This is a genomic window from Rhodococcus erythropolis NBRC 15567 (genome assembly GCF_001552595.1).
In the GTDB taxonomy this organism is placed as follows: Bacteria; Actinomycetota; Actinomycetes; order Mycobacteriales; family Mycobacteriaceae; genus Rhodococcus_F; species Rhodococcus_F erythropolis.
Genome location: NZ_BCRM01000001.1, coordinates 399,458 through 455,466, shown reverse-complemented (window position 1 = coordinate 455,466; position 56,009 = coordinate 399,458). Strand labels below are relative to the sequence as shown.

58 protein-coding genes (2 of these 58 running past the window's edge) are annotated in these 56,009 nt (G+C 61.7%); 27 read left to right on the top strand and 31 right to left on the bottom strand.

All coding sequences use genetic code 11. From position 1 onward, the window contains the following. The 3 genes in view from RE4_RS02175 to RE4_RS02165 are tightly spaced (at most 9 nt apart) and all read right to left on the bottom strand, a layout consistent with a single transcriptional unit that may run on beyond the window. Positions 1-156, bottom strand: the 5' portion of a protein-coding gene (locus tag RE4_RS02175) for a MaoC/PaaZ C-terminal domain-containing protein (RefSeq protein WP_060937907.1). Its footprint begins 285 nt before the window's first position; the window shows 156 of its 441 coding nt (coding positions 1-156); it begins with the start codon at positions 154-156; its stop codon lies off the left edge, out of view. Continuing rightward, entirely contained in the window at positions 153-602 is a 450-nt protein-coding gene (locus RE4_RS02170) for an FAS1-like dehydratase domain-containing protein (protein WP_060937906.1), read from the bottom strand. The genes RE4_RS02175 and RE4_RS02170 overlap by 4 nt, the downstream gene beginning before the upstream one ends. 9 nt (positions 603-611) lie before the next feature. Further along, complete coding sequence (locus RE4_RS02165) at positions 612-1,256, bottom strand: TetR/AcrR family transcriptional regulator (RefSeq protein ID WP_060937905.1); 645 nt, start codon at positions 1,254-1,256, stop codon at positions 612-614. Between the two features lie 112 nt (positions 1,257-1,368). Here RE4_RS02165 and RE4_RS02160 point away from each other — a divergent pair, with 112 nt between their 5' ends. Then, positions 1,369-2,250, top strand: a complete 882-nt coding sequence (locus tag RE4_RS02160; RefSeq protein WP_060937904.1) for an alpha/beta fold hydrolase — start codon at positions 1,369-1,371, stop codon at positions 2,248-2,250. A 73-nt stretch (positions 2,251-2,323) separates the two neighbouring features. Further along, a complete protein-coding gene (locus tag RE4_RS02155; RefSeq protein ID WP_127160022.1) occupies positions 2,324-2,770 on the top strand; it encodes a hypothetical protein in 447 nt (148 codons plus the stop codon). A gap of 34 nt (positions 2,771-2,804) precedes the next feature. Here the strand turns inward: RE4_RS02155 and RE4_RS02150 are convergent, their stop codons facing one another. Continuing rightward, positions 2,805-3,104 carry a DUF4259 domain-containing protein gene (locus tag RE4_RS02150; protein WP_223304584.1) on the bottom strand — a complete coding sequence of 100 codons (300 nt, stop codon included), beginning with the start codon at positions 3,102-3,104 and terminating at the stop codon, positions 2,805-2,807. 1,421 nt (positions 3,105-4,525) lie between these two features. Here RE4_RS02150 and RE4_RS30975 point away from each other — a divergent pair. Further along, complete coding sequence (locus RE4_RS30975; protein ID WP_021345701.1) at positions 4,526-4,663, top strand: hypothetical protein; 138 nt, start codon at positions 4,526-4,528, stop codon at positions 4,661-4,663. 302 nt (positions 4,664-4,965) lie between these two features. Continuing rightward, on the top strand, positions 4,966-6,921 hold the full coding sequence (locus tag RE4_RS02140; RefSeq protein ID WP_238076595.1) for an ABC1 kinase family protein: 1,956 nt from the start codon (positions 4,966-4,968) through the stop codon (positions 6,919-6,921). Between the two features lie 14 nt (positions 6,922-6,935). On the opposite strand, the gene RE4_RS02135 is transcribed toward RE4_RS02140, so the two are convergent. The 4 genes from RE4_RS02135 to RE4_RS02120 form a co-directional block, all read right to left on the bottom strand. Beyond that, positions 6,936-7,667 carry a hypothetical protein gene (locus tag RE4_RS02135; protein ID WP_060937901.1) on the bottom strand — a complete coding sequence of 244 codons (732 nt, stop codon included), beginning with the start codon at positions 7,665-7,667 and terminating at the stop codon, positions 6,936-6,938. A 38-nt stretch (positions 7,668-7,705) separates the two neighbouring features. Continuing rightward, positions 7,706-7,990, bottom strand: coding sequence for a hypothetical protein (locus tag RE4_RS02130; protein ID WP_003939785.1), 285 nt, complete (start codon positions 7,988-7,990; stop codon positions 7,706-7,708). A gap of 127 nt (positions 7,991-8,117) precedes the next feature. Further along, on the bottom strand, positions 8,118-9,725 hold the full coding sequence (locus tag RE4_RS02125) for an AMP-binding protein (RefSeq protein ID WP_020909321.1): 1,608 nt from the start codon (positions 9,723-9,725) through the stop codon (positions 8,118-8,120). Positions 9,726-9,828: 103 nt separating this feature from the next. Next, complete coding sequence (locus RE4_RS02120) at positions 9,829-10,020, bottom strand: hypothetical protein (protein WP_021331840.1); 192 nt, start codon at positions 10,018-10,020, stop codon at positions 9,829-9,831. Positions 10,021-10,045: 25 nt separating this feature from the next. Between RE4_RS02120 and RE4_RS02115 the strand changes: the two genes are divergently transcribed. Next, positions 10,046-10,561, top strand: a complete 516-nt coding sequence (locus tag RE4_RS02115; protein WP_003940315.1) for a CGNR zinc finger domain-containing protein — start codon at positions 10,046-10,048, stop codon at positions 10,559-10,561. Between the two features lie 10 nt (positions 10,562-10,571). Here RE4_RS02115 and RE4_RS02110 read toward each other — a convergent pair whose 3' ends face one another. The 3 genes from RE4_RS02110 to RE4_RS02100 all read right to left on the bottom strand — a co-directional run bounded on the left by RE4_RS02110 (position 10,572) and on the right by RE4_RS02100 (position 13,142). Further along, positions 10,572-11,204, bottom strand: a complete 633-nt coding sequence (locus RE4_RS02110) for a hypothetical protein (RefSeq protein WP_003940176.1) — start codon at positions 11,202-11,204, stop codon at positions 10,572-10,574. A gap of 87 nt (positions 11,205-11,291) precedes the next feature. Then, positions 11,292-11,828, bottom strand: a complete 537-nt coding sequence (locus tag RE4_RS02105; RefSeq protein WP_238076596.1) for a hypothetical protein — start codon at positions 11,826-11,828, stop codon at positions 11,292-11,294. Positions 11,829-11,978: 150 nt separating this feature from the next. Further along, the gene (locus RE4_RS02100) at positions 11,979-13,142 is read right to left on the bottom strand and encodes an LLM class flavin-dependent oxidoreductase (protein ID WP_003940457.1); all 1,164 of its coding nucleotides are present in this window, start codon (positions 13,140-13,142) and stop codon (positions 11,979-11,981) included. Between the two features lie 157 nt (positions 13,143-13,299). Here RE4_RS02100 and RE4_RS02095 point away from each other — a divergent pair, with 157 nt between their 5' ends. From RE4_RS02095 to RE4_RS02085, 3 genes are all read left to right on the top strand, one after another. Next, entirely contained in the window at positions 13,300-14,631 is a 1,332-nt protein-coding gene (locus RE4_RS02095) for an MFS transporter (protein ID WP_020909324.1), read from the top strand. A 141-nt stretch (positions 14,632-14,772) separates the two neighbouring features. Continuing rightward, positions 14,773-15,438 carry a TetR/AcrR family transcriptional regulator gene (locus tag RE4_RS02090; RefSeq protein WP_031330767.1) on the top strand — a complete coding sequence of 222 codons (666 nt, stop codon included), beginning with the start codon at positions 14,773-14,775 and terminating at the stop codon, positions 15,436-15,438. Then, positions 15,435-17,090, top strand: a complete 1,656-nt coding sequence (locus tag RE4_RS02085) for an FAD-binding dehydrogenase (protein ID WP_060937900.1) — start codon at positions 15,435-15,437, stop codon at positions 17,088-17,090. The genes RE4_RS02090 and RE4_RS02085 overlap by 4 nt, the downstream gene beginning before the upstream one ends. 193 nt (positions 17,091-17,283) lie before the next feature. Here the strand turns inward: RE4_RS02085 and RE4_RS02080 are convergent, their stop codons facing one another. After that, on the bottom strand, positions 17,284-19,650 hold the full coding sequence (locus RE4_RS02080) for an arylsulfatase (protein WP_060937899.1): 2,367 nt from the start codon (positions 19,648-19,650) through the stop codon (positions 17,284-17,286). A 117-nt stretch (positions 19,651-19,767) separates the two neighbouring features. Between RE4_RS02080 and RE4_RS02075 the strand changes: the two genes are divergently transcribed. Both RE4_RS02075 and RE4_RS02070 read left to right on the top strand, forming a co-directional pair. Continuing rightward, positions 19,768-20,979 (top strand): DUF2254 family protein, encoded by a 1,212-nt coding sequence (locus RE4_RS02075; protein ID WP_019745558.1) that lies wholly within the window; start codon positions 19,768-19,770, stop codon positions 20,977-20,979. A 94-nt stretch (positions 20,980-21,073) separates the two neighbouring features. After that, on the top strand, positions 21,074-22,906 hold the full coding sequence (locus RE4_RS02070; RefSeq protein WP_029256393.1) for an APC family permease: 1,833 nt from the start codon (positions 21,074-21,076) through the stop codon (positions 22,904-22,906). A gap of 8 nt (positions 22,907-22,914) precedes the next feature. Here the strand turns inward: RE4_RS02070 and RE4_RS02065 are convergent, their stop codons facing one another. Further along, positions 22,915-23,988 carry a VIT1/CCC1 transporter family protein gene (locus RE4_RS02065; RefSeq protein ID WP_060937898.1) on the bottom strand — a complete coding sequence of 358 codons (1,074 nt, stop codon included), beginning with the start codon at positions 23,986-23,988 and terminating at the stop codon, positions 22,915-22,917. A 24-nt stretch (positions 23,989-24,012) separates the two neighbouring features. Then, entirely contained in the window at positions 24,013-24,858 is an 846-nt protein-coding gene (locus tag RE4_RS02060) for an alpha/beta hydrolase (RefSeq protein ID WP_003939910.1), read from the bottom strand. 191 nt (positions 24,859-25,049) lie between these two features. Here RE4_RS02060 and RE4_RS02055 point away from each other — a divergent pair, with 191 nt between their 5' ends. After that, positions 25,050-25,691 carry a DUF4232 domain-containing protein gene (locus RE4_RS02055; RefSeq protein ID WP_060937897.1) on the top strand — a complete coding sequence of 214 codons (642 nt, stop codon included), beginning with the start codon at positions 25,050-25,052 and terminating at the stop codon, positions 25,689-25,691. A gap of 1 nt (position 25,692) precedes the next feature. On the opposite strand, the gene RE4_RS02050 is transcribed toward RE4_RS02055, so the two are convergent. The 3 genes from RE4_RS02050 to RE4_RS02040 are packed head-to-tail and all read right to left on the bottom strand — an operon-like array spanning position 25,693 to position 28,042. Continuing rightward, the gene (locus RE4_RS02050; protein ID WP_238076598.1) at positions 25,693-26,763 is read right to left on the bottom strand and encodes an ABC-2 membrane transporter-related protein; all 1,071 of its coding nucleotides are present in this window, start codon (positions 26,761-26,763) and stop codon (positions 25,693-25,695) included. Further along, a complete protein-coding gene (locus RE4_RS02045; RefSeq protein WP_442217225.1) occupies positions 26,760-27,602 on the bottom strand; it encodes an ABC transporter ATP-binding protein in 843 nt (280 codons plus the stop codon). The genes RE4_RS02050 and RE4_RS02045 overlap by 4 nt, the downstream gene beginning before the upstream one ends. Before the next feature lie 23 nt (positions 27,603-27,625). Then, complete coding sequence (locus tag RE4_RS02040; protein ID WP_060937894.1) at positions 27,626-28,042, bottom strand: GntR family transcriptional regulator; 417 nt, start codon at positions 28,040-28,042, stop codon at positions 27,626-27,628. 308 nt (positions 28,043-28,350) lie between these two features. Between RE4_RS02040 and RE4_RS02035 the strand changes: the two genes are divergently transcribed. Genes RE4_RS02035 through RE4_RS02020 form a run of 4 tightly spaced genes read left to right on the top strand, consistent with a single transcriptional unit; the run spans position 28,351 to position 32,459 of the window. Further along, positions 28,351-29,310 carry an ABC transporter substrate-binding protein gene (locus RE4_RS02035; RefSeq protein ID WP_020970983.1) on the top strand — a complete coding sequence of 320 codons (960 nt, stop codon included), beginning with the start codon at positions 28,351-28,353 and terminating at the stop codon, positions 29,308-29,310. A 7-nt stretch (positions 29,311-29,317) separates the two neighbouring features. Next, entirely contained in the window at positions 29,318-30,352 is a 1,035-nt protein-coding gene (locus RE4_RS02030) for a FecCD family ABC transporter permease (protein WP_020970984.1), read from the top strand. Then, positions 30,349-31,137 (top strand): ABC transporter ATP-binding protein, encoded by a 789-nt coding sequence (locus RE4_RS02025; protein WP_020970985.1) that lies wholly within the window; start codon positions 30,349-30,351, stop codon positions 31,135-31,137. The genes RE4_RS02030 and RE4_RS02025 overlap by 4 nt, the downstream gene beginning before the upstream one ends. Further along, positions 31,137-32,459, top strand: a complete 1,323-nt coding sequence (locus tag RE4_RS02020; protein WP_060937893.1) for a bifunctional adenosylcobinamide kinase/adenosylcobinamide-phosphate guanylyltransferase — start codon at positions 31,137-31,139, stop codon at positions 32,457-32,459. Before RE4_RS02025 ends, RE4_RS02020 begins: the two co-directional genes overlap by 1 nt. 2 nt (positions 32,460-32,461) lie before the next feature. Here RE4_RS02020 and RE4_RS02015 read toward each other — a convergent pair whose 3' ends face one another. Together RE4_RS02015 and RE4_RS02010 are read right to left on the bottom strand one after the other, a co-directional pair. After that, complete coding sequence (locus RE4_RS02015) at positions 32,462-33,247, bottom strand: IclR family transcriptional regulator (RefSeq protein WP_020909339.1); 786 nt, start codon at positions 33,245-33,247, stop codon at positions 32,462-32,464. After that, positions 33,244-34,812 carry an APC family permease gene (locus RE4_RS02010; protein ID WP_060937892.1) on the bottom strand — a complete coding sequence of 523 codons (1,569 nt, stop codon included), beginning with the start codon at positions 34,810-34,812 and terminating at the stop codon, positions 33,244-33,246. The genes RE4_RS02015 and RE4_RS02010 overlap by 4 nt, the downstream gene beginning before the upstream one ends. A 348-nt stretch (positions 34,813-35,160) precedes the next feature. Here RE4_RS02010 and RE4_RS02005 point away from each other — a divergent pair, with 348 nt between their 5' ends. The 8 genes from RE4_RS02005 (at position 35,161) to RE4_RS01970 (ending at position 41,661) form a co-directional block, all read left to right on the top strand. Continuing rightward, positions 35,161-35,751: a MauE/DoxX family redox-associated membrane protein gene (locus tag RE4_RS02005; protein WP_041815327.1), complete on the top strand. Its 591-nt coding sequence runs from the start codon at positions 35,161-35,163 to the stop codon at positions 35,749-35,751. Between the two features lie 43 nt (positions 35,752-35,794). Beyond that, complete coding sequence (locus tag RE4_RS02000; protein WP_020909342.1) at positions 35,795-36,403, top strand: redoxin domain-containing protein; 609 nt, start codon at positions 35,795-35,797, stop codon at positions 36,401-36,403. A gap of 75 nt (positions 36,404-36,478) precedes the next feature. Continuing rightward, on the top strand, positions 36,479-37,150 hold the full coding sequence (locus RE4_RS01995) for a methylamine dehydrogenase light chain (RefSeq protein ID WP_029256402.1): 672 nt from the start codon (positions 36,479-36,481) through the stop codon (positions 37,148-37,150). Further along, positions 37,147-38,466: a hypothetical protein gene (locus RE4_RS01990; RefSeq protein WP_060937891.1), complete on the top strand. Its 1,320-nt coding sequence runs from the start codon at positions 37,147-37,149 to the stop codon at positions 38,464-38,466. Before RE4_RS01995 ends, RE4_RS01990 begins: the two co-directional genes overlap by 4 nt. Beyond that, complete coding sequence (locus tag RE4_RS01985) at positions 38,463-40,052, top strand: multicopper oxidase family protein (RefSeq protein WP_060937890.1); 1,590 nt, start codon at positions 38,463-38,465, stop codon at positions 40,050-40,052. The genes RE4_RS01990 and RE4_RS01985 overlap by 4 nt, the downstream gene beginning before the upstream one ends. A gap of 27 nt (positions 40,053-40,079) precedes the next feature. Further along, positions 40,080-40,427: a plastocyanin/azurin family copper-binding protein gene (locus RE4_RS01980; protein WP_003940240.1), complete on the top strand. Its 348-nt coding sequence runs from the start codon at positions 40,080-40,082 to the stop codon at positions 40,425-40,427. After that, entirely contained in the window at positions 40,427-40,750 is a 324-nt protein-coding gene (locus RE4_RS01975; RefSeq protein WP_019745578.1) for a cupredoxin domain-containing protein, read from the top strand. The genes RE4_RS01980 and RE4_RS01975 overlap by 1 nt, the downstream gene beginning before the upstream one ends. Positions 40,751-40,824: 74 nt before the next feature. Then, the gene (locus RE4_RS01970) at positions 40,825-41,661 is read left to right on the top strand and encodes a hypothetical protein (protein ID WP_060937889.1); all 837 of its coding nucleotides are present in this window, start codon (positions 40,825-40,827) and stop codon (positions 41,659-41,661) included. 95 nt (positions 41,662-41,756) lie between these two features. Here the strand turns inward: RE4_RS01970 and RE4_RS01965 are convergent, their stop codons facing one another. The 6 genes from RE4_RS01965 to RE4_RS01940 are packed head-to-tail and all read right to left on the bottom strand — an operon-like array spanning position 41,757 to position 48,799. After that, positions 41,757-42,446, bottom strand: a complete 690-nt coding sequence (locus RE4_RS01965; RefSeq protein ID WP_060937888.1) for a SanA/YdcF family protein — start codon at positions 42,444-42,446, stop codon at positions 41,757-41,759. Positions 42,447-42,471: 25 nt separating this feature from the next. Next, on the bottom strand, positions 42,472-44,205 hold the full coding sequence (locus tag RE4_RS01960; protein WP_060937887.1) for an ABC transporter ATP-binding protein: 1,734 nt from the start codon (positions 44,203-44,205) through the stop codon (positions 42,472-42,474). After that, on the bottom strand, positions 44,202-46,004 hold the full coding sequence (locus RE4_RS01955; protein ID WP_060937886.1) for an ABC transporter ATP-binding protein: 1,803 nt from the start codon (positions 46,002-46,004) through the stop codon (positions 44,202-44,204). The genes RE4_RS01960 and RE4_RS01955 overlap by 4 nt, the downstream gene beginning before the upstream one ends. Before the next feature lie 8 nt (positions 46,005-46,012). After that, positions 46,013-46,360 carry a plastocyanin/azurin family copper-binding protein gene (locus RE4_RS01950; RefSeq protein WP_060937885.1) on the bottom strand — a complete coding sequence of 116 codons (348 nt, stop codon included), beginning with the start codon at positions 46,358-46,360 and terminating at the stop codon, positions 46,013-46,015. A 10-nt stretch (positions 46,361-46,370) separates the two neighbouring features. Beyond that, positions 46,371-47,918 (bottom strand): multicopper oxidase family protein, encoded by a 1,548-nt coding sequence (locus RE4_RS01945; RefSeq protein WP_060937884.1) that lies wholly within the window; start codon positions 47,916-47,918, stop codon positions 46,371-46,373. Continuing rightward, positions 47,915-48,799 carry an ABC transporter substrate-binding protein gene (locus tag RE4_RS01940; protein ID WP_238076600.1) on the bottom strand — a complete coding sequence of 295 codons (885 nt, stop codon included), beginning with the start codon at positions 48,797-48,799 and terminating at the stop codon, positions 47,915-47,917. Before RE4_RS01940 ends, RE4_RS01945 begins: the two co-directional genes overlap by 4 nt. Before the next feature lie 284 nt (positions 48,800-49,083). Here RE4_RS01940 and RE4_RS01935 point away from each other — a divergent pair, with 284 nt between their 5' ends. Beyond that, on the top strand, positions 49,084-49,809 hold the full coding sequence (locus tag RE4_RS01935; protein WP_081098292.1) for a TetR/AcrR family transcriptional regulator: 726 nt from the start codon (positions 49,084-49,086) through the stop codon (positions 49,807-49,809). Positions 49,810-49,879: 70 nt separating this feature from the next. On the opposite strand, the gene RE4_RS01930 is transcribed toward RE4_RS01935, so the two are convergent. After that, complete coding sequence (locus RE4_RS01930) at positions 49,880-51,043, bottom strand: alpha/beta hydrolase family protein (protein ID WP_007729711.1); 1,164 nt, start codon at positions 51,041-51,043, stop codon at positions 49,880-49,882. A 175-nt stretch (positions 51,044-51,218) separates the two neighbouring features. Between RE4_RS01930 and RE4_RS01925 the strand changes: the two genes are divergently transcribed. Beyond that, positions 51,219-51,659: a VOC family protein gene (locus RE4_RS01925; protein WP_020909353.1), complete on the top strand. Its 441-nt coding sequence runs from the start codon at positions 51,219-51,221 to the stop codon at positions 51,657-51,659. Between the two features lie 21 nt (positions 51,660-51,680). On the opposite strand, the gene RE4_RS01920 is transcribed toward RE4_RS01925, so the two are convergent. Further along, positions 51,681-52,280 carry a TetR/AcrR family transcriptional regulator gene (locus RE4_RS01920; protein WP_060937882.1) on the bottom strand — a complete coding sequence of 200 codons (600 nt, stop codon included), beginning with the start codon at positions 52,278-52,280 and terminating at the stop codon, positions 51,681-51,683. A 58-nt stretch (positions 52,281-52,338) separates the two neighbouring features. Continuing rightward, positions 52,339-53,772 (bottom strand): FUSC family protein, encoded by a 1,434-nt coding sequence (locus RE4_RS01915; protein WP_051636510.1) that lies wholly within the window; start codon positions 53,770-53,772, stop codon positions 52,339-52,341. A gap of 58 nt (positions 53,773-53,830) precedes the next feature. Between RE4_RS01915 and RE4_RS01910 the strand changes: the two genes are divergently transcribed. After that, positions 53,831-54,346, top strand: a complete 516-nt coding sequence (locus tag RE4_RS01910) for a MarR family winged helix-turn-helix transcriptional regulator (protein ID WP_019745590.1) — start codon at positions 53,831-53,833, stop codon at positions 54,344-54,346. Position 54,347: 1 nt separating this feature from the next. On the opposite strand, the gene RE4_RS01905 is transcribed toward RE4_RS01910, so the two are convergent. Next, a complete protein-coding gene (locus tag RE4_RS01905; protein ID WP_019745591.1) occupies positions 54,348-54,752 on the bottom strand; it encodes a PaaI family thioesterase in 405 nt (134 codons plus the stop codon). A 117-nt stretch (positions 54,753-54,869) separates the two neighbouring features. On the opposite strand from RE4_RS01905, the gene RE4_RS01900 reads away from it, so the two are divergent. Next, positions 54,870-55,313 (top strand): winged helix-turn-helix transcriptional regulator, encoded by a 444-nt coding sequence (locus RE4_RS01900; RefSeq protein ID WP_019745592.1) that lies wholly within the window; start codon positions 54,870-54,872, stop codon positions 55,311-55,313. 2 nt (positions 55,314-55,315) lie between these two features. Here RE4_RS01900 and RE4_RS01895 read toward each other — a convergent pair whose 3' ends face one another. Then, positions 55,316-55,771, bottom strand: coding sequence for a PPOX class F420-dependent oxidoreductase (locus RE4_RS01895; RefSeq protein ID WP_007729721.1), 456 nt, complete (start codon positions 55,769-55,771; stop codon positions 55,316-55,318). Positions 55,772-55,804: 33 nt separating this feature from the next. Next, positions 55,805-56,009 carry the 3' portion of a hypothetical protein gene (locus RE4_RS01890; RefSeq protein WP_060937881.1) on the bottom strand. The gene runs 305 nt beyond the window's last position, so 205 of the gene's 510 nt are visible here — the last part of the coding sequence; the start codon falls outside the window, past its right edge — the gene reads right to left on this strand; its stop codon occupies positions 55,805-55,807.

Below are 56,009 nucleotides of genomic sequence, written 5' to 3'. Positions count from 1 at the left end.
CGCAGTAGCGATTGCGTCGTTGAAATGGATCGGGTTCATGTCGCCGGAGGCACCGGCGTAGCGAACTAGGTCATCACGAGTGAGGACCAGATCAACCTTCGCGACGATGTCACCAAGGACGAGGTTTCCGAAAACCGGCACGGCGGGTACGGTCATGCGCCTTCTCCTCGCGCCAGCAGGGTCGAGGTGACCGTTGCGACCAAAGCGTCGGTCACGTCGTGGATCTCGGAAACTGTCGACAGGATCGCACTGCCTGCTCGCACTGTCACCCCTGTAATCGTCAGTGTCGTAGACAGGTCATCGCCGGCGACTATCGGACGCTGATGCTCGATCTTCTCGGAAGTATGGACCACACGAGTCGGATCGAGCCCAGTATCCGGCGTGCGCAGCAGTGCCATGATCGCTCGCTGCTGGACAACGGTTGTGAATGTTGTCGGCGCGATGACATCGACGAACCCGGCCTCCCTGGCGAAATCGACATCATGGTGCAAGGGATTGCTCGAACGCACCGCCAGAGCGAACTCGCGAATCTTCTCGCGCCCGACAAGGTACGAAGACGAGGGAAACACCCGGCCGGCGAGCGCTGGGTTCACAGGAGACATCCCGGAATACTAACGGCGGCCGACTTCGGGTTCATTCGTGGCCTGAGGTCTCGTCGGCCCGAGAATGCGATCGAGGAGACGCTCAACCAACTGGGCCGCCAATTCTGCTGTGGCGTAGCCGGGAAGCATCCCCTGGGCGAGCCCGGCGACAGCCGCCAGAATGAGCTCGGCGTCGAGGTCGGGATCCATTGACGGCGCAACCGCGTCCCGATTGGTCACTCGTTGAAGCTGGCCGGAAATGAGCGCTGTCAACTCTCTTGGGGCAGTGAGGGTTTCCTCGGCGGCGATTCCTTGTCCGGTCAGTGCGGCAGCGTGGAAGGCACCGAGAACAATCGCTTCCTCCCGACGTTGTCGATCGAGTGGGAGCATGCCGACAAGGAACGCTGAAATAACCTCGCGGGGTGTCGCTTCCGCGCCAAGAACAGACAACTCCTGCATCAAGCGACCACCCGCATCCTGACGCACAGCTTGATGCGTCGCGAGAAGGAATTCCCGCTTCGTGCCGAAGTAGTACTGCACAAGTCGCACCGAAATCCCAGCCTCGGCAGCAACGGACTGAAATGTCACCGCCGCGAGCCCACCGTCGACAATCACTCGCCGCACCGCATCGGTGATCTCCCGTTGCCTCACTTCATGGTCGACCAGTCGCGGCATGAGGCTGTCCTTCCCCTTTCGAATGGATGACTTTGACTCGTTAATGATACGCACGTACCGCATTAGTGATACGGTCATACCATCAAAATTGAATGCAGCGAGAGGGAGGCTCATGCCGAAGATCGGACGATTCAAGAACGAGTCATCAAAGCAGGCGTACGAGAGCATCTACCGAGAACTGGAAGGCACCTGGCCGGTTCCGTCGACACAACTCGACGTGCCGACATCGTTCGGAACCACCCATGTCCGTAGTTCGGGGACCGGCACGGAAACGCCGATCGTCCTGGTGCACTCTCTCGGGGCCAACTGTCTGCAATGGCACATCGTCATCGAGGACCTGTGCCGAGACCGAGTCGTGTACGCAATGGACACGATCGGCACACCAGGCCGCAGTGTCCAGACTTCTCCATTGACCGGGGAATCCGACTTCGCCACCTGGATCAGCGAGGTATTGAACGAACTCAAGGTCGATCGCGTCCACCTGGTCGGCTACTCGCAGGGCGCGTGGCACGCCGTTCTCGTAGCACTGCACGCCCCTGAACGACTGGCGAGTGTGACGCTCATCGAGCCGGGCGGAGTCTTCGACAAGCCCTCGTGGCGCGTACTGCTGAAGATGGTCCGCGCCGGTATACGCCGCACCGACAAAAATATTCGCAAACTCAACGATTGGCTGTCCCCCGGGTACGTTCTCGGCGACCTCGAGTTCGCCCTCGCCAAGGAAGCACTGAATTATCGGCCCGGTGTGGGGTGGGCACGAATGCTCAAAGATGCAGAAGTGCAGTCGATCTCGGTTCCAATGCTCGTAATCTCCGGCGCCGAGACGGTGGTCTCCAACCCCGAGCAGGTGGCCGCGAGGTTAGCTGATCTTGTACCTGAAGCCGAAGTGGAGATTTATGCCGGAACCGGCCACGGAATCCTGGGACACATACCTGATCGGGTAATTCCCCGACTCATGAAGTTCGTCCGCAATCATGACGACGCGAAGCGGACGTGATCTCGCGGACCAGCCGCCGACAAGGTAGTGATGAAGCCGGTCAATCAGCCGGCCAAGGCGGTACAACTGACAGATGAGAACATTCCTCTCCGACCGCCGCGGTCAGGTAATGGTGGCCGTTGCCGCCGCCATTTTGGTCGTAGCGGGAGGTCTGTGGTGGACGAAGACCATCTCCTTCACCGAAACTGCAGTAGTTCAGTTCAGTAGTAATCGAACCGGACTCTACGACGGGTCCCCGCGCGATGCGTACATCAGCGAACGGGAAGCCTCCAACGGCATGTCTGTTCCTGCTGAAAAACTCGCGCAGATACTCGGCGGCAGTGCTTCCGACTACGAGTCCGATCTGACGATCACAGATGCGGACGTACCTGGGCTCGCGGTGACGGCCCGAGGTCGAACCCCTAGCGCTGCCCGAGCATTGGCGACCGACGCCGCCGAAGCTCTCTGTTCGATGTTCGAAGAAGCCAACGCAATGACTTCCGGAGGGTTCACGTTCACCGTCGTTCCACCCGGGAACTGACGGATCTATGGTCAGTAGCGCGGCTGCACCAGGTTTATGCCTGTTCCCGCTCGGCGGCGAGGGCGACCGCCTGTTCAAAGGTATGGACGAGCACTGCACGTCGAGCGACCTTGTGATCCTCGTCCGGTTCGAGTTCGTCAATGTAGCCATCCCACACGCGCAGATATCGATCGCGCCAGTCGATCAGCACTTGCGTCGATGGAAACGTCACACCGACTCGTTTCGTCTGGGCAATATCGGTGAGGATCTCGAGCCACGCCGGCACCATCTCCCCGCCCCATTCATCCGGCTCCAGACTCGAATCGTCTTCGAACTCGGCAGTGATGTCGTCCACGATTCGACCGGTCAGGGCCCCCAACCCATCCGCGACGGTGTCACTGTCAAAGTTCCCCGGACCCCAGACTCCCACAAGCCCTCCCATATCGATTGCGGATAAATTCAGGTCGACAGTCGCGTTCCCGTCGCAGCAGGCCGTGAGCGTGCTCGCAGTCGCAGGTCGGCAATTGCAAATTGGAGAATCTGCCGCCCGCTCAGTCAGAGCTTGCGGTCATTGGCGCCCGCCCAAATCGGACTGTCGACTATCTTCCGAAACTTCGGCGACCCACCGATTGCTGAAATTTTGAGCATCAACCAGTTCCAGATTCTCACAGCCACCTCCGCGTCGTATTTCACCGTCAACACTAACCGACCGACGGGACTCTTTTGGCTACCGGTACACCACTATGCGTCGACCAGTTAGATCAGGTGTGAACTCGAACTGGCGTAACAGATCGCCGGGAACTGAAGGAGCGCTTGGGTCTTTCCCAGAACCGTCTGGCCCTTTGTGCGTGACGGCGATTGGTTCTGGGTGCATCGATCCGGTCGGAAGCACTGCGATGTTGTCGGCACACGGAATTGCGCTCGGTGGAGATCGAGGATCCGTATCCACGGGTGTCGCAGGCAATTCCTGAAGATTCGTAGGGGAATTAGCTGCGCATCGCCACCCCCAACAGCGATTCCGTCGATCGTGTAACAACCACACGAAGAACAGCCATCGATCTCCGAAAGGAAGACTGATCCGGCGAGACCGCAAGGTAGTGTCACATCTGCCCAGCAAAACTCGCCACGATCTCGAGAAGACGGTCGGCTCTGCCAACTGCCACCGCTGACGTTACGACGTTGCTGGGCAGGTGTTTACGAAGAAGGATTTCGCACGCGGGGTACCGATCGCTGATGGGACTGATCACCCCTTCTCTGAAAGATGTTGGTAACGAATCGAACCCCGAGCATAGAGGTGCAACGATTGGGCGAGTTGATTCAACGCCCCCGGTGTGCGATCTATCTATTTGCGCCAATCATCCTCGGTAACGGTTTAATTCGCCGAACGGGGCCGGGTACTGCAATAGCTGGTCGAGTATTCGATCACGCGTCTTACGCTAAGGAAGGACCGAGAACATGACTGAGGTAATTTCGTGGATTGTCCAGAATCCGATTGGTGCCGTCGTCGCGTTTGTTGCCGACATCGCAATATTGACGATGTCGTCTGTCGCGGGATACTCGTAACCGAATCCGCCCGTCCTTCACGGTATTCCTAAGTCGAGGAACTACATTCGAAACGCAGAGGGCAACCAACCGCAGCGTACCGTCGGCGCTCGTCACTGACCTTTCGTGGCCTCATATGCCCAACTGCGCCGGGTCCGTACTGACGTCCCTCGTGTCGAGTGTCATACCACCAGTTTCAATCAATCACGCCATCACTACTCAGGAGGAATCACAATGGGTTCGATCAACGCATTCAACGAATGGGTCAACCAAGCTACGTATGCGGGCGACCCGTTTGCCACCGCCATAGCGATCGTCCAGTTCTTCGCGGTGAGTCTCGTCAACCTGTTCACCGGCGGCCCCATTCTTTAAAGGAGCCCACTCGGTTCCACTTCTGCTCGGCGTCCATCGCAGCCTGTTCTTCGGCTGTACAGCTCCGCGCGAAGGGGGCCGGGACATCGCTGACGAGCATGATGCGTAGTTCGGCCTCGCGGATGGTCAGTGAACGCAGTTTTGGACGGTCGATCAGGACGAGTCGCCATCGGAGCGAATGAACACCGAAGTGCCCAAGCATGTTCGACGCTTGGGCACTGTCGGGCTTGTTACCCGTCAGTCGGGGTGGGCTCGGGGTTTTCCTGGATGTATCGCAGATTGCGAACCCGTACGCTATCGCAATGGACTTGATGGTCTGGATCGTCACGACGCCATTTCTTGCGGCAGCACTGGCGGGTGTGATGCGACGAACGCTGGGGACGAGAGTCGGATGGCCACGAACACTTCTGGTCGCGGTGATAGCGCTCTCGGTGGGTGTCCCCCTGTCTGGCTACGCCGCGACATTCGCAGGAATTGCCAGCCAGGACGATCAACTTCTGGTGAGCGTGGGAGTAGCGCTCACGTTCTTCGGAGTTGTCGCACTCTGGGTATTCGCGGCGTGCCTGGCAGTACTGGTCTTCCTCGAAGTTGTCCTTCCAACGGGGTCCATACCCGGCCCGCCAGAAGCATTGCAGCGCAGCCGAAAATCGTGGCGCCGAACGAAGCGGTACGTCCAGATCATGGGCATCGTCGTGCGAGCGGGAGGCGGGCCCGCTCTCCGTGCTGGGCCATCAGCGCCTCAGTTCGGGGATGCACTGGTGGAAGTAATCAACCGGTGCGGTGTCACTTTCGTCAAGTTGGGACAGATCCTCGGCACGCGAGACGACCTCATACCACCCGAGTTGGCTCACACCCTCTCTTCTCTGCAAAGTTCGGCACGCCCGGCTGATCCCGACCGTATCGCGGAGCTACTGGCATCGGAACTCGGCGACGCGCCAGAGTCGGTGTTCGCGTCGTTCGATGTGGAGCCGTTCGCCGCCGCCTCTGTCGCACAGGTACATTCCGCGCGCACCGTTGAAGGCGTCGACGTTGTGGTGAAGGTTCAACGTCCCGAGGCGAGCGCACAAGTGAGCGTGGATTGCGATATCTTCCTTCGCGTTTCGGCGCTCGCGGAGACCCGTTTTCCCTGGGCACGCGATATCGGAGTTCATCGACTCGCCGGGGGCCTCGTCACGTCACTACTCGAGGAACTCGACTACCGCACCGAATCAGCGAATACCGGCGCGATTTCTTCCACCATGTCGAACCGCCCGGATATCGTCGTTCCGCACATCTACCCCAACCTCAGTAGTGGACGGGTGCTCGTGATGGAACGGCTTCACGGCACACCGCTCTCCGACGGTGAGGCCGCGCTCACCGGCCTCGACCGCGACACCCGCAGCAGCGTCGCCAACGAACTTCTTGCGTCGTTGCTCGACGGGATCTTTGTCCACGGGGTGTTTCACGCGGACCTTCACCCCGGCAACATCATGATCCTCGATGACGGCCGGGTCGGGCTCCTCGACTTCGGCGCAGTAGGGGTTCTGGACGGCGAGACACGGATCTTGTTCGCCGTGCTCCTCAACGCTGCCCTCGCAGGTGATCCGGTGGCGACAGTCGACGCGATGCTGATGGCATTCGACGTACCGCCCGAAGTTGATCGCGGAGCACTACGTCACCAGGTGGGCCGAGAGATCACCCTGCTCAGTGTCCAACCCAATGTTTCCATGGCATCGTTCGCGCGAATGTTCACCGTGCTTCGAGAACACCGAATCGGAGTGCCGGGAGACGTCGCCGCCGCTTTCCGTTCGCTCGCGTCTTTGGAGCGCGCCCTCCGGCTCCTGGATCCGCAGATCGACCTCGTCGCTGCTGTTCGGGCCGAAGTACCCCGACTGTTGACCCAGGTCGCCAGCCCGACTGCAGCCGCGCAGGCAATCCTGTCGACGACGGCGGTCACAACCGCGGTGGTCAGGCGCCTGCCTGGTCAGCTCGACCAGATCGCGACCTCGATCGCGTCGGGAAGCTTCACACTTCGCACTCGCTCGGTCGCACACCCCGACGACAGGCGATGGCTACGACGGTCGGCGAACAACGCCCTGGGTATGGCGGCGGGAGTGACCGCGCTGATTGTCGCGGCGATCCTGCTGTTCGTGCCTGGCGGACCACAACTCACACCTCAGCTGTCGGGCTATGCACTCGTGAGTGCGGTACTGGGCTTCGTCGGCGTCGTTCTGTGCATGCGGACCGTGTTCCGTTTGTTCACGCTCGACAACAGGTAACCGAGAACTGATCTTCATCGCTTGATCTCGATGTCGTCGAAGTCGAGCGCCAGGAGCGTCGGGCGCGAGAGAACGCGGCCGCCTGGCCCTCTCGGGAGCACACGTCGTCGAGTGGGAAACGTGAGGCCGTCGAACTCGCGATGCTGGTCGCAGTAGAGAGCAGCTTTCGCCCAGTTGCCTACCGGTTCGGCGACGAAGTCGTGACGGCGGATGAGGCCACCGTTGTCGACATAGAAAGTCTGCTGCCGGCAATGGGTATCGATCGCCGGCGCGAACGTTGCCTGAAGTCGTCGCCATTGCTGCCCGGATTCCTGCCAAGGTTCGGCTTCGGCGACAGTGATGTCGTCGCGGGCGAGCAGCAGCGGTGCCGTCAGATAGTTCCAAAAGGCGTAGCCGGCGAAGTAAGCGGTGTCGAGTGCGTCCCAGTGGAGGTTGCGCCGGACTCCACTCAACCCGAAAAACGCTGAACGTGGGTTGGTTCGACTCCCGAGTTCTTCGCCGTCACGAGTTCCGATCCGCACGACGCCCTTGTCGAACACAGCGCACTCGCCGACACGCGGAAAGTCTTGGAGGACAGTGCGTTGCTCGGCGACTTCAACCTCGACCGTGAACTTCGCCAACTTGTTGCCTGGGAAGCGCTGAGGCAGCAGACCGCCCAAACGTCCCCGTGCCGTGATCGCTAAAACGGACTGCCAATGTTCGACTCCGCCATGTGCGGTGAGGACTTCATCGAGTAGTTCGTTCATATGTCGACGCTCTCCGTCCCCCGACGGAACTGTGGAAATCAGCGATCAGACGGACGCGTAGTTGTAGTTGCGTTCCTCCCGCGGTACCACTGCCACCCCGCGGTGATGATGACAGCGCCGGCAAGGGACCCGAGGATGCCGCTCGGGCGCAATGATAATCCGTCGCCTGCAATCAAACTCACGAGCAATCCGCCGACCAGCGAACCACCGATTCCCGCGATGAACGCGAAGGTCCAGTCCACTCGTGCGGTCGTTTTCCCCAGAATCAGCTGGGCTCCCGCTCCGATGACGATCCCGAACAGGAGTATTCCGATGATGAGCATGAGACAAGGCCCTTTCGTGGAGTGACGACGCAAGGCGCGAACGACTTACTCTGCACCATCTTTCCGGTATGTCTCTTATGTCGTGGTGAAATCCGTGTGAAAGATCGTCGTCGCCCATTCCACGTTGCTAGGTCGATGCCAGTGTCGTCGCCCAGCGGTAGTCCGCCTTACCGGCCGGGGTTCGCTTGACTTCATCGACAAGCACGATCGTGCGCGGCACCTTGTATCCGGCCAACGTCTTGCGGCAATGTTCCTGTACCGCTTCGAGAGTCAGCTCGTCGGATCCGGGGTAGGTCGCTATCACCGCTGCGACCTGCTGCCCCATGCGCGCATCGGGGGCTGGGACAACGAGCGCGTCGGAGATCGCCGGATGTGCGTGAAGGGCAGCCTCGACCTCTTCGGCGAAGACCTTCTCGCCACCGGTGTTGATGCACTGCGAGCCACGCCCCAGGAAGACAATGGTGCCGTCTGCTTCCACCTTGCCCATGTCGCCGAGCACCGAAAGGCGGGTGCCGTCGGCGCGGGTCGGGAACGTGCGGGCGGTCTTCTCTTCGTCCTTGTAGTACCCGAGCGGGACGTTTCCGATGCGCGCGATGTAGCCCACGTCGTCGGAGCCCGCTGGAATCTCTTCGAGGCGCTCGTCGACCAGAATCATGTTCGGCGAGGGCGGCATTCGCAGATTGCCCGCCTCGTCGATGGAGAAGGCGCCGTCGTTACCGGACTCGGAGGCTCCGAAGTTATCCCGCAGCAGCAGGTCCGGCTTCACCGCCAGCATGCGATCCCGCACGCTGGTGGACCAGATCGCGCCACCCGAGGTGATCGAGAACAGGGTGCTGAAATCGACCTCGTCTTTGCGTCGTTCCATCTCGTCGACCAACGGCAGTCCCATGCCGTCGCCGACGATCAAGATCACCTGTACCGAATCCTTCTCGATCGCTTCGACGACCTTCTCCGCGTCGAACTCGCGTCGTAAAACAACTCGCGCACCGAGGGTGAGGAAGGTGAACAGCGAGTACAACGCGGCGCCATGCATCAGCGGGGCAGCAATGAGGAACGAGAGTTCCGGAAATTCCTTTGCAGCACTGGCAATCTCGGCGAGGTCCTGTCGCGCTCCCTCACCGTACGGATTGCCGCCGGAGAGCGGCTTACGGAAGAAGTCGTCATGACGCCACATGACACCCTTCGGGTATCCGGTGGTCCCGCCGGTGTAGAGGAGGTACACGTCGTCGCCAGAACGAGCGTCGAACTCCCCCACTGGAGACTGTTCACGAGCGTCGTCGAACGAAACCACAGAAACTTCATGCGCTTTTGCTGCTGCGACCAGTTCGGCGTCGACCTCGCCGATCACGATCACCGTCTTCACCTTCGGGCATGCACCGAAGAGGGAAGCAAGGACACGCTGATGCTCGGGGAGTTCCACGACCACCGCGACCGAGTCGGAGTTGGTGAAGATGTACTCGAGCTCCGCGGGTGTGTACCGGTAGTTCACGTTGATCGGGACCGCACGGATCTTGATCAACCCGAGGATCGACGTGACATGTTCGACGCTGTTCTTCAGGAACAGGGCTACATGATCGCCGCGCGAGATGCCGGCTTGCGCGAACAGGTTGGCCGTTCGGTTAGCCTCCGCATCCAACTGAGAGTAGGAGAAGTTCTCTCCCTCGTAAGTCAATGCAACGCGATCAGGGACTGAGCCGGCAACGGTCTCGAATATGTCAGCAAGATTGAACTGCATTGTCTTTCCTTTCAGAGTCCGCGCCGCGACATCGAGGCAGATAACCCTGAATCTAGAACACGTTCCATGTCGCCGGAGGTAAAACGGAACGATTAGCTGATCATTACCTGGACCTGACCTTTATCGGTGCGGCGACGGCCGAGGCTGCCCCACCCGACATCCACTCGGCGAGCAAGGTCTGCCACGACCCGCAATGGCAGCGCAGGTAGGTGACCGTCCCCTCGCTGGTTCGGTGCCGGGATTCGACCTCCCAGCGATGGATGCAACCGATCGGCGTGATCTCTGTTTTCTTCATGCAACGAGCATGATGTAATGGCATTGTGCATCTCAACCCTTACGGCGAATATGCGGTGACGCTGGCCGCCGACCTGGCCAATCGAAACCCCGAGACCTTGGCCGAACTCGTCGAACGCTGCGTCGATGCAGGCATCATTCTCGATTTCCCCATCGCCGAGAAGGACCTCGACGAGACCCTCGACCTTCTGATCGAGTGGTCGAAAATCGTCGACGTCACGGAGGAGGCAGCCCGCGCCGAACTGGTGAACGTCATGCTCGAGCAAGCGTCGGCGTATCCGCGCATGACCAACCACGCGAACGACGGCTGGCATCTGCACTACCGCGATCCCCAACAGTCGCTCGCCGAGGTCCTCAAGGCACTCTTCTCGGTAGGCACGGCGCTACACCTCGTCGGCCGCGGCATGCACCGATTAGGTCGATGCACCCTGGACGAGTGCACCAACATCTACGCGGACACCTCCCGCAACGGCAATCAGCGGTACTGCTCCCCCACGTGCGCGAACCGCGACGCGGTGCGGCGTCATCGTGCACGCAAGTGAGTTGCACCTACTACGACGTGGGACCCACTACCTCGAAATCCGAGCCACCTTGGTACTCGAACTGAAAGCTACCGCCGCTGCTTCCCGAGCTGATCCGATTCCACGCGTCGATCAAGTCCTGAACCGTGTTGTATCCCAGATCCTCCAAAGATCCTGAGAGACTTCCGGTTCCCGCGCCCTCGAACCAGCCGCCGACCACGACTGCCTGCGGAATCGCGATAGTGGGGTTGGTCGGATCGAGCAGTCGAACGCATGCTCCCGCAACGGCGTAAACCCCGGCCGGCAGATTACCGACGGTCCGCGTGATCGTCTGCCCAGGCGAAACGGCAAACAGATCGAGGATGTTACTGACGGTCGGGTACACCAACACGCCAGGCTGGAGCAGCTTTGCCGGATCGCGAATCACGTCGGGGACATCCCTGGCATTGAGGATCGCCACCGTGCAGTTGATGAAGCTGAACCGCGGGTTCGGGTTGGTGATGGTGAAGGTGATCGCATTGTCCGCTGCGCTCACCGATACCGGAGGCGGAAGAATCGCTGGTGCTGCCGACGCCGTCGCCGGAGTCATGACAACCAGTCCCACGACGGCGGCGGACGCCGCGACAATGCTTCCGAGAGCGCGTTTGAATCCACGACTTCGCATTTCCGAACCTCCAGGCAAGTCGGTCAGATCACCAGATGCATGAAGAATAGACCGCTCAGTCGGAAAATTGGGGAGACAGGCAGCGAGCTACCCGAAAAGCCCTTCGAGGCTGCCGCTACCGAACAGGTCGCTCAGGCTTCCGGTATTGATGCCGCTGAACGGTCCACCGATGACAACGAGGCTCGGCACGCCAGGAACGGGCTTACCCAACGTCTCGAGATCGAGAAGATCGGAGCAGGCACCGAGCACGGCGTAGGTTCCGTCCGGAACATCGGTCACGGTATCGGTGACCGTCTGCCCCTTGCCCACGTCGAACAGCGAGGCCGGATCGGTGATCTTGGGGTACACCACAAGGTTCGGATCAAGCAGTTTCAGCGGATCATCAAGCACAGCAGCAGAATCCGCGGCGTTGACGACAAACGCCTGGCACAACGGGGCAATTCCGGTGTTGTTGTTCGTGATCGTCAGCGCCAGATCGTTTCCGGTCACCTTGTACGAGACGACCGGGGGGACCACCTCGGCCGACGCAGTCGCAGGATTGACCATCGCGACGCCTGCCGCGGTTGCAGCGGCGACTGCCACGGTTCCCACTGCGCGACGTACTCCACTCGTGCCCAGCTTCATCGAGGATCCTTTCGTACTGCGCCTTGAGTTCGGCAACAGTGCGCAGCCTAGATCGGATCTAGCGCCCGAAATGGCCCAATTGCACCGCCGGGAGGGCATGCCCGAAAGATCGGGACAAACGTCCCCTTCTCGAAGAGCTAGCTTTTCGACTCAGTTCCCACTGGAGACGAAGGGCGTTCGCACCGGTCCGCCGACCGAACCGTGCGGTGCTACCAATCCACGCTTTTCGAGGATCGGACGCACACCCTCACCGAACTGATACGCCTCTTCGAGATGCGGATAGCCCGACAATACGAAGTGATCCAGTCCGATCGCCGCGTACTCGGCAATCCGATCAGCCACTTCTTGGTGCGAACCGACCAATGCAGTACCTGCTCCCCCTCGCACCAATCCGACGCCGGTCCACAGGTTCGGCGCAATCTCCAGCGACCGCGCTCCGACGCCCTCCTTGTAAGCCGAACCACCGCCGTGCAATTCGAGCATCCGACGCTGACCTTCGGAGCCGGATCGCGCAAGACTCGCCTGAGCCTGCTCGACGGTCGCCGGGTCGAGCGCACTGAGCAGTCGATCCGCTTCTGCCCATGCCTGTTCCGAGGTGTCCCGACTGATGACGTGCAAACGGATTCCGTAGTCGAGGTGACGACCTTGGACTTCCGCGAGGTCGCGGATCCAGGCGATCTTGGCGGCAACAGCGGACGGCGTCTCACCCCAGGTGAGGTAGGTATCCGCGTAGCGCGATGCGACGGTGCCGGCCGCCGGCGAAGATCCGCCGAAGAAGATGGGCGGTACCGGATCCGGAATACGCTGCAGCGTAGCTTTTTCCACGTTGACGTACTCGCCGGAGAAATCAACCGGACCGTTACCGGACCACAACTGGCGGATCACGTCGAGGAACTCACCGCATCGTGCGTACCGTTGGTTCTTGTCGAGGAAGTCACCGAACGTGCGCTGCTCGTGGTCCTCCCCGCCGGTCACGACGTTGAGCAGCAGACGACCGCCCGACTGCCATTGGAAGGTTGCGGCCATCTGGGCTGCCAGCGTGGGGCTGAGCAATCCCGGTCGCAGAGCAACCAGAAACTTGAGTGTCTCGGTGGTCTCGAGCATCATCGCCGTCGTCAGCCATGCGTCTTCGCACCACGCGCCGGTGGGCGTGAGGACGGCTTCGAAGCCGTTCGTCTCGGCGGCCGCGCCGATCTGATTGAGGTATTTCAGCGTCGCCGGACGATCACCGGACATCGAGCTGCCGTGCCCACCCGCCATCAGATTCCGGGAATCACCGTAAGTAGGCAAGAACCAGTGGAAGCGCAGTGACACGGTGATTCCTTTCGTCGACGAACAGGCAGAACTCTTCTGTCATTACAACCACAGTCCACCTCGAAGAACAGGGTTGAAATCACCCTGATCGCTAGGGGTGCCCACTTTCGGCGCTGGCGATACCTTCGTGAATTTGCACCGCGACCCGGGGGCTCCGATGACCACGTTTGCCGAAGTCGAGCACAATTCACCGTTCTCGAACGAGACCGACGACGAGCGGCGCTCCAGATTGAGAACCGTCGTCGCCGCGAGCCTGCTCGGCACGACGGTCGAGTGGTACGACTTCTTCCTCTACGCAACGGCAGCGAGTCTGGTCTTCAACCAACTGTTCTTCCCGAACCAGAGTTCGTTCGTCGGGACCATGCTCTCTTTCGCGACCTTCGCAGTCGGCTTTCTCGTTCGCCCCATCGGTGGAGTGGTGTTCGGTCACATCGGCGATCGCATCGGGCGCAAGAAGACGCTTGCTCTCACGATGTTCATCATGGGTATCGCGACGGCGCTGATGGGCGTTCTTCCGACCGCCGCTCAGATCGGAGTCGTTGCGCCGATTCTGCTTCTGCTGCTTCGTATTCTGCAGGGATTTGCTCTCGGTGGTGAGTGGGCCGGAGCTGTTCTCTTGGCGGTCGAACACAGTCCGGAGAAGAAGCGTGGACTGTTCGGCAGCATCCCGCAGATCGGATTGGCTCTCGGGTTGGCATTGGGCACAGGAATGTTCGCGCTGCTTCAAACAGTCTTCGACGACGACCAGTTTCTCCGTTTCGGCTGGCGCATCGCCTTCGTCCTGAGCCTGGTGCTCGTGATCGTGGGGTTGGTGGTCCGCTTGAAGGTGGACGAGACGCCCGCCTTTCAGGCCGTTCGCGACCTCGAACAGCGCTCGTCCGCCCCGCTCAGGGAAGTCTTTCAAGGAAAAGCCGCGCGAAACACCGTACTGGGCATGTTGTCTCGCTGGGGCGAGGGCGCCGCGTTCAACACCTGGGGCGTCTTCGCAATCACGTATGCAACCAAGACTCTGCATTTCGAAAAGGTTCCCGTACTTCTTGTGGTCACCGTGGCCGCAGTAGTGATGGCGATCTTGCTGCCGTTTTCCGGATTACTCACTGATCGGTTCGGCCCGCAACGGGTCTACATCGTGGGCATCGCCGCGTACGGCCTCGCGATCTTCCCCGCCTTCGCACTGTTCGGTACCGAGAATCTCCTGCTCTTCGGAGTCGCGATGGTCGTGGTCTTCGGAGTGATTCATGCCTTGTTCTACGGCGCCCAGGGAACGCTGTATGCGAGCCTCTACCCCACAGAAATCCGGTACACCGGGTTGTCGGTCGTCTACCAGTTCTCTGGTATCTACGCCTCCGGCGTCACACCTCTGATTCTGACGGCACTGATCGGCGCCAGTGGCGGTTCACCGTGGCTGGCATGTGGATATCTCGTGGCCACCTCGGCGATCAGCGTCGTCGCCACTGCGGCGATCAGGAAGCGTGATCTGCACTTGTAGCTGTCGTCATACAAATATCTTCTTATCTTGCATATTTGCTAGATATAGATAGAAATACCTGCCAAGAAGATCTAATCGAGATACGTCTTCGCATCGGATACATCGGTGTATCGTTTGGGTTCCACCCCGACGGAGGCGCCGATGACGACTGGAACGGACAACTCGCCGGCCAAGCGTGTCACCAAACGCCGTGGTCAAACCAGGCAGCGCCTGCTCGACGCGGCTGCGGACGCCTTCTCTGAATCGGGGTTCGGGCACGCCACGGTCGAGCAGATCTGCGAACGCGGCGGTTACTCCCGAGGCGCGTTCTACTCCAACTTCGATTCACTCGACGAACTGTTCTTCGCGATGTGGGAGCAACGATCTGCAGCAATGCTCGCTGATCTGCGGTTGGCGACGGAGTCGATAACCGCCGGTAACACCGTCGACATCCATGCCGCTGTCGCCCGGATCGTGGCGGTGGTTCCGGTCGACCCGCAGTGGTACCGGATCAACGCGGAATTCACCGCCCACGCGCTCCGCAACCCGGCACTTCGCAAAGCCCTTGCCGACCGTGAAGACGCGATCCTTCGCACCCTGTTGCCCATTGTGGAGGCCGCACTCAGCGACGTCGGGCGAACAATCGTCGGCGACCCGACTGCGTTGGGACGGGCATTGGTCGCAGTGCACGACGGCACCAGCGTGCAGTGTCTCGTCGACACCGACACCAACGCCGCCTTCGCACTGCGCCGCGATATCTTCACTCGAATCCTGCTGTCCTACAGCGAAATAATCCAGAACAACCAATCGAAAGAGGAGCTGTCGTGAGCGAACAAGCTGACGTCATCGTTGTCGGGGCAGGGCTGGCGGGACTGGTCGCCACCTACGAACTGACACGCGCCGGCCGCAAAGTCCTTGTCGTGGAACAGGAGAACGCAGCCAACCTCGGCGCACAGGCATTCTGGTCGCTCGGCGGACTCTTCCTCGTGAACAGCCCCGAGCAACGCCGACTCGGTATCAAGGACTCTCTCGAGTTGGCAATGCAGGACTGGATGGGCACTGCCGGATTCGACCGTGAGCGCGAAGATCACTGGCCTCGCCAGTGGGCCAAGGCGTACGTCGAGTTCGCGGCCGGCGACAAGCGTCAGTACCTGCACGACCTGGGGCTTCGCCTGATGCCGAATGTCGGCTGGGCCGAACGTGGCCGCGGAATGGCTCTTGGACACGGCAATTCGGTACCGCGATTCCACCTCACCTGGGGAACCGGCCCCGGCGTGGTCGATGTCTTCCTGACCAAGGTGATCGCCGCCCAGAAGCGCGGACTGGTCACGTTCAAGCACCGCCACCAAGTCGATCAACTCGTCGTCACCGATGGTGCGGTCACTGGTGTACGCGGAACCGTCCTCGAACCTTCCAGTGATCTGCGCGGCGTGAAGAGTTCGCGCACCCCCATCGGCGAATTCGAGTTCGCCGCACAGGCCGTCGTGGTCACCTCCGGTGGAATCGGCGGCAACTACGAACTGGTGAAGAAGAACTGGCCCGAGCGACTCGGCAAGGCACCGAAGCACATGCTGACGGGAGTACCTGCACACGTCGACGGACGCATGCTCGAAATCACCGAATCCGCGGGCGGAAACATCGTGAACCGCGACCGCATGTGGCACTACACCGAAGGCATCCAGAACTGGAATCCCATCTGGCCCAACCACGGAATCCGAATCATCCCCGGACCGTCCTCGATGTGGTTCGACGCCACCGGCAAGCGTCTGCCCGTCCCCAACTTCCCCGGCTTCGACACGATGGGAACCTTCAAGTACATCCTCGACAGCGGCCACGAGTACACGTGGTTCATCCTCGACCAGAAGATCATCGAGAAGGAGTTCGCACTCTCGGGATCGGAACAGAACCCGGACTTCACCAACCGCGACTTCAAGCTCCTCCTCGAACGAATCAAGAAGGGCGCGCCGGGACCGGTCGAGGCATTCAAGCAGAAGGGCGCAGACTTCGTGGTGCGCAACAACCTTCGTGATCTGGTCGACGGCATGAATGCCCTCACCGACGAACCGCTCCTCGACTACGAGGACATCGAGCGCGAGATGATCGCCCGCGACCGCGAAGTCGACAACAAGTACAGCAAGGACTTCCAGGTCACCGCCATCCACGGTGCCCGTAATCTGTTGGCAGACAAGATCGTGCGCGTCGTTGCACCGCACAAGATCCTGGACCCCAAGAACGGCCCACTGATCGCGGTCCGGTTGCACCTGCTCACCCGCAAGACCCTCGGCGGCTTGGAAACCAACCTGGATTCACAGGTCATCAAGGCCGACGGCAGTGTCTTCGACGGCCTGTACGCAGCCGGTGAGGTCGCGGGCTTCGGCGGCGGCGGAGTCCACGGTTACAGCGCACTCGAAGGGACCTTCCTCGGTGGCTGCATCTTCTCCGGCCGCGCAGCCGGACGAGCACTGGCGCACGACCTGTAGCCCCGAAATCAGGCGAGCGAATGCGTGACCAGTATGTGGTGGGCGCGCATTCGCCGTGCCTCATGCACGGATTGATGGTGGTGATGGTGCGTCGGCCCGCGCGCGTGGCGGACCAGATCGTGAACAGTACGGATGACGGTCGGCATTGCGACCCTCCCTCAGGAGATTGTGACTGCTGCTCTTGTCAGTGGAATCACTGTCTGGACAACGCCACTCGCGCCACCTCCTCCGGGTCGATCAGGTGGGTATGGTCATCGTCGCCGACGTCGATCTGCACTACGTCGATACGGCCGTTGAATGTGGTTGCGCCACTGTAGTCGACACTGACAGGCATGCCGTAATCGTCACCGATGTCGGTGGTCTCGTCCGCGGAGAAGACCATCGGTTGGGTCTGCTCGACGCGACCCGAGCCCACTTCGCGACCGTCATGATAGATCGTGACAGCGCCGCCCCTCGCGAGACCACCGCCGTCGTAGGCGAACTCAACTCTGATCTGATGTGATCCTGCCGGAATGTCAACCTCGGACCCGACGACGAACTCGGTCATGCCGAGCAGGTTGTAGACGAATTTGGCGCGACCTTCCCGCGCGTAAAGTGCCCAACCGCCGAACCTGCCTCCCTGCGCGATCATCACACCGTTGGCGGTAATGCCATCCGCGATGTCGACTGCTGCTGTGACACTGAACGATCGGTTCTTGATACTCAGCACGCTGTGCTCGCTCAGCCGTTTCATTCCGGGAAACAGAACCTGTCGGTTCCCGGACACCAACTGCGGACGCCCCGCGATGTGAGGGTTGAACCGCTCGAATCTTCGGTCGTCGATCGGAAGCACGTTGTACTTGACTGCTTCGATCAACCACAAGCGTTGCAGTGCAGCAAGTTTCTCCGGCAACTCGGCCGCCAAATCTTTGGACTGCGTCCAATCCTGCGACCCGTCGTAGAGCTCCCACACGTCGTCGTCGAGAGCGGGGAGTGCCTCCGCGAACAGCCACGGAGTGCTGTGTCTGGTGACCGCACTCCAACCCTTGTAATAGATACCGCGATTGCCGGCCATCTCGAAGTACTGCAGATCGTGACGTTCGGCGGCTTCGGCGTCGTCGAAGGTGTAGACCAGGCTGGTCCCCTCGATCGGTGATTGTTGGACGCCGTTGACGAAGGTCGGTTCCGGCAGTTTCGCGACCTCGAGGATCGTTGGTGCGACGTCGATGACGTGGGTGAATTGCGACCGCGTCTCACCCTTGGTCCGAATCCCCGCCGGCCAGTGCACGATCGTTCCGTTGCGAGTGCCACCCCAATGCGAGGCAACCTGTTTCGTCCACTGGTACGGCGTGCACATTGCCCATGCCCACCCCACGGAGTAGTGGTTGTACGCGTCCTTGGTACCGAACTTGTCTTTCACTTCCGCCATGAACTCGGGTGTTTCGATGGCGGCGAGTCCGTTGAAGTTGGCCATCTCGTTGAAGGCTCCGTTGATCGTCCCCTCTGCGGACGCTCCGTTGTCGCCGATGATGTAGTACACGAGGGTGTTGTCGAGAGCTCCGAGTTCCTCGATCGCATCGACAAGCCGGCCGACATGGAAATCGGTGTGTTCGAGAAACCCTGCATAGACTTCCATTTGGCGTTCGAGGACAGGCTTCATCTCCTCACTCATGTCCTCCCACGCCGGAATAGCCTCGGGGCGCGGGGTGAGGACCGCATCCGCGGGGACGACTCCCCGCTGCTTCTGCCGCTCGAGAATCGATTCGCGTTGCGCGTCCCAACCTCCTGCGAACCGGCCCTCGTACTTGTCTGCCCACTCCTTCGGAACATGGTGCGGTGCATGTGTGGCGCCGGGTGCAAAGTAAACGAAGAACGGCTTGTCCGGAGCCAATGACTTCTGCATCCGAACCCAGTCGATGGCGTGATCGGCCAGGTCCTCGGTGAGGTGATAACCCTCCTCCGGTGCCTTGTCCGCCTCCACGGGCGCGACACCCTCGTACAGCGCCGGGTAGTACTGGTTGTTCTCCCCGCCGATGAATCCGTAGAAGTGCTCGAATCCGCCTTCTCCCGTCGGCCACGATGTGAACGGCCCCACCGGGGATGTCTGCCACGGCGGTACCTCGTGACACTTGCCGAACTGCGCCGTCGAGTATCCGTTCAGTTTCAACGTCATCGGTAGTGCGGCTTTGGTATTCGGGCGCAGACCGGAAAGTCCCGGAGCCGAGGTCGCGGTTTCGGTGACCGAGCCCATTCCGACCGAATGGTGGTTGCGCCCACTCAGCAGTGCGGCGCGGGTCGGTGCACACAGCGCAGTCGTGTGAAACCGCGTGTACGTGAGCCCATTACTTTGCAATCGCTCAGCAGTCGGTGTGTCCGCTGGTCCGCCGAAGGCGCTGCTCGCGCCATATCCCACGTCGTCCAACAGGACCACCAGAACATTGGGTGCCCCGGCCGGCGGCAGTAGCGGAGTGATCGGCGGAAACTCCGTGTCCGGATCCTTCGCGTCGTACGTCACCAGACCAAGATGTTGTCGATCCGGAATCGGTAGTACAGCGCGGCTCTGGCCTGTCGGATCCGTCATGACGTCTCGCCTTCTGTCTCTCACATGGCTCTTTCAAGCGTTTCAGGATCACGACGGCGTCGACATCATCCGTTTCGGGTGAAGGCGCACCATTGCCGCAGCGTGGAGGCTTGAAGGGTGGATCAGCCCGGACGTTTCGCTCCCACCCCGATCGGGCATGCCTTCCTCGTCCCCCGGCGCCGTGTGCGTGCCGGCCTGACCCAGATCCTGTGCGTCGTCGTAGGACTGGCTGCCGGACTGGCGATGCCATATTTACGTAGCGGCCCAATGATTCCCGCCCGTCAGGTCAGCGAGATGCTCGTTGCCCTCGGGCTGGGGTTACTGGGTGTAGTCGCAGTGATCTTCTCGCTACTGTTCCTTGTCGTCCAGTGGGCCGCGACCACCTTCACTCCTCGCTTGTTGTTGTTCCGCGACGACCCCATCGTGTGGCGGACGTTTGCCTTCGCCATAGGCCAGTCGGTTTTCGACATCACGGCAGCGCTCGCCATCAGCAACGAAACGGATGTGTCCGTGGTTGTGCCAAGTCTCGCAGTGCTGGCGCTCTTGGCCACGCTGACGCTGATCAGGCTGCTCCAGCTGCGCGCATTCTCGGCCATCCAGTTGGCTCCTGTACTGACCTCGATCTCGAGTCGTGGCCGAGCAGTCTTCGCCGCCGTGTACCCCACCACCGATCGGGAGTTGCCTCCTCTACCAACACTTCCGGTGATCACGACTATCGAGTGGCATCGACCGCCGGCCGTTCTGCAACAGATCCTCGTCGAAGATCTCCTGCAGAGCACTCGGAACTGCCGATCCATGGTGGTCCTCCGAGTGTCGCCGGGTAGCACGCTGCGAGACGGATTGCCGCTCGCCGACGTCTACGGCGGACCCATGCCCGCCAACACGATCCTTGACGCCTTGGTCAGTGGGAGTGAGCGGACCTTCACCCAGGACCCCCTACTCGCGATTCGGTTGTTGGCTGACATCGCGCTCAGAGCGCTCTCACCCGCTATCAACGATCCTGCGACGGCCGTGCAGGCTCTGGACGAGATCGAAGACCTCCTCTCTCTGGTGGCCTCCGTGCGCGCAGATTCGATCCGGGTCGTCGACGAGCGTGGTGATCTGCGTGTGGTGATTCCGCTACCCGACTTCACGACCTTCGTCAGAACCGGACTGGACGACGTCATTGCCTCGGCATCGAACTCACCACTCGTTCTGGGCCGACTCCGCGACCTACTTTCGCACGTCGCCGCCCAATCGGAGTCTCGGAACCGCGATATTCTCGCCATGCGCGCCCGCTGGATTGATCAGCTGTCACAAGGCTTCCCTCGACTCGAACCGCCGTTGTGAACCCGTACAGATTTGTTGGTGATCGCGTCAAGGCATCGTCAAGATCGGTCTCAGCTCAACGGGAAGTATCGATACTGACTCGGTGAGACATGCAGTGATACTCGGACACCGTGGAGTCATATCGTCGACCACCCGCGCCGGCGGCGAACCTGAGAAGCAAAAGCTCTCCGTCGCAACCGGACTGGCGGGTCTGTCGCTCGACGCGATGGCCTCGGTGTCGTACGGTCCAGAGGCCATCGTGTTGGTGTTGGCCCTCGCCGGCGGCGCGGGGATCGGCTTCACCGTGCCGGTGACGATCGCCATCGCCGTGCTGCTTGTGGTCCTGGTGGCGTCGTATCGCCAGGTGATCGCCGCATTTCCCGAAGGCGGTGGCGCATACGCCGTCGCAAAGAAGCATCTGAGTCCTCGCGCAAGCCTGACCGCCGCCGCATCGTTGATCGTCGACTACACCCTCAACGTCGCGGTGTCGATCGCAGCCGGTGTCGCGGCTCTGACCTCCGCCTTCCCTGCGCTTCTTCCCTACACGGTCTGGATCGCACTGGCGATACTCGGCGGCATCACGGCACTGAATCTGCGGGGCATCGCAGATTCCGCGCGGGTATTCATGTTGCCCACCGTGGTTTTTGTCGTCAGCATCTTCACGGTGATCGGTGCCGGACTGCTTCGGGAAAACCCTGCCGCCGCCACGGCTCCCTTCCTCGCCGACAACGCACACACGATCGGCATTCTCCTTCTGCTCAAGGCATTTTCGAGTGGTTGCGCCGCATTGACCGGAGTCGAAGCCATCGCCAACGCGGTACCCAGCTTCAAGAAGCCTCGCGTGCGTAGCGCTCAGCGTGCCGAAGTAGCTCTGGGAATCCTGTTGGGCACCATGCTGATCGGCCTTGCCGTGTTGATCGAGAAGTTCTCACTCGCACCGGTCCCTGGAACAACGGTCCTGTCGCAACTCACTTCCGCTGCCCTCGGAAATGGTGTGGGCTACTACGTCGTCCAATTCTCCACCGTGATTCTGTTGGCGTTGGCCGCGAACACCTCGTACGGCGGACTTCCCAACCTGATGCGGATCCTCGCCGACGACAACGTGCTCCCGCACCGCTTCAGCCGGAAGTCGACGCGCGACGTCTTCACGTACGGCGTCTTGTCGCTCGGAGGCATCGGTGCACTCCTGCTCATCGGATCCGGCGGAAACATGAACACCTTGGTGCCGCTGTTCGCCATCGGTGTGTTCATCGGATTCACGCTCGCGCAGTTCGGCATGGTGCGCCACTGGCTCGCCGAACAGACGCCGGGCTGGAAGTGGCGCCTAGCGCTCAACGGTTTCGGGGCTGCGTTGACTTCGATCGCAGCAGTGGTGACTACCGCCATGAAGTTCACCGAGGGCGCTTGGTTGATCGCTCTCGCGCTCCCTGCGCTCGTCCTCGGCATGGAACGCATCCGCGGTGCGTACACACATATCGGTACGCGGTTAACCGTTCAGGGTGAGAACGATTCTCTTTCTATCGGATACAAACCAGCGGTCCTAGTACCCGTGTCCGAAATTACGTCGCTCTCCACCCGCGCGATGGCCGCGGCAACGGCAATGTCTTCGCAGCCCATCGCAATTCGAGTCTGCCTTGCCCACGAATCGACGACGGACTTCACCCGCCGATGGCAAGCCCGACACCCGAATTCGCGTTTGATCGTCATCGAGGACACCGAGAATTCCGTGGGGAATACCCTCGCTCGATACATCCGCACACACTTCCCCCACCGAGAAACCTTTGTTGTCGTCGCCACCATCGACCCGGCGACCAGATGGCATCGATTCCTCCCGAGCCAACGGACCGATGAGATCGCTCATGCACTGCGCAAACACACCGAGGCCGTGGTGTGCCAAATTCCGGTCCGGATCGATCCCGCTCACCGCGATCCAGCCCTGCGCGCATGAGCAGACGCTCAGAGCGAGGTCCCGAACAACATGCCGAGCAGATACGTCGCGCCGGCAGCGCCATAGCCGATCGCAAGTTGGCGTAGGGCCCTCTTGAACGGCGGCCCGCCCGACAGCAACCCGACCACAACGCCCGTCGTCAGCAACGCGATCCCCACGAGTACGGACGCGACGATCAGAGCCGTCATGCCTTCCAGGCCGAACAGATACGGCAACACCGGAATGATTGCGCCCGAGGCGAAGAAGCAGAAACTTGCCGCCGCTGCGCCCAACCCGGTTCCGACGGCTTCATGGTCGTCGACAACGTCAGCGGCGCCGAAGGTGCTGTTCGCGAGGACCTCGGCGGCGCGCTGGTCCGCTTCCTCGGCGGACATGCCGCGGGCCCGGTAGACCAGGGACAATTCGTTGGCGTCGACGTCGAGCAGTCCGACGGCTTCGCTGGCCGCGGGGCCAGGATTGGACGCTTCCAACAACTCTCGCTGCGAGCGGACGGAAACGTACTCGCCGGCTCCCATCGACAGGGCGCCGGCCAGAAGCCCGGCCATGCCGGTGATCAGAACGATCTGGTTGGAGACGCCGCTACCGCTGATGCCGAGCACGAGAGCGAGATTGCTGACGAGGCCGTCGTTGGCTCCGAAGACGGCGGCACGAAACGTCCCCGAAAGTCTGTTCCGACCCCGAGTGGCCAAGGCCCGCACCACTTCTTCGTGGATCTTCTCGTCCGCGCCCATCGATGCGGTCGCGTCGGCATCGTTCGGATAGGGGGATCGCGTCTCCGCGCGCTGGGCAAGAGCGAGCACGAACACGGAGCCGAAGCGCCTGGCCAGAAAGCCCAGTATCCGAGTGCGGATATCGCCGCGTAGTGGTTTGCCGACGTGATCGCCGAGAAGCGCTCGCCAGTGCGCCTCGTGTCGGCCCTCCGCGTCGGCCAGGGCGAGAAGGATTTCGCGCTCCTCGCCGCTGCGCCTACCCGCGAGGTCGCGGTATACGGCGGCCTCGGCTTGTTCGTCGGCGAGGTATCGTCTCCAGCGCTTGACGTCTCGCGGGTCTGGATCGGGTCGTGCGGCCGGAACTGTGGACATCGTGTTCCCCTTCCGGTGAGGCGGTCACGCTTCGAGTACGCGGTCCATCCACGTCGTCAGATCATTGATGACGTCGTCGCGGTTGGTCTCGTTGAAGATCTCGTGCCTGGCGCCCGGATAGGTGTAATAGGTGACGTCTTCGATCCCCGCCGAGTTGTACCGTTCGACTGCGACGTCGGTACGGCTCAGCGCGGCGTTGAGAGGATCCGAGGTGCCGACGAAGACCAGGATCGGAAGGTCTTGTCGCACACCCTCGACGTCGACGAACCTCGGTCCCGCTGCGATAAGTCCGCCCATGCCTGCGTCGTCCAGGCTGAAACCGCACAGCGGATCGTTGATGTACAAATCCACCTGCGCTTCGTCACGGCTGAGCCAGTCGTGCGGAGTACGGGCCGGTTCGAATTCCGCATTGAACTGGGCGAGGACGTCCGGGCCGTCGTTGACGAGGCTCTCGATCAGTTGATCGACCGCGGTGGTCCCCGACAGTGCGACGGCGTCGATCAGGTGCGAATGATCGAGGATGTACTGCTGCGAAGCGAACGAACCGAGGCTGTGGCTGAGCAGTACGACGGGCAGGCCGGGGTGTTTGTCGCGGATGATGCCCGTGAGGGTCACCATGTCTGCCACCAAGCGGTTCCAGCCGTCGTCGCCGATGTTGCCTGGGCCGGCGTGCATGCTCTCACCGTGGCCGCGGTGGTCCGCCGCGTAGACGTGGAAACCGCGAGCATTCAGGGCTTCGGCAACGTGTGCGTAGCGTTTTGCGTGCTCACCCATACCGTGCGCGAGTTGAACAACCCCTCGAGGTTCCTGCTCGGTGGGCCATTCGTGGACATGAATGACCACTCCGTCGTCGCTGGTGAAGGTGAACATGCGCTACTCCCGGTGGTCGCGATCCGGACAGGTCATTTCTCATGCTAGATCCGCAGCGGCAATCCATCCGGGAAGTAGGTCCTGATCACCGGCGAGCCTGATTCGTTTCTGCACATCCGGCCTCGGATTCGGATATACCGGACACGGATGTTCCGGAGCCAGTTGTCGACCACCTTGAGGAGTACAGAGCGATGAATCCCAACCGCATGCGCAACGTCGGCTTGTTGGCGGCTCCACTTGCTGCTCTCGCCCTTCTCAGCGGTTGCGGCTCGGATGAAACGGGAACGGCCGAGAGTTCACCGGCACCCGCCTCAACCACGACCGCCTCTGCGCCGACGACCCAGACCGGTACTGCCGCACCTTCGACGACCCATACCGACCACACCCAAACCACAACCTCGACGGCACCCAATCCCGAAGGCTGCGCGATCGGGGAACTGAACGTCACCCTCGGCGAGTCGAGTGGCGCCGCCGGTTCTGTGGAGCTTCCGGTGGTCTTCACCAACACGGGCGGCCGCACGTGCACGCTCGACGGTTTCCCCGGCGTCTCCTATGTCACGGGAGCGTCCGGAAGCGAAGTGGGTGCTGCCGCCGGCCGCTCCGGATCCGGATCACTCGTCTCCCTTGCCCCTGGCTCTGCCGCAACGTCTTTGGTGCGAGCTATGAACGTCGAGAACTACCCGGCAGATCAGTGCGGCGTGACCGACGTTGCGGGACTGAGGGTTTACCCGCCCAACAGCTACGACTCGGTCTTCCTTGCCTACCCCACCAAGGGTTGCTCGATGACCGGCGCGAACATCAACCAGCTGACGGTCGCGCCGGTCGCCCGCTGAGTCACGGCTTGAGGCGTCGTAGGCCCCAGAGCGCCGGCAGGAGGAACAATCCCGAAAGGATCAGGACGAGTGCAGCTTCCGTGAACTGGAAACGCCAGAACCGATCAGCTGAGTGGTAGCGAACTTCGTAGTGGTCGACGCCGTGTTCCCGCAAACAGATCTCCATCTCTCTGTTCTGCTGCGCTGAGAGCACATCCATGCGGAGGCTGTACTCGGCGCCGGTCTCCTCCGGGCGCTGGTCGTACGGGTTCTCGCCGCCTGATCCACCCCACGTGCACTCGTCGTATTTGATGTCGACCCAGTTACCTCGGAGGTCGACATATCCCTGCGCGAGTTCCCAATTGACCGCGGGAATACTGGTATCGCTCGAATAGTAGGAACTGAATCCGGCGACGGGTGACGTTCGGACACTCGGCTCGGCGTAATCGGGTCGTGCAACCAACTGAAATGCTGCCAGGATCGCAACAACACCGACCATCGTGATCGCCATTGCGCCGATCGAACTACGCACCAGCAAAGCCAGAGCTGCTCCGAGCATGAGTGCCATGAATGTGTATGCACCCAAGACCAGTCCGCTGGATTGAAAGAGCGGATACGACAGGTTCGATATCTCGACGAAAGTCGAACGCCCGGCAACAAATGCATACCGGGAGTTGTCCGGGAGAGATCGAGCCCATTGCAGTGCAAATCCGAGCAATGCCGAAGCCACAGAAATCGGCAGGAAGACGATCAACACCCGGGTCCAGAACCAACGAGTCCGACTGACCGATTGAGTAAGCCCCAATACGTGCGTTCCCTGTTCGATATCCCGCGAAAACACGGTGACACCGATCAACACGCCGAGGAACACCGGCAGAGCCGTCGCAACCACTGTCGTCAGGGTGAGAGCAGTCTCTGCCGTGCAGATAGCGGTGATGTCATCGAAGCAACTGAGAGGCGATCCGAAGAGTTGGGCTTGTCCGCCGCTCTTGATGATCGCACCACTCGACAAGACAATGACTGCTAATGCCGCGAGGAATCCCAATGACACAATGAGCGATGTCCGGTGGTGCCGCCACGTAACCCAGATCATGCCGCCACCACCGTTTCCGCGCTCAGGTGCCCGAGCACCACGTCGTCGAGAGTTGCGTCGTCGATCACCCAGCCGGCCCGAGGGCTCGGACGGACTCCCTCCACCACATGAGAATTCGACCGCATCCCCTTGTCGGTATGAATGACCGCACCGGCGCCGACCACGTCCGAAGGATCGCCGTCCCCGATCAATACGTAATGGGCAGCGATCAATTCATCCAACGGACCGGACAATCTCGCGTTTCCGCCGCCCAGCAGAAGAAGTCGATCCGAGACGTCTGCCAATTCGGAAACGATGTGTGAAGACAACAGAACCGTGGTGCCGTACTCGGCAACGTCTTCGAGCAGAGTGGTCGCGACGGACCGCCGCGCCACGGGATCAAGATCCGCCAAGGGCTCGTCAAGTAGAAGCAACTGCGGTCTGCGCCCGAGCGCCAAAGCCAGTGCAACCCTGGTTCGTTGACCTGGTGACAGAGTCTTCACCTTTGCATCGAGAGCAATCCCAGCGCGCTCCACCAGATCCAGAGCGTACTTCGCATCCCACTCGTCGTTGGTGTATGCGCCGAATCGAAGAAGTTCTGCAACAGTGAATTTGGGATACAGCGGCTTGTGCTGAGCGAGGTACGACAGGCCTGAGCAGATGCCGTCCCGATCCGGCGTGCTGCCCAGGACGGAGATCGAACCATGGTCAGGCATCGTCAACCCGACCGCCAAGGACATCAGTGTGGACTTGCCCGCTCCGTTCACCCCGACCAGGGCAGTGATGCTTCCCGTTGCGACCTCGAATGTGCAGGCGTCGAGCACCTTCTTCTTGCCGAAGCGCTTGTCCACGTCCTGCATCGTCAGTGCCGATTCTTGCGCAGTCATGCTGTCTCCCCCTGCTTTCCGGACGGATCCGATTCGATGAACGTCTTCTCGAGCTCCAAACTCACCAATGCTTCGATGTCCGTGCGCTCGAGTCCGGCGGCCACGGCATCTGCAACCCAACGCGCCAACTCACGACGTAGCGCAGAGCTTTCCGCCATACCGGGCTTTGCCAGGGACTTCACGACGAACGTGCCCAATCCGGGCCGCGGGGCGACAAGTCCGTCGCGCTCGAGTTCCTTGTAGGCCTTCAGGACTGTGTTCGGGTTGATCGCGAGCGCTCCCACGACGTCCTTGGCTGTGGGCAGCCGATCCCCGACTTGGAGATCACCGAGCCTGAGCGCCTGCTTCACCTGAAGGACCAATTGCACGTAAGTGGGAATGCCGGATCGGCGGTCGATACGGAAGTCGATCATCCGAACCCTTTCACTAGTTCATTAGTGGAATAGATATTTACCCTGCCTTGACCTCCCGGGTCAAGCCAGACGACCCCTGTAAAGTGCAGATGCCCCGGTTCACCGGGGTGCCACGCTGCTCGTGTGAAGTTCGGTGAAACCCCGGCACTGTCGACGCAACTGTGAATTCGCCCGTCACTACTCGAGGCGAACGAGTCAGGTCACCGGCCTCGTGGCGACACGATGGTTCTCGGACGAAGGACCGCTCGTGGCGCTTCGCCTCGCGGCCGCGCTGCTCGCGACCCTTCACCACTAGCGGAGGGGTGGCTGTGAGTACTCGGCCGACACGTAGATTCAGATCTGTACTTGCAGCACTGACGGTGAGCACCGCACTGCTTGCCGGTGCCTGCAGTAGCTCGACGTCCGATGCACCCGCAACCACAGCCGCCTCGGACGGCTCGTTCCCGGTGACTGTTGTTTCCGGTCCCACGGATTCCGGCACGGACATCACCATCGAGTCACGTCCGCAGTCGATCGTGTCACTCAGTCCCAGCGCCACCGAGACCCTGTGGGCCGTCGGCGCGGGCGACCAGGTGAAGGCCGTCGACAATCAGTCCGACTACCCGGCCGGTATCCCGGTCACCGATCTCTCGGGCTTTCAACCGAACGTCGAAGCCATCCTCGGCTACGCACCGGATCTGGTGATCGCATCGGATGACATGAACGATCTTGTCTCCGGACTGCAAAAGGCGAAGGTGCCGACACTCCTGCTACCGGCAGCCACAAGCATCGACGACGTCTACGCCCAGATCGAGCGCGTCGCGAAGGCCACCGGCCACGAGGACAAGGGCACCGAAGTTGTCGACACCATGCGCTCGGACATCGACGCCGCTGTCGCCAGTGTTCCTGCGCGCCAACAGCCGCTGACGTACTTCCACGAACTCGACTCCTCGCTCTACACCGTCACGAGTTCGAGCTTCGTCGGGCAGATCTACTCGCTGTTCGGAATGAAGAGCATCGCCGACGCCGCGGGGCAGGGCGACTATCCGCAGCTGTCCGCCGAATTCGTGGTGCAGGCCAATCCCGATCTCATCTTTCTCGCAGACTCCCAATGCTGCGGAGTGACTGCAGAATCCGTCGCCGCTCGGCCCGGGTGGAGCGGCATGAAAGCGGTTACCGGCAACCAGATCCATGTGCTCGACGAAGACCTCTCCAGCCGCTGGGGACCTCGTGTCGCCGATCAGGTGAAGGCCGTCGCGGCCATCGTTGCCCAAGTTCCCGCGGCCTGAGCACTCGATGATCAAAGCCGGTATCTCCCATCATCGGACGGCCGTTCTGCTCGGCGCCGCGCTGATTCTGTGCGCTGCCTTGCTGATCGGTGTTCTGGTGGGGCCGGCCGGTTTGACGCCTGACCGAACCATTCTCGAACTTCTGGACGGAATACCCGGCATCCACCTCGATTCCGGTCTCACCGCGACACAGCAGGCGATTCTCTGGCAGATCCGGCTTCCGCGAGTAGTACTGGGCGCGTTGGTCGGAGCAATGTTGGCCGTTGCCGGTGCCGCCTACCAGGGCGTGTTCCGAAATCCCTTGGCAGATCCGTATCTCCTCGGCGTTTCCAGCGGAGCCGGACTGGGCGCAACCCTCGCCATCGTTTCGGGTGGAGCGCTGGGCATGTTCGGAATTCCCATGGCCGCCTTCGTCGGTGGTGTGCTGGCCGTGTTCGCAACCTATTCGCTCGGCCGCAGCATTGGCGGGCCGCAGAACGCGGTAGTCATCATCCTCGCCGGTGTCGCAGTCGCGGCGTTCACGAATGCAGCGCAGACTTTTGTCCAGCAGCGGTTCGACGATTCACTCCGCGAGGTCTATTCCTGGCTGCTCGGCGGATTGTCCACCGACGGTTGGTCGGAAGTTCTGGTTGTCCTGCCGTACGTTGCGCTGGCATCTGCCGTCATCCTGGTACATCGACGCGTACTCGACGTGATGGCCGTAGGTGACGTCGAAGCCGCCAGCCTCGGCGTCGACCCGGCCAGATCACGCCTGGTGCTGGTGCTCGCCGCAACTCTGGGAACGGCGGCGGTCGTGAGTGCAAGTGGACTGATCGGCTTTGTCGGAATCGTTGTTCCCCATGCGGTTCGACTGGTCGTCGGCCCGTCGCATCGACTGCTTCTCCCCCTGTCACTCATGCTCGGAGCGGCGTTTCTCGTCCTCACCGACGTTGCCGCGCGCACGGTCATGGCACCGGCCGAACTCCCCATCGGGGTTGTGACCGCGATGATCGGCGCTCCGTTCTTCCTTCTGGTTCTGCGCCGCAGCCGGGTCTCGGCATGACCGACAGCGCAGTGCGGTGCCGCGACCTCCGAGTCAACCTTGGCGGCAAAGACGTCGTCGACGGCATCGATCTCGATGTGACACCCGGCGATTGGGTTGCCGTGGTCGGGCCGAACGGCGCCGGCAAGACAACCTTGATGCATGCCCTCGCCGGATTGATTCCGTCTACCGGTGAGCTCTCGGTCGGGGGACTGAGTCCTCGCAATTCCAGCCGCAAGGCGATGTCCGCCGTCGTCGCGTTGATGCCTCAGCGTCCGGTAGTACCCGAGGGCTCAACGGTTAAGGAACTGGTTGCGCTCGGCCGCACTCCCTATCTACGACGCTTCGGAACCGAAACCGCCACTGACCGTTCGGTGATCTCTTCGGTGATCGAAAGACTCGACCTCACCGAGTTCGCAGATCGACGAGCCACCGAACTTTCCGGTGGCGAATTGCAGCGCGTGGTCCTGGCTCGGGCACTGGCCCAAGAACCGCAGGTACTGCTCCTGGACGAACCCACCAGCGCGCTCGACATCGGTCACCAGCAGCAGGTTCTCGACTTGGTGGAGGAACTGCGTGAGGCCGACAACATCACGGTCATCGCCGCGATGCACGACCTCACTCTCGCGGGTCAGTACGGTCGACGAATCGTGCTGCTGGACAAGGGCAGCGTCGTTGCCGACGGCACACCCTCAGCGGTGCTGGAGGCAGACCTCCTCGGCCGCGTGTATGGCGCCCGGGTCGAAATCCTGGACCGGCCCAGCGGTCCCATAGTTGTTCCGATTCGGCAGGAAGGCACCCGCTGATGGAATTGGTGATGCTCGGCACCGGTGCTGCCGACGGTTGGCCGAACCCGTTCTGCACTTGCCCTTCCTGCCTGGCCGCCCTGTCGAGTGAAACCGTCCGCGGGCACACTGCTGCCCTGGTGGACAACAGAATCCTGTTGGACTGTGGACCCGAAGTACCGCGTGCCGCGTCGCGATTCGGTCGCACGCTGGCACACGTCGAACACATCCTGTTGACGCACTCTCATCCCGATCACCTCGGCCCGATGGCATTGCTGTTCCGGTCCTGGGCCTCGCGCACCGAACCACTACAGGTTCTCGGACCACCCGACGCGCTCGCTCTCTGCCGAGACTGGGTGGGCCCGGATGACTCGGTGACCTTCACACCGCTCGAGACCGGCCAGTCGATCATGTTGGGCACCTATCGTGTTCGCGCACTCGAAGCCGCGCACGAAGTACCCACCCTTCTCTACGACATCACCGACGCATCCGGAACCCGAATCTTCTGGGCCACCGACACCGGGCCTCTGCCCGAATCCACTGTCGACGCACTTGCCGACGCGCGTTTCGACGCCGTCTTTCTCGAAGAGACCTTCGGCCACAAAACTGATCACGGCACCGGGCACCATGATCTGCCGAGTTTCGCGGAGACGGTGACCCGACTACGCAATTGCACCGCGATCACCGATCGAACCGATGTGGTCGCCGTACACCTCGGGCACCACAACCCAGTCGAAAACGAACTCTCGGAAGCACTTCGCTTGTCCGGGGCGCGAGCGGTTCCGGATGGAGCTGTGCTCGAGATCGGGGTAGGACAGGGCCATCGAACTCTGGTCACCGGTGGCGCCCGCTCGGGCAAGTCCACTTACGCGGAGGGCCTGCTTGCCGGCTACCGGAACGTCACGTACATCGCCACCGGGGATCCGCAGGACGACGATCCCGACTGGATCGAACGAATTGCGTCGCATCGCGCGCGGAGGCCGTCGACGTGGACGACGGTAGAGACCTCCGACGTGACCGAGATTTTCGCGGCCGCAACAACACCGATCCTGCTCGATTGCCTAGGCACGTGGTTGACCGCACGTCTGGACCGACATCAGGCGTGGGCGACAGAAGATCTCAGCGCCGTCCACGCAGATATCGACCGGTTGGCCGACGCCTGGACCGCCTGTCCGGTTCCGATTGTCGCCGTCACGAACGAAGTGGGAAGCGGCGTCGTCCCGGACACGAAGTCCGGGAGGCTGTTCCGCGATCTACTCGGTCTGGTGAACAGCCGCATCGCCAGTGAATCGGAGTCCGTGGTCCTGATGACCGCCGGACTCCCCCTGAGCCTGCGCGTGTGACGTCAGAGCAATCCGGTGAGCTGACGCGCACAATCGAGTAGAAAACCGACCAACTCTCGATCCTCATCCGTCACTCGCCCGCTCGCTCCCTGAACACACAACCCGCCTGCCACCTGGTCTGCGTGATCTCGAACCGGTACTGCCACTGCGGATCGACCCAGGCGGCATTCCTGGTTCTCGAATGCAAAACCCTGCAGGCGAACAGACCTCAGCTGCTCATACAACGCATCGAAATCACCGAGGGTGAACTCCGTGACCCGGCGAAGTTCCAAACCCGAAAGCAACCGCTCGTCGTGCGCCAACAGAACCTTCCCCAGCGCATTCGCGTGAAGGTTCTTGGCCAGTGCCGCTATTCCGATGATCTCGTGATCCGGATCCTTGTCGACGAACCGCAAGCGCCCACCGGCGAATGACGCGACGTGCAATCCGAACCTCGTGTGTGTCCGCATGTCCTCGACGCGCTCGTGCAGCGTCGGCGCCGGACCACTCGACGACGCCGCATGCGAGAGCTCGGCAGTCCGACGCCCCAACGCGAACCCTGACAGGTCCGGCACCCGCACGAGAAAGCCCTCCGCCACCAGCAGATTCAGCATCCGGTACGCCGTGGCCGATGGAACGCCTGCAAAAGTGGCGATCTCCTTCGCGGTTGTTCCCGGTCCCAGATGAGCCACCGCCTCGAGCATCCCCAGCGCCTTCTGAACCGCACGCGGTTGTTGTCCACTGAAGTGGGTCTCGTCGCCGATCTGTTTGCCTGATCGTGGACCAGCGGTTGCACGGTCCGCGGTCACCGCCCATGCTCCGGCGAGTCACCCTCGGCGGTCCCACGATCCGGAACGAGTCGCCTTCGCCCGTCACCGTCGATCAGCAGAGTGCCAGCACCGGGCAACAGGTCCGCCGTCTCGACGCTGTCGAAAGCGCCGACCATCAGAAGGCTTTCCGGTCTGGCTCTTCGAAGCAATGAACTCCACACTGTCCCCGACACCGCAACAGCAAGAGCAGCGATCGGCAGTGCCCACATCCCGTGAACCGCACCGTCGAGAACGATGTAGACCAGTAGACCAGCACCGGCGGTACTCACGGACAGGGTGCATATCCGGGTCAGCGACGTATGTTCCCCGATTCGGCGCAAGAACTTCCACGAAGCAAAGGCCACCAGCGTGTAAGCGCAGACCAACGCGGTCTCCACCACGCCGTCGAAGGATCCCGAATCGTCGCGAACCGTATCCGAATAGATGAATACGCCTGCCGCACTTACCGCGACGAACGCAAGTACCGCAACGTACGGGGTGCGGAACCGTCTGTGCACGCGAGCGAGCGGCGCAGGCAGTACCCGTTCGATCCCCATCGAGTACAACAACCGCGAACCCGCCTGCGCACAACCGAGAGTGGATGCGAACCAGGAACACGTCATTCCGATCTTGACTGCCAGAACCACCTCCGCGCTGGCCCCGGATGCCGTTCCCTCGAAGTACGCTCCGACGATCGTCGCGCCGTGGCCGGTCATCGCCGCCCAGGCCGCAAAAACGAAGAGGACCCCGCAGATGATCGGCGAAATGAGAACCGTGCGTGTGACGCTGATGAGTGGTCGCTTCGCTTCCGGGCCGAAGAAGGCCGAACTTTCGAAGCCCGCCATGCTGAGCACCGTCAGCATCGCGAGAAACGGAACTGCACTCAGCGACGGATTCGGCAGGGCAACAGCAGTTGTCGTGTCACTGTGCGTCGCCAGCATGACCACGACGATGAGAATCAACGAGCACGCTTCGACGACCAGGATCGCTCGGGTGGCGAACCGGACGCCGCGCACTGCAATCCACGCGACGGCCAGGGCAATCGCCACCGTCGTGATCACCGTCGCGGCAGTTCCTCGCACGTCGGGGCCGACAATGGCGATGGTATCGAGCAGACTCGGAACTGCCTGCGAGAAAACCGAAACCGAGATTCCGAGATACCCGAGTACCAGTGCGGCTCCCGCCGTCAGTGTCGCCCGGATACCGGCGCCCGCCGTCAGGGTCGCCCGGATACCGGAGCCTTGGAAGACGAAGCTGTACAACGATCCTGCTGCGGCCAGTCTCCGCGTGAATTGAGTGATGCAGAACGCAACGAGAAACACCGCCGAAGTTGTCGCAGCAATCGCAGCCAACCCGACGTAGCCGGGACTGTAGGTGATCATCCACAGGGCGATGAACACCATTCCCGTTGCCGGAGCGATCGTGGAGAGTGATTGCCCCAACAGGTCGATCGGGGTCAAACGTCCTCGTCCGAGACCACGGAGCGGGGAGAACACGGGCTCACTGTGTTGATCCGCATTCTGCGCTCGCGTGATCGCTGCACGCAGTGCCGCACTCACGGCCATGTGTCACCGTCCGTCGCGTCCAGGCCCGAACCTACGAGCGAATTGTCAGAATTCGGTCAAGTTAGTCCGCTTATGTTTCCGCGCAGTTTCCACGATGGCGCGCACAGAACTTTCAAGTGAGAATCCGACTCTGTTTCCCACCCAGCGTCATGCCGGATCAAGGGCGGCCGACGGTATCCGGACCCTCCGGCAGCACCTTGACCTGCGAGTTCTCCGATTCTCACACGACAACTGCTCTCTCAGTTGCACCTCGTCCAGGCGTAGCGCGGTCGACGCGGATTCGCAGCATCGCCCGTACAGGATGTGTCCCACACACCACCGGCACTACCCGAGAGGAACGGAGGAAGCATGGACTTGGTCAGCGCCACCACTTCGACGATCATCGGATTTGTTCTCCTGCTCGCCGGCATTCCCAAGCTGAACGACCACGACGGGGTCCTTCGTTCGGTGCGCGGATACAAAGTGTTGCCTGTGCGACTCGAAGTACCGATCGCTCGCATCCTTCCCGTCGCGGAAACCGTCGTAGGCATCCTTCTGGTTCTCGGCGTGGCCCATCGCCTCGCCGCCTTGGTTGCTGCCATCATGTTCGCGTCGTTCTTCACGGGCCTCACGATCAACCTCCTGCGTGGGCGACGCGATCTGGACTGCGGATGTTTTGCATTCGGAGTCGGCGAGATTCCGCGTATCGGATGGTTCCACGCCGTTCGCGCCGGAACACTCGCGGTGATCGCTGTGGCACTGTCGGTCACCGCCGGACAGGCTGAGATCGGCGTCCAGGTCGTGGCGGCGACCTTCGGATTCCTCCTCGTTCTGGCGGGAGTTGCTCTCGCACAGATTCGTTCGGTGGTCCACCTCGGACGACGCCCGGTCGACGACTACCTGTCGAGCGCCTCCATCCGCCTCCGAACCGCCGAAACCGCGTCCCGGTACGGCTCGTGACTCACATCCCCACCACTGAAAACTCGAAGGCAGGACTACCACGATGACCACTTTCCTCCTTGTCGCGACAGTGATCCTGGTGATCGCCGTAGCCGTACTGTTCTTGATGGTTCTTGCTCTGGCTCGTGAAATCGGCCGCGTACAAGTACGTCTCGGACCTCTCGGTGCCCGGATGATGGATACCGGGCCCAAGGTCGAACAGGCCGGCCCGTCGTTTGCCGGTCTCATCGATCAGGACGGACGGACCGTCGGAGTCGGTGGTCACCGCGACAAGCCGCAACTCCTGCTGTTCACCGCTCCGAGTTGCTCGACGTGCAAGAGCCTTCTTCCCGGCGTAAGGGCAATGGCCCGAGCCGAATCGGATCTCGACGTGATCATCATCTCCGACGGAACACCCGAAGAGCATCGCGAGTTCCTGGCCGGCAGCGGGATCGGTTCCGAGCTCAGTTACATCGACGCTCGAGACGTCGGTATCGCGTACCAGGTGGGCACCACTCCGTACGGCGTGATTCTCGACGAGCACGGCAAGATCCGAGGAAAGGGCCTGTGCAATCACATGGCTCAGGTGGAAAGCCTGCTCAATGCGCTCGAATCCGGCACTCCCTCACTCCAGCACCTTCATGCCCAGGCGAAATCCGGCAGCGCGGCCTGATCTTCCTGCACAGTTCGATCCTCTTCACGAATCAGGAGAAAATCGTTGGACGACAATGAATTCCCGCAGCACAACATGACGGAGAATCGATATCCCGTCGACGAGGCGACAGTTCAGGCCCAGGCCGAATGGATGGCGGGCCAGGGCGGTTCGCTCACCAGTCGAACCGGACGCAAACTCTCCGAACGAGTTTCGCGGCGCTCCATGATCAGTCGGATCGGCAAGTGGACCATGGGTGTGTCAGGAGTGGCGCTGATCAGCACACTTCCTGTGACACGTAGTGCCTTCGCCCAAGAGCCCGAGGTTCCTGCGCCGGCACCTGGCCCCGAACCTCTTGTCCCTGTCTACGACGGTAAAGATCCGGCCGAGTGCGAGTACTGGCGCTGGTGCAACATGGACGGAACGTCCTGTGCCGCATGCAACGGCGGCGGTGTCACCACCTGCGCCCCCGGCAGCAAGCCCGGCGCAGAGTTCTGGGTCGGATGCTGCACCAACCCTGATACCGGCAAGACCTATCTGATCGCCTACTACGACTGCTGCGGTGCACCTTCGTGTTCCAACGCATTCTGCGGCGAACCGGACATGCAGGCCGTGATGTACAACCCGGTCTCCGGAAGCTACGACCAGGAAATCATCTGGTGTGTCTCCGACGAGTCTCAGGCATACACCTGCACGATGGCGCCCATCATCGGTGAGGACTGCCAGACTCGACCGGCCGAGCGCCCCAAGGTCGGTGCCGGATCATGAGCAGTTCGCGAACCCGAAAACTGGCGCGCCCCGCCGTTGCCGTCATCCCACTCACCGTCGTACTCGCACTGGCCGGTTGCAGTTCGTCCGACAACGACGAACCCTCCAGCACAGGCGATGTCACCTATCCGACAGTTCCGTTCACTGCTCCGGGCGAGGGGATCTCCCTCGGTCACGACGACCAGGAAATCGGCGATACCATTCCCGAGCCATTGCACGTCGGTTCGATCACCCCGATCGCAGCTGACCGCTTGCTGGGCGTCGAAGGTGGATTCGGCCAGCTCGAGCTCAGCGTCAACGTCATCGATCCGAAAACCGGTGTGGCCGAGAGCCGAATCACAGTCGGCCCGGGTATCTGGGACCCGGTCATTCACGGATTCGTCGGGGATTCCGCCGAGGATCCTGCGGTGCTCGCTGCCGAGGTGTGGCGCCCCCGAGGTTCCCGCGGCGCAGCAGATTTCACGGTCAGCACCTACTCCGGAAACCTGCTGGAACCAGCCGAGGTCGTGCTTCCGGACGTCGCACGCGTACATTCCCGTCCCGGCTCGAACGCCGTGACGTCCGACGGCAAGTTCTTCGTCACGTGGGACGACGGTTTGTACGGAATCAGAGTGGTCGACCTCGAGAAGAAGGAAGCGACCGGTGCACTCCAGATAGTCGGCTGCGGTCCGTTCACGTGGATGGTCGATCACGAGCTGTACAGCGTCTGCGAGGACACCCGGGAACTGCTGCACGTCACGATCGGTGACGACGGTGTTCCGAAGGAAACCGCCCGAAGCAAGGTCCTACCCGAGGATTTTGTCTCCACCCGCAAGGTCACGTGGGCATCGGAAGCACAAAAAGCCTTGCTGGTCAGTGAGAACGGCGATGTGTACGTCTTCGACTTCTCCAACGGACTGCCTCAGGAAGGTGTCAAGCCGATCGGAAACGCCGGGCAGGACTCCGGTCGATTCTCGGAGAACGTCATCAATGCCGACGCAACCCGGCTCGCAATCGCGTACACGGACACGGCTATTCATCCGGACTCTGCTCGGGGAGGCTCACTGGTCAAGATCGACTTGTCCGACGCAACGACCTTCGCCCCGGTGAAGAGCTTGACGCTGGCAGACCTCGGCTTGACAGACATCAAGAGCATGACCTTTTCCGTCGACGGCGCCACGTTCTACGTGCTCGGTTCGGCACCTGAGGTCGAAGGCTCCGCTCCGCAGAAGATCGTGGGTTACAACGCGAGCACCGGCGAGCAGGTCAGTTCCGTCGATGTCTCGGGCAACGTCGGTGATGTCAGCGGGTTGATCACACCAGAAGTACTCCGATGAGTCGTCCCGGATCCGGTGTGGTGATGGGCCGGCGCCGCTTCCTGAGTTTGGGAGCACTCGGCGCCGGAGCACTCGGGCTCGGCGCAATGGGGACGATTGCCGGATGCAGTTCCACTGCAGCATCTCCGACGCCCACGACCGATCTCGACTACATCCTGCCCACCGACCCCGAAGTTGCCGCCGCAGAATCGGCGCGAGCCTGGAACGGGACCACCGCTGCGTTTGCCCTTGCCGCCGGATTCTCGACGGTAGATCTTGGCGGACGCCTCGTGGACACGTGGACGTACGGAGGCGCTGCGGTGGCTCCGGAACTTCGGCTGAAGTCCGGTGACCGGGTGAACGTCAGCGTCCAGAACGGCCTCGACGCCGAAACAACACTGCACTGGCACGGAATTCGAATCCGCAACGACATGGACGGCGCGGCACCCACCACGCAGGCACCCATCGGCGCCGGTTCGAGTTTCGAGTACAACTTCATCGCACCGGATCCGGGAACGTACTGGTACCACTCGCACAGCGGATTACAAGCCGATCGGGGGCTCTTCGGCGCCATGATCGTCGAGGACCCGAACGACATCACCGGGGCCGACGCCGATGCCGTTCTGGTGCTCGACGACTGGCTCGACGGATTGGGTACCACACCGGATTCCGTCCTGATGGCCCTGAACCCGGCAATTTCGGGCGGGCACGGCGGACACGGCGGTGGGGCAACGACTCCGGCGGAACACTCGGAAGCCGACATGTCCGTCGCGCAACAGTTGGTGAGCGGTGGACACGGTTCTTCCGAACCACTCGGCGGGATGACTCAACACATCGCGTATCCACTGCACTTGATCAACGGGCGGCCACCCAACGATCCTGCTGTCGTCACTGCAGCGCCCGGTTCGACCCTTCGACTGCGAATCATCAACGCAGCCGCCGAAACTCCGTACCGGTTTGCGGTGGCCGGTCACGAGATGACAATCGTCGCTACCGATGGCTACGACGTGGAACCAACTCCCGCCGACACCATCATCGTCGGAATGGCCCAACGCTACGACGTACTGGTGACGGTGAAGTCGGGAACATGGCCGGTGGTGGCGAAGGTCGAGGGCCGAGATGGTTATGCGTCGACCGTCCTACGCAGCACCGACGCGTTGGCGCTGGCGAATCCGGATGTGGGCGGAAACCTCTCGGAACTGGCCGGCCGACTGGTCACCGAAAGCGAACTCCGGCCCACGGAATCCGCACGGCTCGAGACGAAGTCGCCTGATCGCGACTACCACATCGAATTGATCCAGGCCGGCGATCGGTACGTCTGGGGAATGGCGGGAGCCGATGCGGGCAAGCTCGTCATGAAACAGGGCGAACGGGTCCGGATCACGATGAAGAACACGTCCACGATGTGGCACCCCATGCACACCCACGGCCACACGTTTGCGGTACCGGATTACGGCGGACTTCGCCGCGACACCGTCAACGTCCTACCCGGCACCGAGCTTGCCATCGAGTTCGACGCCGACAATCCCGGCGAGTGGATGTTCCACTGCCACAACGCCTACCACTTCGAGGCCGGCATGACGGCAAATCTGCGTTACGTCCGCTGACAAGTCGAAGAATGGAGAGAACACCTCATGAAGAAACTCGTTCCCGCTTTCCTGGCCGCGTGCGCCGCCCTGAGCCTCACCGCCTGCAGTAGTGATGCCGGTGCGTCGTCGGACGAACCTGCAGTCGTGATCGAGGTGAAGAACATGGCGTACACACCGGCATCGGTCACCATCGAGAAGGGACAGACCGTCGAATGGAAGTTCGACGACAGCGGACTCCCCCACGACGTGGTCGGCAACGGTGATCTCGACGGGAAACTGAAGAGCGAGTTGCTCACCGAGGGAACCTTCTCGTACACGTTCGACGACGCCGGAACCTTCACCTACCACTGCACGCCCCATCCGATGATGGTGGGCACCGTGATCGTTCAATAGTGAGGAGGTGGATCGTCGGCTTCGGCCTCGCTGTCGCGGCGACGTGTGTCCCAGCTTGCGGCACAGAAGATCCCGTCCCCGACGTGGTGGTCGAGATCAGCAATGTTCAGTTCAGCCCGATGGACGTCACCGTGGAACACGGCGGCACCGTCGAGTGGCGCTTCGACGACGGTGGACTCCTGCATCATGTGGAATCACCCGGCCTGTTCGACAGTGGTATCACCGGAGACGGAACGTTCCGGCACACGTTCGAAAGTGTCGGAGTCTACGAATATTCGTGCTCCGTCCACCCGTACATGATCGGCGTCATCACAGTGCTGTGAACTCTGGCTCATCACTTTTCGCTGCGACTTCGGCTCAACACTTTTCCTGAACCACAAACACTTCGGAGGATCTGATGACTACTGTTCTCTCACACGGCCCACTGCAGACCGATGTCCCTGACATCCGGCCGACCCTTCAAGGCTCGGTCGGCACCGCGACCCGTGTCAGCCTCGTCGCGGCGGGCGCTGCTGCGGGTGCCGGCCTCGCACTCGTGGCCACGCCATCTGCGACAACAGCTTTGACCACAGCTGTTATCGGCGCCGGACTGGTTACGTCGCTGGCTGCGAACTGGTCGACCTGCGGAATGTCCGTCGCCGGAGTTGTTGCCGCGCCGAAGCAGGTAGATCGGAAGGGATCCTCGACTCCCGTCCGCCGACTCGGCTGGCACGCTCTGGGTTCGGTCACGACGGGAGCCGTCACCGGGGCATTGATCGGCGCTCTCGGTGCGGCGATGTCCGGGTACATCCCGATCAGCTGGGCACTGGGCATCTGGGCCGTCGTCGCGGTTGCGTACGGGCTGCACGAGTTGGGTGCAGTGAGGATGCCGACTCCGATGCGGCGCCAACAGCTTCCGCGCCATCTGCGCCGCACAATGGCGCCCTGGAAAGTCTCGCTGATCTTCGGCGCGATCATCGGTCCGGGATTTCTGATCTTCATCCGCTCGAGTGCGTACTACCTCCTGGCACTCGGCGTCATGGCTTCGGGTTCACCGGCTCTCGGGGCGGCGCTGTTCACGGTCGTATCCCTTGGCCGCTGCATGCCCAGCCTCGCGGCAATCGTGCACACCAAGCGTGGTGGCTCGATGCCGGGATTCCTCTCGATCATGTGCGTCGTGGACCGTCGCGTGCAGAGCGTCACCGGCGCGGCATTGATCGCACTGGGAGCATTCGCCGCCGCAGCACTGATCTGACTGTCGAGCTAGCACCCTTCACCTCGAGTGAACACACGCCCCGACTCTCCGGAGCGTGTGTTCACTCGACAGAAACCGTGCGCACTCACCCCGCGTCAGGGAATCGACAGCGCCACCTGGACCGAGTCCTCCGACGGCGACGTCACCTTTGCGTCCCGACTCCAGAGCATGTCCAGCGCTGCCTTGGGCTTGGCAAGAACCCACTCCCGCGCGGCGTTCTTGATCAGCGTCGGAGTTGCGCACCCGCAATCGCTGTTCACACCGTCTGCGTCGATGCCGACGTCTCGGCACAACGCAACAGCGCGGGGCACGTGATACCCCTGAGTGACGATCAACGCCTTGGTCGCCCCATACGTATGTATGGCCCGAAAGCAGGTGTCATAGGTGTCGAGGCCGTACGGATCCCCCACGATGCGACGCTCATCTATTCCCTGCTCCACCAGGTAGTTCGTCATCGCCGCGATCTCGTCACCCGAGCCGCCGTTCGCGTCGCCGGAGACGAGGACCGCTTTAGCCTTTCCCGCTTCCACCAGTTCGACTGCTGCGTCCAGCCGCCCTTTCAGGAAAGCCATCGGCTCACCGTCCTTGATCTGCGCGCCCAGCACGATCACAACCGGAGCGTCGGGAGCATCGGCGGCGTCTGACGTATGTCCGGCCGACGCCACGGAGATCCACACGATCGAGCCCGCGTAGACAACTGCTCCGAGCACCGCAATGCCTGCGACCCAACGAGGCCACCTGCGCTTGCGCGGCGGTTTCACTGGATCTGCAGCAGCTTCGTCCATTCGTCGATCAAACCACACGGTTTGCTCATGGCTCGAGTGCTCGGTCGATCCTCCATCCCTCCGCGCCACTGCGCTCGGCCCACAGATCCGAGTACTTTCCACCTCGCGCGATCAGGTCTTCGTGGGAACCGACCTCCTCCACCCCTCCGGCTTCGAGGTAGACGATGCGATCTGCTCCCTGAATAGTCGACAGGCGATGAGCGATGATCACCACCGTTCGACCACGGGCCAATCGGTGAATTGCCTCGGTGATGGCGACTTCGTTCTCTCCGTCGAGGGCGGAAGTCGCTTCATCGAGAAGAACAATCGGAGTGTCCTTGAGGAATGCCCGCGCAATCGAGACCCGCTGACGTTCACCGCCGGACAGCAGTGATCCGCCTTCACCTACCCTGGTCTCCTCACCGCTCGGCAAACGGTCGATCACTTCGCCTAGCCTGGAATCCACCACTGCTTGACGGACCTCCGACTCGGTGGCATCCGGTCTCGCCAACCGAACGTTCTCCAGGATGGTTCCGTCGAACAGGTAAACCTGCTGTGAGACAGTCGATATCCGAGACATCAATGCTCTCGTTCCGATGTCGCGAACATCGGCCCCCCCGATGGATACCGCACCTTCGTCGACGTCCCAGAATCTGGAGATCAGCCGAACCAGAGTTGTCTTTCCGGAACCGGAAGGACCGACCAGAGCAGTGACCGAGCAGTCCGGGAATTCGAGGCTCACGTTACGAATCACGCGATCCGGGCCGTAGCCGAAGGAGACCGAATCGAACCGAATATCATACGAGGTAGGCTCTTTCGGCACCTCAGGCTCCGCCAGCACCGGTACATCGATCATCTCTCGGACAGATCCGAGCGACACCCGGGCCAGTGAGATACCTTCACCGAATCCTGCGAGCATTTGCATCGGCTCCACGAACCTCACGGCCAACACGAGAACAACGATCACGCTTGCTGTGTCGATGGACCCGGTGGTGACCAGCAGTGCCGCCAGAACCAGGACGGTGAGAAAGGCAACCTGAACGACGATCATGAAGCGCAGCAGATACTTGTCGACCGATCCGATTTCCTGCAGGTGTGCGTCCCGGTTGGACACAAGAGCTTCGTCCAACCGAGTCCAGCCTTCGCCACTCTTACCGGCCGAACGTAGAACTTGCTGCGCCTGTGCATATTCGACGACGCGCGATGCCAACTCGGATTCGCTCTTGCCGATCGCCTCGTATTCGGGAACAACCGCCCGTTGCACGTTGCGGTAAGCCCGAATCCCCAGTGGAACGAAGACGACCATCGCGAGAGACAGTCGCCAGTCCACAAACAAGACAGCGATCGCCACTGTCGCTGGAGTCACCGTGACGGTGACGAGTTGCGCGATGATCATTCCCGGGATGCTCATCAAGATAGCCGTGCCCTCGGTGACCAGGCGAGTGAACGCTCCACGGTTTGCCTTGCTGAACCACCCGAGCGGAACCTGCACCAAGTGCTCACCGAGGCGATGCATGATTCCACCGGCAAAACCCTCGATTCCGATGCGGTACGCCCGATTCTCGGCGATCCACCGTACGGCGCCACAGGCCACCGCCACGAGAGCAGCCGTGACAACCCACGGAACTGCGGCGTCGTAATCGCCGCGAACCACCGCTTTCAGGATCGGAATCATCAGTGCAAAGACGACACCCTCGAGTATCCCGGCGAGCGTGAAACCTGCTATCTGACCTCGCATCCCATTGTCGCGCCCGAGGATTTCGTCCAGGTCTCGAATCATTGCAGCGCCTTTCGCGGAGATATGTCTTCGACGAGGGGGTTCTGGAGCGCCCACATCCGCGCGTAGGTTCCGCCGAGCGCCGACAACTGTTCGTGCGTACCTTTTTCCACGATCCGTCCGGCGTCGAGAACGAGTATCTGATCTGCGTATCGGACGGTGTGCAGTCGATGAGCGATCACCATCAGGGTGCCGCCGTCTGCACTGATCTCGCCCAGTGCGCGTTGAACGGCCGATTCACTGTGGGGATCGGCCTGCGAAGTCGCCTCGTCCAGGATGACGATCGGCGGGTTCTGAAGGATGGCGCGGGCGATCGTCAGGCGTTGCTTCTCCCCACCCGACAGCTCACCGCCCGAACCACCACCGATCTCGGTGTCATACCCGTCCGGCAGTCGCATGATCACGTCGTGAATCTGCGCCCGCCTCGCCGCTGTCTCCACTTCCAGATCCGTTGCATCCGGTCGACCGAGCCGAATATTCTCGCGCACGCTGTCCCGCAGGAGCACAACATCTTGGAAGACGATGGCCATCGATCTCAAGACTTCACGACTGGACTGATCTCGTAAATCGCTTCCGCCCAGTCGAATAGACCCGTCCGTCACGTCCCAGAACCGCGGAAGTAGACGCGCCAAAGTGGTCTTTCCGGAGCCGGAGGGGCCAACGATCGCGGTCACGGTGCCCGGTGGCATCTCGAAGGAGATGTTCTCGAGGACGCGCTGCCCAGTGGTGTATTCGAAGCCGACGCTGTCGAATTCGACCAAAGTGCTGCGAGCAGGCACTGCATCCTGAGGTTCGGCCAGCTCTGGTTCGCCGAGGATGCTCTCGACGTGAGTCGCTCCCAGTTGGCCTTCGCGGTAGAGGTTGGCCATCGTTCCCATGTGCAGAACCGACGACGGAACACCGATTCCGACGACCAGAAAGGCAACAAGAGCTACCGGGGTAATCCAACCCCCGGACAACATTGCAGTTCCCGTCGCCGTGATGACCACGATGAGTACCGCCGGTGAGAGGAGGATCGACATCGCGACCACCGGCCTTCCCATCCCCGACATCCAGCGCACGCACACCGCAACCATCGAATCGACAGCGCTCGAGTAGCGCGCGAATGCGCGACTCCCACTCCCGTACGTCTTGACAACCTCGATACCGTCGCCCAGTTCTACTGTCGCAGAGGTCAATGTCGACATCGCAAGATTCCACGAGTCGACGTTCGTTCGATAGGCTCTGCGCATCGACGGCGCGGCAAGAGCTAGACACACTCCGATGTAGCCGACCAAGATCAGGCTGAACTTCCAGTCCATCGCCACCAGATAGATCAGGGCCACTATCGGCGACAGGATCGCGGGTACCACGTCGGCGGGAAGGTGAGCGACGAGAAGATGCATCCGCTTCACGTCGTCGGTCATCGCCTGCTTCACTTCACCGGTGCCACCATTTGCAAACCACCCCAGAGGAACTCGGGACAGATGCCGAGCGATACGCGAGCGGATCGAGTATTTGAAATGCGCGTCGGCGGTGTGGCACACGGTCAGCGCTGCGTTGTAGACGACAAAACCGAGAATTGTGCCCGCTGCACCGATTGCGGCCCACAGCCAGACCAGGTTCAACGACGAGTCGGTCAGGAGCACCCGCGCGATCTCGACCACCGAAACGTAGGGCAGGAATCGTAGCGGCACCGACAGCGCCGACAAACCCGCACCCAGGAGCAGGCGATTTCTCACGGGAGCGATCATGCGACCCAAAGCGTCTCGGTCGACCAGACCAGGCGAGTCTTCGAAGGCCACAGTCTCCTTCACTGTCATCGAGTTACTCACCCTTCGACGATGATCGTGCCGGTCATGTTCGGATGTGGTGTGCACGTGTAGGTGAACGTTCCGGCTTTGTCGAAGGTCTGACTGTAGGTTCCGCTTCCTTGGAGATCGCTCTTGATCCCCAACTCGGCGAACACGACATCGTGCGGCATTCCCTGGTCCTCGAAAATCCACGTGACCGTCTGTCCTGTGTGCACAGTGACGGAGTTCGGTGCGTACGCAAGGTTCTTCACCGAGATCTCGACCGGCGCTTGCTCGGTGGAACCCTGTGATTCACCTCCGCACGACGTCAGCGTGAACACCGCTGCAACAGCGATCAATGTGGTCAACCCGGTGCGAACTGACATTCTGCTCTCCTCATCGAACGTAGTGGAGGTCGGCAGTCATCCCGGCCTCGAAGTGGTACGCGTTGTGACAGTGGAACATCCACCGTCCTGGATTGTCGGCGTCGAAGTCGATCGCCAATTGTGCACGCGGAAGCACGATCACGGTGTCTCGGCGAAGCCCGCCGTACGAGGGAACCGAGAAGGTGTGCCCGTGGGTGTGCATCGGATGCCACATATCGGTGTTGTTGTTCATGACGATTCGTATTCGCTCGCCCTGCTTCATGATCAACCGACCCACATCGGTGCCCGCCATTCCCCAGACGTATCGATCCCCGGCCTGGATGAGATCAACTGAATACTCACGATCCGGCACCCTCTGTTCCCACGCGCCCGACGGTCGAAGCGTCGGTTCCAGAACGAGTCGGCCGCCGGACCCTGACAGCACTGCAGGAGAAGTCAGGTCGACGCTCGCAACCGAATCCGGTGTCCGAAGCAGGCACGCGGCGCCACCTGGCTTTCCTTCCACCTTCGCGGCGATAGGCCACGAACCGGACTGCACCGTCACCAATACGTCGTATCGCTGCGCGGGTGCGATCAGAATCTCGTCTCCGGCTGTGTAGGCGATGTCCTGCCCGTCAGCACTGACAACGGTCAACTCGTGCCCGGCGACAGAGAAACGGTACGGAGTCTCCGCCCCGGCATTGATCACCCGCAATCGAAGCCGTGTTCCGGCCGCTGCACTGACGACAAAGGGATCTTCCACAGGCCGTCCGTTGATCAGGTGCAGTGGATACGTGATGTGCGTTGCCATTCCATCGAGCGCCTCGGAATTACCGTGACCGCTGGCGAGAAGTTCTGCGGCAGAATCAATCTCTGCATCATCGACTTCCGGTGGAGCTCCGCCGTGCCCGTGGTGTCCTCCCTGCACGTCCGGTGACAATGCGCGAAGCACTGCATCCGGGGTTGTTCCCAGCCCGTCGAGCCAGTCGTCGATCACGATGACGACGTCCTCGTCGGCTCCGGTCCGGTCGTTCGGGTCCTCGACCACGAGTGCACCGAATAGCCCTCGATCGGCCTGCAATCCTGAATGGGAGTGGTACCAATATGTTCCGTGATCCGGGGCCACGAAGTCGTAGGTGAACTCGGCACCTGGTCGGATTCGTTCCTGGGTGACCGGTGGGACACCGTCCATGTCGTTGCGGACCGCAATGCCGTGCCAGTGCACCGAGGTCTCCGTCGGAAGGTCGTTCTGCAACCGAACGTTGAGTCGGTCTCCCTTGGAGATTCGAATCTCCGGACCCACCGCTTCTGCACCGTACGACCATGTGTCCACCCCTCTGGCGCCCAGACTCACCCGAGCCGGTGCAGCTGTCAGATTCCGTTGGACTGTGTGCCCGCTACGAATTCTCGCCTGTTCGGCAGCACGTACTTCGTCGTCGAACGGTGAAATCTCAGAACTGGTTTCGTTCGCCGAGCCACGACTGCACGCACTCAGTGCCACAGAACCCAAAGCCGCAGAGCCGAGAGTCACCGCTCCCCATCGCAGAGCCAGGCGCCGACTCAACGCACTCGAACTCATGCCGTCAGCGCCGTGAATTCCTGATAGCGCGTCGCGGCAACAGCTTCGGTTCCGGTGCCGGTCAGATTGCCGGCAACCATGGCATCCATGTCCTCGATCATCCAGAAAGTGGCGAAGGGATGAGTGGCGAGCCACATGTCTCCGTTGACCTTGGCCACTCGGTTCTCCTGCACCGCTGAAAGACTCGAGAACCCGGGAACACCGGCAACCTTGCCGAACTCGTACACGCCCTCGTCGAACACGGCTACGATCCGAGCATCCTGCGCCGGGATCGCCTCGTCGGACAGGGGCGCATACGGCAGTCCTCCAGCGGCATTCGCTCGCTGGGATTCCGGACGCCCGAAGCCGCTCTCCGCCAACAGCAACGACGGCGGCGCCTGCTCGGTGGTGGTGGCAAGGATTCCAGAACTGCTCATCAACACCGACACGGTGTTCGCTTCACCACCGGACCGAGCAGAGACGTCAGCGATCTTGCTCTCCAAAGCGACAGTCAACTTGTCGGCAATCGACTGACGATCAAAAGCGCGTCCGAAGAAGGCAAGATTCTCACGCCACGGAGTTGTGACGGCCGGGACCGGCACTGTGGGGACGGTCGACGCGAGGGAGTCGTAGTAGCTCCGATCGCCCATCGACGTGAAGATGACCAGTCCAGGATCCTGGGCGAGGACCTGCTCGATCGGGGGTGCACCGAGCGGCGGCACCGTGACCACCTCGGTACCCGCTGACGCCAAGATGTCCTGGCCGATCTCCGATCCCCACGACGTGAAGACCACGTCAGGGGTGATGCCGACGGCAAGGAGACCGAGTGCGGCGTATTCGTCGAGGGAGACAATTCGCCCGAGGTCGCCTGAAACCGACGTCTCACCGAATTCGTGGGACACAACACGCGTTCCCTCGGCAGGTTCCGTCGTCGGTCCCGCCTCACTCGAGCTACAGGCGGCCGCAGTCAGGGCAACGACACTGACCAGCAGCGAAGCTCCCAGCCTCGATAGGTAACCGGGTCGCGTTTTCAACTTCATAATGTCCTTCAGCTTCGAAAAATCGGGGGTTCGCTACAAATCGGAGCACTGCTCGGATTTGGCAAGTAAACCTCACCTAAGTTCATCCGTCAATCGGTTGCGTCGACTACGCGACCCGATCCGACGCCGCTAAGCTCGGTCGGACCATGACTGCGCCATCACCTGACAAGAAGTCCGCCGCGAAATCACAGCGCCGCCGGAGTTACAACACCGGGATCACTGCGGACGCCGTGCTGACCGTGGCGCTCGGGCTCAGTCGCGAGCACGGAGTCGAGGGCTGGTCGCTGCGGCAGCTGCTCAGCGAACTCGATACGTCGTTCTCCGTCGTCTATCGACTCGTCGGAGATCGGGACGCACTCTCGGCTGCGGTGGTCGACAGTGCGGTGTCGACCGTGAACGTGCCATCCGCACAAGAAGATTGGCGTCAATGGCTGACGCATCTGCTCTTGCAGATGCGAGAGGCCTTGATCGAGTGTCCAGGCGCGGCACAGTGGCTGCTGATGAACGGAGTTGCCACCCAGCGCAGCCGGGAACTCATGGAGGCCGGATTGGCTTCACTGACCGCCGCCGGGTTCGGGGAAGAAGCCGCTCAGGCTTACACCGTCGCCTTCACTTCGACAACCACACTGATTGCCATGAACGACGCCAGGCGCATTCCCAGCGGACAGCCTTCACCCGATCACAGCGCGATGCTGGAACGCCTGAGCAACTACGGACCCTCAGATCCCCGTTCATCGATGGAGACACTGATCGGGAAATTTGCCGGTCCACCGGATGCTGCGGAAGCAACACGGGCAGAGCACTATCGCTACACACTCGACCGTGTCCTCGACGGTCTAGAGGCGCGGCTGGACGCAATCAAAGAGTCATAGAAATGACCGCGGGGTCGCTGTCGCACTTGTGCGACAGCGACCCCGCGGATGATCTGGATTCTCGGTATGCCTAGCGGAACAGGTTCGCGACGAACGGAATCGTGTCGGCCTGCGATTCGACCAAAGCGCCGCTGTGATCGGTGTTGTAGGTCTTGAACGTGACCGGTTCACCGTTGGCGACCAACGCTGCAACCAGCGAAAGTGCAGACGGTGCAGGGACATCCACGTCAAGCAGGCCCTGGCCGATAAAGATAGGGCGGTCGTATCCACTGGTCGGTACACCCATGTAATCGTTCAGCAGACCCTGGAAGTTCGGGATCTGACTGAGCGGGCGGGAGAAGATGTCACCGAGGACCAGATCCTTGGATGCCTCGTCCAGGTCTGCGGCGCAGAGCTTTTCGGCCGAGTCGACCTTTTCCCTTCCCAAGTCGTTCAGGTAGGAATTCAAGTCGATCTCGGGGTGCGCTTCCCGCAAGCCCGCGAGGATGTAGAGCGCGTACGACGTCAACCCGCCGCCGAGGGCGATGGGAGGGAAGCCCGGACCGGCAGGCAGGAGGGTCAACTCGATGTTGGCCGGCACTCCGGTACCCACGCCACCGCGGTAGTCGAGCGAATCCCCTCCGTACTCGGTTGCGTAGCGGGCCGTCGTAATGGCCGCACCGCCGCCCTGCGACTGTCCGACCACTGCCCAACGATTCGAGATGGAGGAGTCGATGACCCGGGCCGCCTTGACCGAGTCGACTACGCTGTGCGCCTCCACCTTTCCGTCGAGGTACGGCATCAGCCCTGGTGTACCCAGACCGACGTAGTCGGTGGCGACGACGGCGTAGCCCTCCGAGAGCCAGCGCCCCAGGTACGGGTAGTCACGTTCGGGCAGGCCGGGACCGACCAGCGAAGGGGCACAGGAATCGTCGAGTCCGGTGGTGCCGTGCGCCCAGGCGATGACGGGCCAACCACCTTCCGGTGCCGGGCCGGCCGGGACGTAGTACGCGCCACTGCTCAGCGCGGGCCCGCCGTTGGAACCGATGGTCCAGTACGTGAATCGCTTGGCGTCGGCGGTACCCGGAATCCACAGATCCTTCGGTAGCGGCTCACTCGACACCACAGTGCCGGTGGCTTGCGACGCGCTCGGCGCCTGCGCGGACGCGATGGGCGCAGCAACGGCGGAGCCGATCGTTGCAGCACAGAGGGCTGCGATGGATATGCGGGCAAACGACTTCGACTGGAATTTCACGTCTGACGACTCCGGTTCGTGCGGTGGGCGACCTCGTTGGACGTTATCGTAGATTTTGTTTAACCGATCGGTCAAGCAAAATCTTGCAGCTTTGCGACACGTACATGTCGAGATCCCGGCCCCGACTCCGACCCAGTATCGAACCGGCACGAAGAAACAGTAGGAGGATGTGTCCATGGCACACGTACAGCGTTTCGACCACATCGGCATCACCGTCGCGGACCTCGAATCAGCGACGGCGTTCTTCGTCGTTCTGGGTCTCGAGGTGGAGGGCACCGGATCCGTGGAGGGCGAGTTCGTGGAAACCGTCTGCGGTATCCCTGGAGCAAAGTGTGAAATCGCCATGCTGCGCCCTCCGGGCGAAGGGTCACGGCTCGAGCTCTCGTCCTTCGTCAGGCCCGACCACGTACCCGGATCGCCTGCTCCGATGGCCAACGAGATCGGTCTGCGCAACGTGTCTTTCGAGGTGGGCGATCTCCAGGCGGCGGTCGACGCGGTGGCTGCGGATGGTTACGGGCTCATCGGCGGGATCGGCGAGTACGAGAACAGCGTGCGCATGGCCTACGTGCGTGGGCCGGAAGGGATCATCGTGTCCCTGTTCGAGCAGATCGCCTGAAGCGTCACGGCAATCGGACCGTCAGATCGCCTTCCACGAGCTGACCAGAGCGCCCATCGCGGCCGCGAATTCGGCAAACGCCGCGTCGATTCTGACGCGATTACCGGTCGTCACGAGATCGAGCGTCAACCCCCGAATCTGCGCCAACACGATCGTCGCGTAGCGATCAGCGCGATCGGGCGGACATCCATGCGCGAGCGCCGCTTCCGTCAAACCACCCAACCAGTCCCCCACCACATGATCGAGAAACTCGCGATACCGCTCCGGATGCAACAACGCCTGTCCGTAGATCTCGAACATCAACCGAAAGCTCGGCAACGATTCCGCTGATGTGCGCCCATTCCAGTAACTCGTCAACATCTCGACGATGTCGGTCCCGGAAGAGATGTCGAGAGAAGAGCTGTCTCGCAGGGTTGCGACTACTTCAGTGAGTAGTTGTTCCTTCGAACCGAAATGGTGGATGAGTGTCGCATGGCTGATCCCCAGGTCCTTGGCCAACGGCCGCATGGACAGTTCACCGACGCCGTTCGCCGTGACATACGCGGTTACCTGCGCGAGCAATTCGGCACGGCGATGCTGGTAACGCAGTTTCCGGCCGTCGATCGGCGTGCTGTCCTCCACCTGCAGGAGCCTACGCAGTACCGGAAACACAGCAGTACCGGAAACACAGCAGTACCGGTTACACGGTGACGTGGTGGCGATCCGATCGACTGATCGTGACAGCGGCGACGACGATACCGATCACCACGCCGATGAGAGTGTCTGCGACGCGAGCCACTGCCGCTTCGGTCCCGATCGGGGCACTGAAACCGATGAGAAGCAGTGCCATCGGAGTGACGGCGAGTGACGTCAGCGCATAGTTCTTGATGACGAGCAGCTCCGCAGCAGTCTGCAGAATCACGATCACGGCAACGGCTTGCCAGTAGCCGAGTGTCAATGCGATGAGCCCAGCGGCCACGACGGCGCCGCCGACATTTCCCACCAACCGCTGAATCCCGCGCTGGACGGTCTGCTTGTAGTTCAGTCCCTGCATCGCGGCGATGGCACCCATCGACGCCCACAGCGGATGCTCCAACCCGGCTCCTGCCGCGAGCCAACCGGCCAGAGCCGAGGCCGCCACGATGCGGAGAGCATTCATCCGCACCGGGCGCGAATACAGTCGGCGCAATCCTTCGAGAAAATAGCCCTCGGGTGCGGCAAGCGTGGGCGCCGGCGCGAGGTCGTGTTCGATCATGCTGGAGCGCTTGAGCTTCCGAAGCTCCTTCTCGTGCTGAGCAATACTCCGGATCAAAGTCGCATCGCCGTGCAACTGCCATTGCTGTACTGCCGCTTCTGCTTCGTCGAGCACCGCGACCAGTTCGCGTCCGTGATCGACGGTCGACTTGATCCGACCGCTCGACGCAATGACCAAGCGGGCGTTGGCAATCGATCCGAGCGCCGGTTCCACTGCGTCTGTGCCGGACTGTTCGAGACGCCCCACTGCGGAGACTGCACGAGCAACTGCCAGACGGGCAGGCCCCATCGGCAGTACGAGCGCTGGGAGCATCGCGGCCACCCAACCGACCACAACTCCGAGCGCACCGGCAGTCACCAGCCTCGCCAGATCATCGACACTGGAGGCATATCCGGCTGCACCGGTCGCCGCGAAGACGAGGATGACGGGCCCTGGTCCGGTGATCCGGAAGCCCGACATGAAGCAGTACGACGCACCGGCCAGCAACGACAGGATGCCGATCTGCAACCACATCGGAACGCCCACAACACCCATTGCGCTGCCGAAAGCGATGGACACCACCAATGCGGCACCGACCATCGCCAGCTTGCCCGCCAACCGGGGATACGGCTCGTACCTACCGAACGCGGCGCACAGCGCGCCCAAGGCCGCGAAGCCGGCCAACTCCCGATGCCCGAGCAGTCCGCCGACCACGAGGACTACGGCGGTGGCGAGCCCGACCCTGATCGCGGGGGCGATGGTCGCGTCGGCGGATCCGACGCGAAAAGCCGCTCGCCACGTCGCCCCGGAGACCGTATGTGCAATGGCCTCACTCGAATGAGTGAGACGGCTGGGCGTCCTGGCTGCGGTTTCGGTTCGGGTCACCGACTCAGCATACATTTATTTCACCAGTAAATTACTTGTGAAGTAATGTGAATTCTGTCGCTAAGATGGGGCCATGGGTGCGACTGACAGATCCGAAGACGACTTCATCGACAAAGTCCGTCGCGAATGGAAGCGCGCCTACCCGGAGTTCGACACCGCTCCCGTCGAAGTGATGGGCCGGATCGCCCGCATCAACGCGCAGTCTCTTCACCAGCTCGATCGCGCCTTGGCGTCCAGCGGGGTCTCTCGCGCCGAATTCGACGTGATGAGTGCACTCGCTCGCAGTGACCGTCCCCTGCGAGCGAGTGAAGTCACCGCCGTCACGATGGTCAGCGGCGCCGCCACCACAAAACACGCAGACCGTCTGGCCAAGCTGGGCTTTGTCGAGCGTCAGCGTTTCGAACACGACGGACGGGTGGTTCTGCTTCAACTCACCGATGCCGGTCGCGCATTGGTCGAGGCAGAGTTTCCCCGACGCGTCGAGCGAGACCGTCAAGTACTGACCGGACTCGACGAGGACGAACGCGCCCAGTTGACGGCACTGCTCAAACGAATCTCACGCAACATCGACTCGGGGATCTGGGACTGACCTACTTCGGCAGCGGTACGTTCTGCAATCGCACCTGACCGCGCGCCACCTCTTTGCCCGATTCCGGATCGGTGATGACCACCGACCACAACTGCTGAACGCGTCCCTGCTGTATCGGCACAGCCACGACGTCCACGCGCCCACCCGTACGCGCCCGCAGGAAATCCGTTCCGTTGTGGACGCCGACGGCGAATTCGCCACGATCCGCCACTGCAGTGCTGGCTCCGATACTCGCGGCCGACTCGACGGCGGTCGTGTAGACACCGCCGTGGACTACACCCCACGGAGTGTGATGCGCCTCGGACAGATCGATGTGCCCGACGACCTTCGTGCCGGACACCTCGTCCAGTTGCAATCCGGCAGCGCTGACAAATCCGCTTGCTGCCTCGAGATTCAATTCCGTCATGACGACCCCTCATCTGCTCCGTTGGATTTCTCGACCTACCTTCCGCCCTCGAATACATAACGTCAAGTGCTAAGTTGGAATTCCCAACTAACTTTTCCAACTAACAGGGGCCCAGAGATGACGGCGACAAAAGGACGCAACTGCTCCATCGCCAACGCCTTGGAGGTCGTCGGCGAGAAGTGGTCGCTGTTGGTGCTCCGAGAAATCGTCCTCGGGCAACGACGGTTCGACGAGATCGCCGCGGGCACGGGTGCGAGCCGCGACATCCTCGCCGCGCGTCTGCGCACCCTCGTCGAGGCCGACGTCCTCACGAAGCGTCGCTACGAAGACCATCCACCGCGCTACGAATACGTCGCCACCGAATCAGGGAAGGCGCTCTACCCGATCCTGATGGCACTCATGGAATGGGGAGATACCTTTGCGACGACGGGTCCGCCGCCTACCGTCGTCGAACATCGCTGCGGTGAGATCCTGCACGCCCAAGTTGTGTGCGCACACTGCAAAGAACCGCTGGCCGCCAGAGATGCGCACGTAGTCGAACTCTCGCCACCTGCTCGATAGCGTCAGCGTCCGGGCGGAAACCCGCCTGTTGCGATCGGGCCCCAGGAGTCGACGGTGACGCGGATCAGGCTCTTGCCCTGCTTGCGCATGGCTTCGCGGTACTCGTCCCAGTCGGGATGATCACCGGCGATGGATCGGTAGTAGTCGACCAACGGTTCCACCGAGTCCGGGAGGTCGATCAACTCCGCGGTTCCGTTCACCTGGACGTACGGACCGTTCCACTCGTCGGAGTGGATACACAGAGACACCGCCGGGGTGCGGCGAACGTTCGCGGCCTTGGCCCGTTCCGGGTACGTGGAGATGACGATCCGGCCCTCGTCGTCGACCCCGCACGTCACCGGAGAGATCTGCAACTCGCCGGATTTCTTCACCGTGACGAACGTGGCCCGATGGCGCGGCCTGATGAACTCGAGGAGTTCGGCAAACGAAACACGATCTGCGCTGGCGATCTTGGACATGACCTCAGCCTAATTCGATTTACGAGCTGACGCTCAGGGCATCTCGATGGTCTGAGCACGTGCGATTTCGTCGATTGCACGAATGATGTACGCGCTCTGAGCTTTCTTCACTCCGGTCGACAAACTCCCGATGACCAGAACCGCCGAACGCAGGTACGCGCCGTGCCCGATGCGGAACGAATCGTCCTCCAGATCCGAAATCCCGAGCGCCCCGGTGTAGACCGCAGCGAGCGCCTGC

What these genes read in the sequence shown, in the direction of transcription:
- RE4_RS02135 (WP_060937901.1), bottom strand. Translation starts at nt 7,667, where the DNA reads ATGAACGAACTACTCGATGAAGTCCTCACCGCACATGGCGGAGTCGAA.
- RE4_RS02020 (WP_060937893.1), top strand. Translation starts at nt 31,137, where the DNA reads ATGGAATTGGTGATGCTCGGCACCGGTGCTGCCGACGGTTGGCCGAAC.
- RE4_RS01900 (WP_019745592.1), top strand. Translation starts at nt 54,870, where the DNA reads ATGACGGCGACAAAAGGACGCAACTGCTCCATCGCCAACGCCTTGGAG.
- RE4_RS01980 (WP_003940240.1), top strand. Translation starts at nt 40,080, where the DNA reads ATGAAGAAACTCGTTCCCGCTTTCCTGGCCGCGTGCGCCGCCCTGAGC.
- RE4_RS01925 (WP_020909353.1), top strand. Translation starts at nt 51,219, where the DNA reads ATGGCACACGTACAGCGTTTCGACCACATCGGCATCACCGTCGCGGAC.
- RE4_RS01995 (WP_029256402.1), top strand. Translation starts at nt 36,479, where the DNA reads ATGACGGAGAATCGATATCCCGTCGACGAGGCGACAGTTCAGGCCCAG.
- RE4_RS02025 (WP_020970985.1), top strand. Translation starts at nt 30,349, where the DNA reads ATGACCGACAGCGCAGTGCGGTGCCGCGACCTCCGAGTCAACCTTGGC.
- RE4_RS02165 (WP_060937905.1), bottom strand. Translation starts at nt 1,256, where the DNA reads ATGCCGCGACTGGTCGACCATGAAGTGAGGCAACGGGAGATCACCGAT.
- RE4_RS02120 (WP_021331840.1), bottom strand. Translation starts at nt 10,020, where the DNA reads ATGAAGAAAACAGAGATCACGCCGATCGGTTGCATCCATCGCTGGGAG.
- RE4_RS02160 (WP_060937904.1), top strand. Translation starts at nt 1,369, where the DNA reads ATGCCGAAGATCGGACGATTCAAGAACGAGTCATCAAAGCAGGCGTAC.
- RE4_RS02155 (WP_127160022.1), top strand. Translation starts at nt 2,324, where the DNA reads ATGAGAACATTCCTCTCCGACCGCCGCGGTCAGGTAATGGTGGCCGTT.
- RE4_RS01950 (WP_060937885.1), bottom strand. Translation starts at nt 46,360, where the DNA reads ATGTCAGTTCGCACCGGGTTGACCACATTGATCGCTGTTGCAGCGGTG.
- RE4_RS02050 (WP_238076598.1), bottom strand. Translation starts at nt 26,763, where the DNA reads ATGATCTGGGTTACGTGGCGGCACCACCGGACATCGCTCATTGTGTCA.
- RE4_RS01910 (WP_019745590.1), top strand. Translation starts at nt 53,831, where the DNA reads ATGGGTGCGACTGACAGATCCGAAGACGACTTCATCGACAAAGTCCGT.
- RE4_RS02000 (WP_020909342.1), top strand. Translation starts at nt 35,795, where the DNA reads ATGACCACTTTCCTCCTTGTCGCGACAGTGATCCTGGTGATCGCCGTA.
- RE4_RS01895 (WP_007729721.1), bottom strand. Translation starts at nt 55,771, where the DNA reads ATGTCCAAGATCGCCAGCGCAGATCGTGTTTCGTTTGCCGAACTCCTC.
- RE4_RS02040 (WP_060937894.1), bottom strand. Translation starts at nt 28,042, where the DNA reads ATGATCGACTTCCGTATCGACCGCCGATCCGGCATTCCCACTTACGTG.
- RE4_RS01955 (WP_060937886.1), bottom strand. Translation starts at nt 46,004, where the DNA reads ATGACAGTGAAGGAGACTGTGGCCTTCGAAGACTCGCCTGGTCTGGTC.
- RE4_RS02170 (WP_060937906.1), bottom strand. Translation starts at nt 602, where the DNA reads ATGTCTCCTGTGAACCCAGCGCTCGCCGGCCGGGTGTTTCCCTCGTCT.
- RE4_RS02010 (WP_060937892.1), bottom strand. Translation starts at nt 34,812, where the DNA reads ATGGCCGTGAGTGCGGCACTGCGTGCAGCGATCACGCGAGCGCAGAAT.
- RE4_RS01905 (WP_019745591.1), bottom strand. Translation starts at nt 54,752, where the DNA reads ATGACGGAATTGAATCTCGAGGCAGCAAGCGGATTTGTCAGCGCTGCC.
- RE4_RS30975 (WP_021345701.1), top strand. Translation starts at nt 4,526, where the DNA reads ATGGGTTCGATCAACGCATTCAACGAATGGGTCAACCAAGCTACGTAT.
- RE4_RS02030 (WP_020970984.1), top strand. Translation starts at nt 29,318, where the DNA reads ATGATCAAAGCCGGTATCTCCCATCATCGGACGGCCGTTCTGCTCGGC.
- RE4_RS01985 (WP_060937890.1), top strand. Translation starts at nt 38,463, where the DNA reads ATGAGTCGTCCCGGATCCGGTGTGGTGATGGGCCGGCGCCGCTTCCTG.
- RE4_RS02140 (WP_238076595.1), top strand. Translation starts at nt 4,966, where the DNA reads ATGGACTTGATGGTCTGGATCGTCACGACGCCATTTCTTGCGGCAGCA.
- RE4_RS01915 (WP_051636510.1), bottom strand. Translation starts at nt 53,772, where the DNA reads ATGTATGCTGAGTCGGTGACCCGAACCGAAACCGCAGCCAGGACGCCC.
- RE4_RS02105 (WP_238076596.1), bottom strand. Translation starts at nt 11,828, where the DNA reads ATGAAGCTGGGCACGAGTGGAGTACGTCGCGCAGTGGGAACCGTGGCA.
- RE4_RS01970 (WP_060937889.1), top strand. Translation starts at nt 40,825, where the DNA reads ATGACTACTGTTCTCTCACACGGCCCACTGCAGACCGATGTCCCTGAC.
- RE4_RS01990 (WP_060937891.1), top strand. Translation starts at nt 37,147, where the DNA reads ATGAGCAGTTCGCGAACCCGAAAACTGGCGCGCCCCGCCGTTGCCGTC.
- RE4_RS02090 (WP_031330767.1), top strand. Translation starts at nt 14,773, where the DNA reads ATGACGACTGGAACGGACAACTCGCCGGCCAAGCGTGTCACCAAACGC.
- RE4_RS02130 (WP_003939785.1), bottom strand. Translation starts at nt 7,990, where the DNA reads ATGCTCATCATCGGAATACTCCTGTTCGGGATCGTCATCGGAGCGGGA.
- RE4_RS02005 (WP_041815327.1), top strand. Translation starts at nt 35,161, where the DNA reads ATGGACTTGGTCAGCGCCACCACTTCGACGATCATCGGATTTGTTCTC.
- RE4_RS02055 (WP_060937897.1), top strand. Translation starts at nt 25,050, where the DNA reads ATGAATCCCAACCGCATGCGCAACGTCGGCTTGTTGGCGGCTCCACTT.
- RE4_RS02060 (WP_003939910.1), bottom strand. Translation starts at nt 24,858, where the DNA reads ATGTTCACCTTCACCAGCGACGACGGAGTGGTCATTCATGTCCACGAA.
- RE4_RS02110 (WP_003940176.1), bottom strand. Translation starts at nt 11,204, where the DNA reads ATGCGAAGTCGTGGATTCAAACGCGCTCTCGGAAGCATTGTCGCGGCG.
- RE4_RS02095 (WP_020909324.1), top strand. Translation starts at nt 13,300, where the DNA reads ATGACCACGTTTGCCGAAGTCGAGCACAATTCACCGTTCTCGAACGAG.
- RE4_RS02080 (WP_060937899.1), bottom strand. Translation starts at nt 19,650, where the DNA reads ATGACGGATCCGACAGGCCAGAGCCGCGCTGTACTACCGATTCCGGAT.
- RE4_RS01965 (WP_060937888.1), bottom strand. Translation starts at nt 42,446, where the DNA reads ATGGACGAAGCTGCTGCAGATCCAGTGAAACCGCCGCGCAAGCGCAGG.
- RE4_RS01945 (WP_060937884.1), bottom strand. Translation starts at nt 47,918, where the DNA reads ATGAGTTCGAGTGCGTTGAGTCGGCGCCTGGCTCTGCGATGGGGAGCG.
- RE4_RS01960 (WP_060937887.1), bottom strand. Translation starts at nt 44,205, where the DNA reads ATGATTCGAGACCTGGACGAAATCCTCGGGCGCGACAATGGGATGCGA.
- RE4_RS02045 (WP_442217225.1), bottom strand. Translation starts at nt 27,602, where the DNA reads ATGCAGGACGTGGACAAGCGCTTCGGCAAGAAGAAGGTGCTCGACGCC.
- RE4_RS02065 (WP_060937898.1), bottom strand. Translation starts at nt 23,988, where the DNA reads ATGTCCACAGTTCCGGCCGCACGACCCGATCCAGACCCGCGAGACGTC.
- RE4_RS01935 (WP_081098292.1), top strand. Translation starts at nt 49,084, where the DNA reads ATGACTGCGCCATCACCTGACAAGAAGTCCGCCGCGAAATCACAGCGC.
- RE4_RS02125 (WP_020909321.1), bottom strand. Translation starts at nt 9,725, where the DNA reads ATGCAGTTCAATCTTGCTGACATATTCGAGACCGTTGCCGGCTCAGTC.